This window comes from Collinsella sp. AF38-3AC, assembly GCF_003474365.1.
Taxonomy (GTDB): Bacteria; Actinomycetota; Coriobacteriia; order Coriobacteriales; family Coriobacteriaceae; genus Collinsella.
Map to the genome: position 1 here is coordinate 58,028 of NZ_QROM01000003.1, position 57,671 is coordinate 115,698.

Here is a 57,671-nt window from a genome sequence, read left to right on the forward strand (position 1 = left end):
GCATATTGTGTATCTTGGAAATCGGCTCGATGTCGGCGTAGACGTTGAGCGTCACCATGGCGTCCTTGTGCCCCAGAATCGACTGGAGCGCCTTGATGTCCCCGCCCTGGCGGATCCACTGCGTCGCGAACGTGTGGCGAAGTCCGTGGAACGTGATCAACTCGTCGTTGGTGCCCATGAGTCCGTTGGTCTCCGAGAACGTCTTGAACGCTCGGCGCACGTAGCTGGTCGTCGCGAAGGACGCCCCCGGCTCAGACAGGATGTAGCAATCCCCAATCTCGGTCGATGCGGCCAGACCCCGCGAGCGCAGCTTGCCGAGGTCTATGCCGTGGATTTCCTTCAGGAAGGGGAGAAGACCAACCGGGTCGATGGGGATGGCCCTGCAATCATGGGTCTTCGTGTCCTTGATGAACGAGCCCATCCCCTTCGCATACGCCACCGAGTGCCTGACCGAGATAAGCCCCGCCTCGAAGTCGACGTCGCACCACCTGAGGCCGCAGACCTCGCCGATGCGCATGCCGGTGTGCAGGGCGAGCACGACCGCCCGCTTGAAGCGCGAGTCGGGCATCATGGAGCAGATGGAGTTGAGTTTCGGCACGAGATCCGACCTGAGCGCGTTGCGCGGCCGTCCGATGATGCGCGGGGCCAAGGCGCCGTCGAACGGGTTCTTGCCAATGGTGTCGTTGCTTCTCTTGACAAGCACCGTATAGAGGCGCTTTCCCAATTTAAACGCCTTGTTGAGCGTATCGGGGGCGCAACCGAGCGCGATCCTCCGCGCAGACCATGCGTTGATGTCGTCGGTCGTGACCTCGTTCACGGGAATCGCCCCCAGCTCGTCGCGCTCGATGTGCAGGGCGCTGAAATGGTAGTCGTCGCGCGTGGTCGGGGTGATGCGGTTCATCTGCAAGCAGAAGTCGATGAACTTCTCGAGCGCGACCCCCAGGGGGAGAAGTGCATATTCATCGGCCTCGAGTTTCGCCTGCCGCTCCTCGGCGGCAACCCTCAAGTCCTCGGCCGCAGCGAGTTCCGCCTCGATCTCGCTCCTGAACTCCGCCAACGCATCCAGCGCCGCCTTCTTGCCGCGGGTGCTCTCCTTGAAGCACGCGATGCCCGTGTTCTTCGTCCTCTGCGTGCGCTCGCCCGTCCCGTCGTTGATGAGGGAGACGACGACCTGCCACCTCCCCTTGTTCTTCCTGACTGACCCGCTTCCACATATGCGCAATGTTTTATTGCACTCTTTTTCGGTTCCCATAAATACCCCAAAAACACTCGGTGATTCCAGATAGGCATATCTGCCTGCGAAAACTCAAAAGTTGGTGATTCCAGTGCCACCGGAGTCACCAGAGAATCACCAACTGCACCATGAGTTCGAAACCGAATGATAGCGAAAGATAGCCACCTGCGTTTACCTGCGATAATTTACATATGCGGAAATTACTTACCTGCGCTACTTGGGCGGGGTATAATAAAGAAAACACAGGTAGAGCGCAAAAAGGGGCCGCTGGGGGTCAAGGGGTCGCTGGTTCGAATCCAGTCGTCCCGACCAGAAGTTTGCAGGTCAGGCACCTAGTGCCTGACCTTTTTTTATTAAGAATCAACGGCGTAAGCAACATAGAATCAACCGCTTTCTTGATCGAAGCTTCCGCTCAACAAAAACTTGTACGCCAGCCTCCAAAAACGATATTTTTCGACATGTTTGGAGGCTGGCGTACACAAAAACGGTACATTCACGTTGCGACAGCGCCTTCCTCATGTCTGGACTCTCTATGCTTACGCTGGATAGACATCGCCAGAACGGGTATAGTATCGAAAGTTTTGTCGTTAACCAGCGGGGGAGTCCTGTGGGCATCAAAAAGAAGATCAAAAAGGAGCTTATCGGCACTTCCGATTACCCGTCGAATAAGATCTTTACGATCTCCAATTTCATCACCTTTACGCGCCTGATCCTCACCCTGGTATTTCTGTACCTGTTTGTGACGGATAACAACCGCGTCATCGCCATCGTTATCTACGCCGTTGCCGCCTCCACCGACTGGATGGACGGCCAGATCGCCCGCATGACTAAGACGGTCTCGTGGCTCGGCAAGGTCATGGATCCCATTTGCGACCGTGCGCTGCTGTTCACCGGCGTACTTGGACTGGTAGTCCGCGGAGAGCTGCCCATCTGGGTCTGCGTGCTCATTATAGGCCGCGACATCTATCTGGGCATTGGCACGCTTATCGTGCGTCATTATCACCGTCGCCCCATCGATGTCGTCTTTCCCGGAAAGATTGCCACCGCGCTGCTCATGACCGGCTTCTCGCTCATGCTGCTCGGGTTCCCCGTTGTTGACGGCCTGCGCCTTTTACCTTCAACCCTCACGGCCTTCCCGGGCCTCAACGGAAGCTCGGTGCCCCTCGGCATCTTCTTTGTGTATGGTGGTGTGATCTTCTCCATGCTCACCGCTGTCATCTACTCCATTAAGGGCAGTGTGGCCATTAAACAGGCTCTCGCGCATCCCGAGGACGAGGACATCGACTTTCTTAACCCCGAAATCGAAGACTGATTCGTTGGGGTATGATTACGTACGGTTCATTATTTGCGGCACGTCCGCGATAAGTTAGGGGTTGTCATGGACAACATGGTTAACAATATGCCTCAGAATGATAAGACTGCTGACGCTACCTGCGTATTCCGCGTGCCTTCAAGCGACGTCACCGTTCCCGATCTCATGGCCAACGTGCGCATCACCGCCCCCGTTCTGTCCATCGTCAAGGGTCCGCAGACTGGTGCCGCCTTTGAACTCGAGGACGACGTGACCACCATCGGCCGCGATCCCGCGAATGGCATCTTCCTCAACGACATGACTGTCTCGCGCAGCCACGCACGCATTATTCGTGAGGGCCTGGGCGCCCGTATTGAGGATCTGGGCTCGCTCAATGGCACCTGGGTCGACGGTGCCATTATCAACGCGGCTCCGCTGCACGACGGCTCTTCCGTTCAGATCGGTACGTTTACGCTCATCTACCACGAGAGCACGCCGGAGCGCATCGAAACCGGTGAGTAGGGCATGGCCGAACGCAACTATCTGAGTATCGGCCAAGTCGTCAACCTACTTCGAGGCGCATACCCCGATCTTTCGAACTCAAAAATTAGATTTCTAGAGGATGAGGGGCTCATTACCCCTCATCGTACGCCTAAGGGATACCGTCAGTACTCCAAGGAGGACGTTGATCGCCTTGAGGTCATCCTGCACCTGCAGAAGACCCGCTATATGCCGCTCAACGTGATTAAGCAGCGCTTGGAAAACGCCACGGACCTGTCAACGCTCGCCTACGAGGTGGGCTTGCTGTCCGATGTTCCGCTTAAGACAGAGCCCAAGGAGACCAAACAAAAGTTGCATCCCATCGAGACCATTCCCGATATGCTGGGCGTCGAGATCTCGTTTATCCGCTCGCTCGCCGAGAACGACCTCATTCGCATCATCAAAAGTCCGCAGAACCGTGAGCTCGTCGATGGTCGCGATTTTCCGATCATCCGCTACTGCTCCGAGCTGTCACGCTTCCATATCGAGCCGCGCAACCTGCGTCAGTACGTGTCTTCCGCCAACCGCGAATCCTCGATGTTTGAGCAAGTGCTCGTAAGCATGCTCGGCATGGATACCTCCGATGACGAGCGCGACGCCAAGCTCGAGCGTGCGTTTAAGAAGCTTCACGACCTGACGGAAGGCGTGCACACCGCGTTGCTCAAAAACCGCGTTTTTGAGTCGCTCAACGCCGTGGTCGAGGATGCCGACATCGATGCACTCGATGAGGAAATCGCTCGCTCCGAGTCCACCAAGGCCAAAAACGAAGAAACTGCCGCGCCGGCTTCACACGAGGATTCTCTCGTAAAGCCGCTCAAGGTTGTCGCCCCTTCGCAATCCGACACTGTCACCGCGGGCAAATAACAGCTACCGCTTATCCGGCAACCCATTGAAAGGTCATGCAATGTACGACTTCGAATCTCAAATCGTCGACATCCCCGACTATCCCGAGCCCGGAGTCATCTTTAAAGACATCACGCCGCTCTTTAGCAACCCCGAGGCGCTCAAAGCCATGACCGATGCCCTCGCCGAGCACTTTGCCGGCATGGGAATCACCAAGGTCGTAGGTCCCGAGGCTCGCGGCTTTATGGTTGGCGTACCGGTGGCTGTAGCCCTTGGCGCCGGCTTTGTTCCTGCACGTAAACCGGGCAAGCTGCCGCGCGAGACCGTAAGCCAGAGCTACGAGCTCGAGTACGGCACCGATTCAATTGAGATCCATGCCGACGCTATCAGCTCTAAAGATACCGTGTTGATTCTGGATGACTTGGTCGCGACGGGCGGAACCGTCGAGGCAACAGGTAAACTTGTGCGAGATATGGGCGCAAAGCTTGTCGGTTACGGTTGTATCCTTGAGCTTGCGTTTCTCAACCCGCGCGAGAAGCTCACGCCGTCTGATGACGATGTAGAGCTCTTTAGCCTGGTGACGGTGGACTAGCCGTTACCCTTAGTTACTGGAAAGGAAGCTACATGCGCACAGCAAACACGCACAAAAACATGGCACGCTGCGCTGCTACGGCAACCCTCGCTTGTGTTTTGGGCTTGGGCCTCGCGGCTCCTGCCTACGCCGATACCGCATCCGACCTTGCCGCTGCTCGTACGAAGCTCGAGCAGATCGGTACCCAAACCCAGCAGATTTACGATGAGCTCGCCACGCAGACGCAGGCGCTCGACCAGACTGCTGGCGAGATCACGCAAAAGCAGCAGGAGATCGCCGATGGTCAGGCCAAGCTCTCGACCTATGTCGCCGGCGAGTACAAAACCGGCGGTCTGAGCCTGCTTCAGGTTCTGACCGGCGTCGATGACCTGAGCGATATGCTCAACCGTCTGTTCTACTACGGAAAAGTTTCCGATAAGCAGGCTCAGACCATTCAAGAGGTCAAGGAACTCAAGCAGCAGCTCACCGATAAGCAGGCCGAGCAGGAGAAGAACGTCGCCATCACGCAAAAGAAGGTCGACGAGCTTAACGCCCAGCAGGCTGAAGCCCAGAACGTCGTAAACTCTCTGGATTCTCAGCTGCAGGCTGAGCTCGCCGCCGAGGCCGAGGCCAACGCCGCGCTGCAGGCCGGTATCAACGCCAGTACCGCCGAGAAGGCCACGGTGAGCAACGAGACTGCCGGTACGACCGAGAACACCAACAACGGTGGCCAGACCAGCAATAACAACAACCAGGGCGGTAACACTCCGGCTCCTACGCCGGCACCTGCTCCGACGCCGCAGCCCTCCACGCCTGCTCCGGCTCCGACGCCTTCTGCTCCGAGCCAGTCCGTCGATGGCGGTTCTGTTGTCTCGCGTGCATATAGCAAGCTTGGTTGTGCTTATTCCTGGGGCGGAATTGGCCCGAACAGCTTCGACTGCTCTGGTTTTGTTAGCTACTGCCTCACTGGCCGCTATTGTCGCCTAGGCACCACGGGCACCTTTATGGGCTGGACGCGTGTGTCCGATCCGCAGCCCGGTGACGTTGTGGTCAACTCGTACCACACCGGCATTTACATCGGTGGTGGTCAGATGATTCATGCTTCCGACTACAACACGGGCGTTATCATCAGCTCCGTTGCCGCCGGCATGAACAACAACTATATCTTCGTTCGCTACTAAGTATTCAGATAAAACAAACGGAGATGGACCTCTTGGCTTTGAGTCATGGGGTCCATTCTTTTGCCTTTAGTGCAGGCCGCTATCTAGTTTTGAATACTAGATAGCGGCCCAATCGGTCAGCAAGAAGGCTATAATTGTATGGGAGCAATTAGAAAGGACCCTCTATGAGCTGGGCACTTATCTCAGATTCAAGCTGCAACCTCCGCGATTGGCAACCGACCGCACCCCATACCACCTTTGCATTTGCGCCCCTCAAAATTCGAGTGGGGGAGCGTGAATTCGTCGATGACCTTTCGCTCGACGTTCATGAGCTCAACTGCGCTGTTCAGGCGGAGACGAACGCTTCTTCGAGCGCTTGTCCCAGCGTAGGGGAGTGGGCCGAGCTCTTCAAATTAGCAGACAATACCATCTGCATGCCGATCTCTGAGGGCGTGTCGGGCAGCTACAACGCCGCCGCCACGGCTCGCGATATGGTTCTTGCCGAGGAACCGGACCGCAATATTCATCTTGTCAATTCACGCGCAGCTGGCGGCAAAATGGACCTCATTTTCTTGCTGTTCGACCGCTATCTTGCAAGCAGTCCGGATATCTCATTCGAGGATGCTTGTGCATACTTCGATAGCCTTGAACAGAACAGCAAAATCCTCTTCAGCTTGTGCAATTACGAAAACCTCGCCAAGGCCGGACGTATCCCTAAGGCAGCCGGCGTCATTGCCAACAAGCTCAATATTCGCATTTTGGGCACGGCGAGTGAGGCCGGTAAAATCGAACTCGTCGGGCACACGCGCGGCGAAAAGAAGATGTTCAACAAGATCATCGACACCATGGAAGCCGAGGGTTTTACGGGCGGCGAGGTCGTCATCGACCATGTCGAGAATGAGGCAGGCGCCCAGGCACTTGCCAGCCGCATTTTGGAGCGCTGGCCCGGCTCCAAGACCATCATCATGCCCTGTAACGGGCTGGATTCATACTATGCCGAAATGCATGGACTCATTATCGGCTACGGCATGGGCGTGGCTTCGGGCCAATAACGTCCAACCAAGCAAAAATACGGGCGGAACAAAGTGACAGATGGCCCTTTGTTCCGCCCGTTTTATACGTCGGCTAGCTATTAAACCCATTAAACTTTAGATAGCTCATCAGGTACGCCTTCGAAACGAAGGATGAAACTGCACTGCGCACAAGCAGCGACTCACGCGTTACCTGATGCGCCGTATCGGGAACCGGCGTCTGCTCGACGGAAAACGCCGAACGAATCGATGCCTCGAGCTGATCGACCACATAATCAAAGGCCGTCGGGGCATCGTAGCTCAAACGCTGAATGTTAAAGAGTGCCTGCACCGCAGCAATAGGTAACACCTGTTTAAAGAGGCAGATAGCGATCAGGCGGGCTATTTGCTCGCGGCCATATTGCTTTTTGACCGGAGCAGGCACCAGGCCGACCTTCACGTAGTTATTGATCATCGATGGCGTAATGACAGGGTGCTCAACGCAAATGGACAGCGGCTCCATCCACAGCGCAACATACTCAATGACCTGGTCGCGGTAGAGCGTCACATTGGGCAACTGGTTATAGCGCGGCAGACTCAACGTATTAAGTTTGCGCACGATATCGGACTGAATAAATGCATCGGGCAGCACAGTGGGCTGAATATCCTCAGGCTTAATGCTGACAGACGAATCGGACATCGGAATAACGTGGTTAACGTGGTTCATAAAGGTCCTCCGTTCCTTTTCTATATTGTATTCTAGAAAATCTAGTTTTGCATACCACATAGCCGCCAAGTAAAAGTGGTTGGACAGCACATTGATGCACCGTCCAACCACTTTGTATAAAGATAACAACCTTACATAAGATATATTATCGTACTTATCCACGGAGAAACGCGTATGCACTCGTTGCTGCTATGGCTCCGTCAGAAACGGCGGTCACAACCTGGCGTAAACGCTTGGAACGGATATCGCCGGCTGCGAATAAGCCGGACGTACGGGTGGCCATCGAATCGTCGGTGACAATGCCGCCGTCAGGAGCCAGATCGACTAGGTGCTCAACAAGCTCAGTATGTGGCTGCGTCCCCGTAAAGACAAAGATGCCAAACGAGCCAGGTTCAAAGGTCTCAGCATGCGTCTTGCCGCTCGCATTGTCCTTGAACGTAATCGTCGTGGGCATCGCTTCACCTGAAAGTTCAACAATACTAGCTTGGTACCTAACTGAAATATTATCCTTAGCAAGAACTTTTTTCACGACACCCTCGGGCGCACGGAACTGGTCGCGGCGCAGCACGATGGTCACGCTGCTGGCAATGTCGGACAGGAACAGCGCCTCTTCGCATGCCGAATTGCCACCACCGATTACAAAGACCTGTTTGCCGCGGAAGAACATGCCGTCACATGTTGCGCAATATGAAACGCCACGACCGCGATACGTATCCTCGCCAGCGAAACCTGCCGGTCGCGGCGTGGCACCCATGCAAGCGATAACACTCGAGGCCAGCGTATCGCCCGTATCGTGATGCACCGTAAACAGCGCTGCATCGGCATCGTAATCGATACCCGTAACCATGCTCCATGCAACCTGTGCTCCCAGGCCCTCTGCATGCTGCTGAAAACGCTCGCCGAGTTCGGCGCCACTCAAGAGCGGAATGCCCGGATAGTTCTCGATCTCATTGGTTGTGGCGATCTGCCCTCCCGACATGCCCTGCTCAATCACGGTCGTCGTCAGGTTGGCACGCGCAGCGTAAATAGCGGCAGCATAGCCCGCGGGGCCGCCACCGATAATCGCAACATCGATCGGCTGATCGGTAGTCATGGAATATCCTCTCGTCGAAACATTGACGTTCTTTGCGCTCATACCCAAATTTACGTGAACATGACACTCATGCACTACAATGATAAATCCGTGTCACAACGTCGAAGGGGAGTTATCGATGGATCAAACGCAGACGAGCGACGACGCTCCCCTGCTCACACACAGCACTCCCCAATCGGAGCAAACAGCGCTCTTGGCTCAGCAAAAACCTCTCGTGACCATCGTGCACGCCTCGGTCGGCTCAGGCCATAAGGCCGCCGCAAATGCGATTGCGCAGGCATTCGACCTCATCCGCGGCACCAATGGCATCCCCGAGGATGTTGAGATTGAAGTGCTCGATATCCTTGATTTTGGACGTATTAAATTCGACGGCAATAAGACCGCGGCTTCGTTTACGGGAGCCACACGCCCCATTTACGACCTGACCTGGAGATATACACTTACGGGACATCTTCTCTGGGGTGGCGGCACGGCATGGTCACGAATCATGTTCCCCGCCTTCAACGAATATATTCGTAGCCGCAGGCCCATAGCCGTGGTCGCAACGCACATCACAGCAGCCAATGTTGCCGTGGGTGCCCGCGTAATTACGGGTATCGATTATCCGGTCATCTGCGTACCGACCGACTACGAAGTCGAGGGCTGGTGGCCCCACAAGGACACCGATCTATTCTGTGTTGCCAACGAATTTATGTCCGAAACGCTGCGTCCGCGCAAGGTGCCCGAGGCAAAGATTCGCATTACCGGCATTCCTATTCGCGCCGGATTCGACACGGATTACGATCGCGAGGAAGAGCTAGCCAAGTTCAACCTCCCCACCGACAAGACCGTCGTGCTGGTTATGGCCGGCGCCAGTTTACCTCAACCGTACGTCCGCTTTCGCGCGGCGATGGACCAGACCCTCCCCTTCCTACGCAGCTTTGAGGACATGCATTTTGTCTTTTTGCCGGGCAAGGATGAGGAATACGCCGACCGCCTCAAGACGCTCTTCGACGCCATGAAGCTCGAAAACGTCACGGTTCTGGACTACGTGGACGACATGGCGGCCCTCATGCACGGCTGCGACCTGGCAATTCTCAAATCGGGCGGACTCACCGTCACCGAGTGCCTGTGCGCGCATCTGCCGATGATCCTGCTGGGCAAGTCCTATGGCCAGGAAAAGGCCAACACCACGATGCTCACCGGCATGGGCGCCAGCATGCATGTCACCACCGCACGAGAACTCATCGTAACCCTGCGCCACCTGCACGACCATCCCGAATCACTCAAAGCCCTACTCATCAACGGCGAAGTACTACGCCGCCCCCATGCAGCCGAAGACATAGCCATCGCAACCACGGAGCTCGTAGGCAAACCCCAAAAGCGCAAAAGAGCCTTCTGCCGCTTCTACTGGGGCGAAAAACCTGCGCATATCCGCTAGTCGAATGTCCGCCGTTCTGCCGGAGCCGCCCTTATATCATTCCATGCTCAAACATTCTCGCGGGGCGCTCGTATCCCTCTCGCCCGCTTCTCACACATATCATTCCATGCTCAAACATTCTCGCTTCGCTTCGCTCGCTGCGAAACTGCGCGTGGAACGATATGTGTGAGAAGCGGGCGAGCGGCTACTCGCTTGAAAACAACAATCAATCTTTCTGATAAGCAGATGCGGCAAAGGAACAGTCCCTTTGCCGCATCTGCTTACTGCAATTAGTTACTTTGGTTCGCCTTTGCAGCTTCAAATTTGGGGATCCGGCGCAGCTGGTAGTGCGTAAACGTAGTTGACCGGCCCGGCCCGCCTATATATCGTCCCACGCGCAGTTTCGCAGCGAAGCGAGAATGTTTGAGCATGGGATGATATATAGGCGGGCCGGGCCGGTCAGCGGACAGTACGTAAACGACTAAGCGACGCCGCTAGAACCGAAACCGCCGGCTCCTCGGTCGGTTTTGTCTAGTTCTTCTACTTCTACTAGGTTGACCGTGGGGACTTCTTGGATGACGAGTTGGGCTATGCGGTCGCCTTTGTTGATTTGGATGTCGTTGGTGGGATCCAGGTTGATGAGGATAACCTTGAGTTCTCCTCGGTAGTGGGCGTCGATGAGGCCCGGCGTGTTAACTATAGACAGGCCCTGCTTGATGGCCAAGCCGCTACGGGGCTGGACAAAGCCGGCGTAGCCATCGGGCAGGGCGATAGCCAGCCCAGTAGAGACCAGACGGCGTTCGAAGGGCTTCAGGACGCAGTCCTCGTTGGAGCGCAAATCCAAGCCGGCATCGGTGGGATGGGCGTATTTGGGAAGCTCGACGGTGGGGTCGAGACGCTTTATGTTGACGGTAATGTTGGACATGGAATCACCTTAACTTGTCGAGCTCTTGCAGAAACTCATCGACGTCTTTGAAATCACGGTAGACCGAGGCAAAGCGGATGTACGCCACCTTGTCGATCTTGGCCAAGCGTTTGAGCACCATATCACCCAACTCATGCGACGTGACGGCCGTAAGCGTGCGAGAGCGCAGCTCGACCTCGATGTCGTCGATAAGCTCATTGAGCTTCTTAGTGTCGATATCACGCTTGATGGTGGCGCGCATCAAGCCGACGAGCAGCTTATTGCGATCGAACCGCTGCTTAGTTCCGTCCGACTTAATGACCTCGATTGGGTCTTCGCATCGCTCGAACGTTGTAAAGCGGTAATTACACGAGCAACATTCGCGACGGCGCTTAATGGTGTTATTTGACTCCTGCATACGGGAATCAACGACGCGGGTATGTGCCTTGCCGCATTTGGGACAGCGCATGGTACCTCCTCTTAAACGATAACAAGGGTACCATGCGCAGCGCGATAATGATTACGAACGAGCAGGAACCTTAAGATGCGCACCGGCGGCGAGCGAACCATGCTCCAGATGATTGACGTTACGGATCATGTCGGAAGTCTCTTGCGTGGAAAGGCCTTCGATTGGATATTCCTCGGCAAGCGACCAAAGAGAATCACCAGGCTGAACGCGAATGGTCTCGTAGGTAACGTTGGTAACGGACTCGGCATACGCAGCGTGACGAGCACTAAAGACAGACGTAGCGAGGACAAAGAAGAGCGTAAGCGCAACGGCAACGGCGACAATCGTCGAAACCTTCAGGGCGGCGCGGGTAGGCGCGGCTACAGTCTGCTGATTGCGAGCAGGCTGCACGGTCAGAGGCTGAAAGCCGGAGCGGCCACCCTGAACAACCGTAAAAGTGGGTTCTGCAGGCGTCTCGAGCTTAAGGGCGAGGTTTCCCTGGACCATATTCGTTACATTCATCATGTTCTCCTCTCGCGTGTTTTGCTGAGAACAGTTTTATCAAGCCGCGCGGACAAAAATGTCTGGCGCGGGAACGAATGTTCGGTTATTATTATCTTCGAACAGTTGTTCCTGTCAAGCAAAAATCGAACATTTGTTTGGCATGGGTAGAGAGGATGCCCTGATGGCTCGCAAAATTACCAAGCGCCAGCAGCAAATTTACGACTTCATCAAGGAATATCAGCAGGAGAAGGGTTATCCGCCCAGCGTGCGCGAGATGGCTTCTGCCGTGGGCCTTTCCTCCCCCAGCACCGTGCACGCTCATCTCTCTGCCCTGGAGGCGCGCGGGCTACTCAAGCGCGATGCCACCAAACCGCGCGCCCTGGAACTCTTTAACGAAGACGGTTCCTCTGTCTCAATTTCTAAATCTGACGAGCCCTCCGCACCTCGCGGGACGGTCTCGCTACCGCTCGTTGGTCGCGTCGCGGCTGGGATCCCCATTCTGGCCGAGCAGAATATCGAAGACACTTTTACTATCCCGACCGAAATCGCCACTGATCAAGGTTCATTTATCCTTGAGGTGCATGGGAACTCAATGATCAATGTCGGCATCTTCAATGGCGATTACATCATCGTCCGTGAACAAAAGAGTGCCATGAACGGCGAAATTGTCGTGGCCATGATTGATGGTTCAGCGACCGTCAAGACGTTCTACAAGGAGCAGGGACGCGTACGCCTGCAGCCTGAGAATGACTCCATGGAGCCTATCTATGCAACGAATCCCGTTATCCTGGGCAAAGTCGTCGGCTTGATGCGCCGGTTCTCGTAATGCAAAAACGCATCACCATCTTTGACACCGTCCGCGGGTTTTCGATGATTTCAATGGCAGGTTTTCACGCTTGCTACGATCTCGCGTATCTGTACGACTGGGATATGCCCTGGTTTACCCAGACTGTCTTTCAAGACATCTGGCGCGCCAGCATCAGCTGGGTATTTTTGTTTATCGCGGGTTGGATGTGCACGCTCTCACGCAACAACGCTAAACGAGCGGCCAAGTACGCTGCCGCAGCTTTGGTCGCCTGGATCGCAACAACGCTCGTATCGGTCGACGATTCAGTGAACTTTGGCATCATTTATTGCATGGCGGCGTGTACCGCTGTGGTTGCACTAACCCGTCCGCTACTCCAAAAATTACCGGGCTCGTGGGGCATCGCAGCGTGCCTTGTTCTTTTTGCCCTAACCTGGGGCATTCCAAAAGCGGTCTACCCACTCCCCTACCTGGCATGGCTAGGATTTCCGGGCCCGGGTTTTGTATCGGGAGACTACTATCCACTCATTCCGTTTGTCTTTATGTACCTTACCGGCTTTTTTGCTGCCCAGGTAGCACAAGCATCACGCCTCGAAGCGCCAGAATGGGCATACGCGAATCCCATCCCGGCGCTCACAGTCCTTGGTCGGCATGCCTTACCGTTCTACCTGCTCCATCAGCCTGTCATTCTAGGCGTACTAGAACTCGTTTATTCCGTACGATAACGCTCGAGCCGCGGTGCAATACGAGCCGGCAGTTTCGCCACAATACGAACGCCATCCTCAAGATATTCCTCATGCAAAAGGGTCCCCTGCTCATGCACCAGCGTGATGAGGGCGCCTTCGCGATAGGGAATATCGGCGGAAATCAGCACATCGGTGGCGGCCGCCTCGCGAGCAATACGATCGACGAGACCGTCGAGCCCCTCGCCCGTTTGAGCCGAAAACAGAACGGCCTCGGGATAGCGACGACGGAAACTCAACCGATCAACGCTGTCGAGAAGATCGATTTTATTGAATACGGTCAGCGTCAAACGCTCTCCGGCGCCGATCTCATCAAGCACGCGGTCGACAGCCTCAAGCTGCCGCTCATAGTCCTCGTCAGACGCATCTACGACTTTGAGAATTAGATCGGCACCCAACACTTCGGACAGCGTCGATTTAAAGGCATCGACCAGACCATGCGGCAGCTTTTGAATAAAGCCGACGGTATCGGTGATCGTCATGCCGCGACCGCCGGGCAAGCGATACGAACGCGTCGTCGGGTCGAGCGTAGCAAACAGCTTGTCCTGCGAAAGTACCGTAGAGCCGGTCAGGCGATTGAGCAACGTCGATTTACCGGCATTGGTATAACCGGCTAGCGCGACACGAAATGCCGGTGACTCAATGCGACTCTTGGATTGAACGTCGCGACGCTGTTCAACCTGCCTGAGCTCACGACGAAGTGCAGCGATCTTATTACGAATGAGGCGACGGTCGACCTCGAGCTGACTTTCGCCCTGACCAAAGCGTGAGCCGATGCCGCCGCGCGTCTGCTCCTTGGCAAGATGGCTCCACATGCCGCGCAGACGAGGCAACAGATATTGAAGCTGTGCCAGCTGTACCTGTAGGCGTCCCTCACGCGTCTGAGCATGCAGACCAAAGATATCCAAAATCAGTGCTGTACGATCGATAATCTTTACCGGCTCGCCCACGGCTTTCTCCAAATAGGACTGCTGCGAGGGCGTCAGGTCGTCATCAAAAATAACGACATCGGCATCCATGCGATGCACCAGGCCGCAAAGCTCCTCTACTTTACCGGAACCGATAAACGATTTGGGATACGGCTTTACCAAACGCTGAGACAAGCGAGCCACGCACTGGGCACCAGCCGTGTGGGCAAGGCGCTCCAGCTCATCGAGCGAGCGATTGAGCGGCCATGCATTGTCGCGCCACTCAACACCAACTAAAATGGCACGCTCGGGCTCGGGTGCCGTGGGAACAAGGGGGAAACGGGCCATTAGGAAGCCTCAATACGATGCAGGATATCCTCAACGACCTCATCGATCGTACATTCATCCATATCAAACCACACGATACGGTCATCGCGCTTAAACCACGAAAGCTGACGCTTGGCATAACGACGCGAACGCATCTTAATGAGTTCGCGGGCCTCATCCATGCTCATCATGCCATTGAAAACATCGATGATCTCTTTATAACCAATTGCCTGCATCGACGTCAGGGCATCTCCCAGCCCCTGGTCCATAAGACCGCGGACCTCATCGACAAGACCCTGCTCAAACATCAGATCGACGCGCAGATTAATGCGCTCGTAGAGCACCTCGCGATTACGCGTCAGACCAAACCATAGGGCATGATAATGCTCGCGCGGAACACTAAACTGACTTTTTTGCTGTGCATAGGAGATACCATCATCATGCATCTCGAGCGCACGAATCACACGGCGCACGTTATGGGGATGAATAACAGCAGCCGATTCTGGATCGCGCTCGGCAAGCAGGGCATGCAGTTCTTCCTCGCCAATACGCTCGGCAAGCTCCTGATAGCCCGCACGGCGATCGTCCTCAAGTTCACCCGAGGGAAAGTCCATCTCATCGAGGGCTGCCTTGAGATATAGCCCCGTACCTCCGCAAAAAACCGGCAGGCAACCCGAACCAAGGAGACGTTCAACATGCGCGCGAGCGTCAGCCTGATAAAGCGCAGCAGAATATGCCACACCCGGCTCTACAATGTCGACGAGACGCAGCGGCGCCGTACACTCATCGGGCGCCATCTTTGCGGTACCGATGTCCATGCCGCGATAAATTTGCATCGCATCGCACGAAAGCACTTCGGACGAAAGACGAGCTGCCAAACGGTCGGCGACATCACTCTTACCAACCGCCGTCGGACCGACGATCGCAACGGCGGAAAAACCTGCCCTGGGAGAAACCATTAGCGCGGCTCGCCCACAACGGAGCCGGACAAATACCAGGTCTTGGCAACGTCAACGTCAACATCAACGATCTTGCCAACAAGCTGATCGATGCTGTAACCCTCGGGGATAGGCGCATGAACGGTCTGATTCTTGGGGCTCTTGCCCAGCAGGACCGCGTCGTTCTTTTTACTCGTTCCCTCAATGAGCGCCGGAACCACAGTATGAAGCTCACCCTGGTTATACTCGTGTGCCGTGGTCTCGATAACCTTAACCAGGCGGTTGAAACGCTCGAGAATAACCTCATGCGGCGTAGGATCGTCAATCTCTGCGGCCGGGGTACCGGCGCGCTTGGAATAAATGAAGGTATAGGCCTGGGCATAGCGGACCGTCTCGGCAAGCGAGAGCGTCTGCTCAAAGTCTTCTTCAGTCTCGCCCGGGAAGCCAACGATAATGTCGGTCGAGAGTGCGATATCGGGCATACGGTTGCGAATGCGATCGACCAAGCCCAAATAGTCCTCGCGTGTATAACGGCGATTCATCTCTTTGAGGATCCGCGTCGAACCTGACTGGACGGCCAGGTGCAACTGCGGCATAACGGCAGGCGTCTCGGCCATGGCGTCGATGGTCTCGGGCAGCAGATCCTTGGGATGCGAAGACGTGAAGAAGATGCGCTCCACACCCGTATCGCCCACGGCACGCAGCAGATCGGCAAAACGCGGCTTGCCAAACAGATCACGACCATATGAGTTAACGTTTTGGCCCAGCAGCGTAATCTCACGCACGCCCTGGCGCACCAAACCGGTCACCTCGTCGACAATCTCCTCGAAGGGGCGGCTCTTTTCGCGACCGCGCACGTACGGCACGATGCAATAGGTACAGAAATTATTGCAACCTGTCATGATGGGCACCCAGGCGTGATACTGGGTCTCGCGATGCCACGGCATGCTCATGGCATCCGTATCCTCATGCTCGTTGGTGCGGATATGACGCTTACCATCAAGGAACGCCTCGGCAATGAGCTCGGCCACATGTGCGATGGAATGCGTGCCGAAAATGACATTGACGTTATCGACGTTGGTGAGCAGGCCCTCGCCATCACGCTGCGCGATGCAGCCGCCCACGGCAACCACACGCTTGCCCGAAGGCGAAGGCGGCAGGCTTTTGCAGGAATTGCACTGACCGTACAGGCGAGTATCGGCGGCCTCGCGCACGCAGCACGTCATGAAGACAACGATATCGGCATGCGCAGGATCGAGCGCCATGAGGCAGCCATATGAATCAAGCAGACCGCTCACACGCTCGGAGTCGTGCTGATTCATCTGGCAGCCAAAGGTGCGGATAAAGTAGGTTTTACCGGTAAGAATATCGCGTACGGAACGCTGGTCCATGTGCATAAGTCCTAACGATGGGGAGCTAAACAAGGCAATCAGAAGCTATGCCACAGGCTTAACATCATCCATGACGACGTTATCCATAGCAGCTCGATTGATCTGGTGAACGTAGATAGAAAGGCGGATGGCCGTGCGCGACTCCCCGTTAATGAGGATGTCGGAGAACACAGGCGCGCAGGAAATATCAAAACCGGTTGGGATCAAAAAACCGCGCGCGATAGCCACGGCCTTAATGGCCTGGTTGACCGCACCGGCGCCGACACACTGAATGTTGACGGGTACACCATCCTTGACCATGCCGGCGATGGCGCCGGCAACGGACGCGGGCGATGATTTGCTTGATACCTTCAGGCAATCCATGAAGAAACTCCTGCGTTTAAAAGTACGTTTTAACTGCAATAACTGTATCGTACCGAGTGGACTCGGTAAAGGCACTATTCCTCTTTGGCAAGATCGAAGGTCACGGTGATTCGATCACGCGAAACGCGAATCTTTGGGTCGCCGCAAAGGTTGAGATAGTACCGGGCGGCAAGGTCATTAAAGTCGCGCTCCACAGCACGCGAAAACTGCGCCATATCATCCTTGGCAATACGTAGCCCGCGACGATCCTTTGCGAGATCGACAGGAGCCGGCGCATGCGAGGACGAATCACGCTCGCGCAGCAGACGCGCGGTCACACCGCGAACGGGCTGAATCTGCCCTGCCAAAATGCGATGTGCCGTGCGCTCGGACATCTCAAGACCCAAACCCGCACAGATACGGATAAAGTCCTCGGCATCAGAAGCAAGGCCTAAACGATCGATAACCGGAAGCTCGCTCTCGTCATCAATGAACAAGAGACGAGACGTATCAAGCCGACCTGACGCCTGAGCATAAAGGGTCGCGGCAATCTCAGACGGAGAGCCCAGATAGACATCGCAACCACGCAACTCCTCGAGCGCAAACTCACAAGCAGCGCGAATAATATTATGCGGACCGCGAGCACAGACGTAACGCCCGTCCTCATCCTTGACGGCCTGGGGCCAGCTGGACTGATCGGCACGCTCACTGAGGCGGTCGGCTGCGACGCTCACCTTGAAGGCTGAACCAAGATCGACGCCGGACGTGACCACACGGGCCTCGTCGGTGTTCTGCTTGATCGAAAACAATGCCATGCCACGACCGTGAACGCCCCAACGGTCCATCTTCATGCTCTCGAGCTTGGAGGTAACGCGGGCATCGAAGATTCGCTCTTGCATATCCTGCGGAACGCCCGAACCGTTATCCAGAAAGACAAGCGTGCGGACGCCATCTTCCTTGGTCGTGGCGAGATAGACCTTGTCGGCGCCGGCATCTCGAGCATTGCGGAGCATTTCTATGACGATATCCTCGACATTCTGAATGTCGTGTTTTGCCTGGCGCCGCTCAGCCTCCGAAACGCGGAGGCGGACATACCCCTCGCCAAGGTTCTCCTCGACGCGAAGGTTGCCCTCCCCCGACATCGACGCGATAAATGAGATGAGCTCGTTCGCGTCGCTCATGTTATTTAGCGATATCAACAGCGCGGCTCTCGCGAATCACGACGACGCGCACCTGACCGGGATACTCCATCTCTTCCTCGATCTGATGGGCGATATCGTGAGCCAGAACCGTGGACTGGGCATCGGAGATCTTGTCCGGCTGAACCATGACGTGGACCTCACGACCAGCCTGCATGGCATAGGTACGCTCGACGCCGTCATGGGAGTTGGCGATCTCCTCGAGCTTCTCAAGACGCTTGATGTAGTTCTCGGCAGACTCGCGACGGGCACCGGGGCGAGAGGCAGAGACAGCATCGGCGGCCTGTACCAGGACATCGAGCACCGTGTTGGGGTCGACATCGGCATGGTGAGCCTCGATAGCGTGGACGATAACGGGCTTCTCGCCATAACGACGGGCAAGCTCGGCGCCGATAACGGCATGCGGGCCCTCGACGTCGTGGTCGATTGCCTTGCCCAGGTCATGCAGCAGGCCGGCGCGCTTAGCGGTCACAACGTCCAGGCCAAGCTCGGAAGCCATCACGCCACACAGATCAGAGACCTCGAGAGAGTGCTGAAGCACGTTCTGACCAAACGAGGTACGGTAGCGCAGGGCACCAAGGGTCTTGACGATCTCAGAGTGTAGATCGTGGATGCCGGTATCGAAGGCAGCCTGCTCGCCAGCCTCGCGCACGCGCTGCTGAACCAGGTCGGCAGCCTTGTGATACATCTCCTCGATGCGAGCAGGGTGAATGCGGCCGTCGGCGATGAGGTTCTCGAGGGCGACACGGGCGGTCTCACGACGAACTGGGTCGAAGCTCGAAAGAACGACGGTCTCGGGCGTGTCGTCGATCACGAGGTTGACGCCGGAAACCTGCTCAAAGGTCCGGATGTTGCGACCCTCGCGACCAATGATGCGGCCCTTGAGGTCATCAGAGGGAATATGCACGGAGGTAACGGTAACCTCGGCAGTGTGGTCGGCAGCGCAGCGCTGAATCGCCAGGGACAAGATCTCCTGGGCAGTCTTGTGGCACTCGGCGCGAACCTGCTGCTCGGACTCGCGAATGATCGTGGCGGCCTCGTGGGTGACCTCGCCGCGAACCTTATCGAGAAGCTCCTTGTGGGCGTCCTCGCGGGTAAGGTCGGCGATTCGCTCGAGCTCGGAGGTCTGCTTTGCGCAGAGCTCCTCGAGCTCACGGGAGCGTTTCTCGACCTGACCGGCTTGGCTGGACAGCTGATGCTCGCGCTTGTCGAGAGCGTCGTTGCGGCGATCGAGGGATTCCTCGCGCTGCATCACGCGGTTCTCAAGCGTACGAATCTCGTTCTTACGCTGTTTGTCCTCGGCCTCGGCAGCTTGCTTGTTCTTGATGATTTCTTCCTTGGCCTCAAGCAGAGCCTCTTTTTTGAGGGTCTCGGCCTGACGCTTTGCATCACCGATCAAGGACTCAGCCTGTGCATGTGCCGACTGGATCTTTTCGTCGGCCTCGTGAAGACTACCCTGCTTGGCGGTGCGCATGTAGGCAATGGCGGCAATGGCACCCAAAACGATGCCAACGAGCGCTGCGATGATAGGCATGCTCACTCCTTTTTATGGATTCGTTACACAACAAAGCGAACCGTCCTTACGAACGGCTCGCGACATTTGAGTAATATGGGCGCAGCTTATGCGGGTCGGATACAGATAAACATATAAACAAACTCATCACAGATGAGCACATATCACAAAGCAAATGACAGTGTTTATCGTACGTTGAACCACAACAACTGTCAAATAAATGGCCCCAGTACGGCGGCTAAAACAAGGTGAACGGCAGGGCCACAAAACGCATACGTCTAAAGCGCACATTCCTCGCATTCGGCATCGAGACGCGCCTTAACGACATCGGCGGCGATGTGATACGAGAAGCCCTTGCCCATCAAAAACCGAACCAGTTTTTCGAATCCGCGCGTCTCTGGAACACGCCGCTTGGCGAGCAGGGCTGACGCACGCGCCAAATCGTCTTCGACGGCAAAATAATCCTCGGGATAACCGGGAATGTCATCGAGCACAACATGACGGCGCTTGAGCTCGGTCTCGATTTTGCGTTGTCCCCAACCGCGCCGCTTGCGTTCCTCGATAAAGTGCGAGCAAAAGCGGTTCTCGTCTAAAAAGCGATACTCGGTGGCGCGCTCGACGGCGAAATCGATCGCGGGATGGCGAAAGCCGTAGCGAGCCAACTTGTCACGGACCTCACCCGTCGCATGGTCGCGTCGCGACAACATCTCGGTCACCATGGTGAGAGCACATTTACGCTCGATGAGCTGAACCGCCTCACGAAAGTCATCCCAATCACAGGGAAAATCGGGGCGGTTTTTGACATACAGGCGCGCGACCCGCACGGGAATCCAAATGGACCGCTTAAAACCGCCCTCAAGCTCACAATCGATATGTGCGCAAGGCTTTTTGGACGCATATCCGCTCGAGAACGAGGAGGCCGCCTTCTTATCGGGAAAGACGACCGTGCCCTTGGTCACCGTATACGACATGAGCGTAACCGCTACTCGTCGTCATCATCGAGCATGGCGGACCCATCGATGGCGTAAAGCTCGTCGAACTCCTCGCCGGAAGGCTGATCCGCAGCCGGCTGATCGGTCAGCTCGACCTCGGACGGAGCATCGTCATCAAACTCAAGCCCGCAGGCAAGGCGAACCTTATGCTCAATCTCGTCGGCGCAATCGGGGTGTTCGCGCAGGAACGCCTTGGCGGCCTCGCGACCGTTGCCGAGCTTGTCCTCGCCATAGGCAAACCAGGAGCCCATCTTCTTGCAGATGCCGCACTCGACAGCCATGTCCAAGATCGAGCCCTCCTTAGAGATTCCCGTACCGTACATGATGTCGAACTCAGCAGAACGGAACGGAGCTGCCACCTTGTTCTTAACGACCTTGGCGCGCACGCGGTTACCGATAACCTCGTCCTTAAGCTTAATGCTGTCGATGCGGCGAATGTCGATACGCACCGAAGAGAAGAACTTAAGGGCGCGGCCGCCCGTCGTGGTCTCGGGGTTGCCGAACATGACGCCGATCTTCTCACGCAGCTGGTTAATGAAGATGCACGTCGTGTTGGACTTGGACAGCGAGCCGGCGAGCTTTCGGAGCGCCTGGCTCATCAGGCGAGCTTGCAAGCCGACCGTGGTATCGCCGATCTCTCCCTCGATCTCGGCACGCGGAGTCAGCGCGGCGACAGAGTCGACGACGATGGCATCGATGGCGCCGGAACGCACGAGCATGTCAACAATCTCGAGCGCCTGCTCACCCGTATCGGGCTGGGAAATGAGCACCTCGTCGATATCCACGCCAATGCGCGCGGCATACGTGGGATCGAGCGCGTGCTCGGCATCGATAAATGCCACAACGCCACCCATTGCCTGGGCCTCGGCCAGGATCTCGAGCGAAAGCGTCGTCTTACCGGAGGACTCGGGACCGTAGATCTCGACGATACGACCGCGCGGCACACCGCCGATACCCAGAGCGGCGTCAAGTGCCAGAGCGCCCGTGGGAATGGCCTCGACCTCAAGCTCGGGGCCGCCGTCACCATACCTCATGATGGAACCTTGACCGAACTTCTTCTCGATCTCGGCCTTGGTGGTGGCGATCATCTCTTCGCGCTCTTTACCCGTCGTGGGTGCATGGACGGTACGTACGGGACCTGAATTCTTGGCCATGAATAGCCCTCCTCTTAACAACCTGCATCGATAATAAACGAACGACTGTTCGTGGTCAACCGTTCAGACCAATCATATGCAGGCAGTCTTTCCAAAACCCAACCAAACGCCGACCAAACACTGGCCAAATGCTTGACCACATAGGGCCAAATAAAAACAAGGAAGGAGAAAATACACCTATGACCAGCACAAACGCTAAATTCGCCAGAGGTCCCTATCTCCACAATTAAGGGGCCCTAAGGCCCCTTAAAACACGCCTATTCCAAAGAGTTGAGCACAAGGGCAATGCGTCCCAATGCCTCCGTGACCGCATGGGCACGAACACACGAACGGTCGACCTCATAGTGGCAACGCACAGAATCCACGACCGGCACTTCCCCATCGACCGTGCGATACGCCCAGCCAATATAGAAGGTGCCAGCCGGATCGTCCTCGGTACCGCCGCCGGGACCAGCATAGCCCGTTGCGCTCACGGCAACATCGCTCTGGTACAGATCTAGCGACCCCGCCGCCATCTCGCGCGCGGTCTGATGCGACACCGCGGTATAGCGGTCGAGCGTTTCCTGCTCAACACCCAGCACGCGATGCTTGATCTCATCACAGTAGGTTACCGCACCGCCACGCAGCACCGCCGAGGCGCCCGGGATATCGGCGATCGTCGAGGAGATCATACCTGCCGTCAGCGACTCAGCCGTCGAAACCGTCACGCCCCGAGCGCTCGCGCGCTCGACAATATCGCGCGCCAGCTCCTCGTTATGAGCGGAAATCTGCTCAAAAGAGTCCGTCATACCCACCAGGACCTAGACCGAAAAGACGATCTTGCGGCAGTGCCAGAAGTACTGGGCGCCCGAGATAACGGTCAGGACAACGGCAACGGCGTACAGGAAGCGCGATAAAGAGTAGATGCCGAGCGTCAGCGCCACCGGGCCAAGGTGCAAGCCGGCCATCGCAAAGACGCACAGGTAACCGCAGATGGAGACCATCGTGGTCGCCGTCTTGTACTTGCCGAGCTTATCGGCGGCAACGACCACACCAGCGGCACTCGCAACCATGCGTAGGGCGCTCACCAGCAGCTCACGGAACAGGATGATGAACACCGACCACACGGTTACGGCGCCAAAATCCAAGAACAGCAGCAGGGCCGAGAACACGAGCAGCTTATCGGCGATGGGGTCCAAGAACTTGCCGAAGTCGGTAATCTCGTTGCGCGAACGAGCCAAGTAGCCATCAACCTTATCGGTGCACGACAGGATGACGTACAGAATAAAGGCGGCGGCGGCGAGCGGGCCGTCGAAGGTGCTCCAATCCGTACCGGCAACGCTCGTGTGAGACAGCGCCGACACGATCATGAACACCGGGATAAAGACGATGCGCACGCACGTCACGATATTGGCGGGCGTCCAGACGCTCGTCAGTTCCTTATTGCTCTCGTTAGCCACAACGCGCTCCTACTCCACAACATGACCGATAAGCTCATAGCAGAAGCTATCGGTAAACTCGACGGTCAGAATATCGCCCACAGATGCCTCGCTGGCATCCAGATGCACCGCGCCATCGGAATCGGGCGCCTGGAACCAAGCATGGCCAATCAGCTCGGCACCGTCCTCGGTCTCTTCGATACCGTCGACGATCACCTGGGCGCGCTCGCCCACATGTGCGGCGGTGGCGGCAAAACCGAGCGACTCGGCCAGGTCCATGGCCTCCTGGGCGCGCTCGAGCTTGACCTCTTCGTCGACCTGACCCTCCATCTTGGCGGCCAGGCTGCCCTCCTCACGCGAGTAAGCAAAGACGCTCGTGTAGTCAAAGCCGACGGTGTCCATAAAGTCGATAAGGTCGCGGAACTCGTCGTCGGTCTCGGTCGGGAAGCCGACCATGGCCGTGGAACGGATCACGATGCCGGGAATGCGCACACGCAGATCGCGGAACAGGTCCTCGAGCTCCTGGCGCGAACCGGAGCGACGCATGGCCTTGAGTATGCGAGTATCGCAGTGCTGCACGGGGATATCGATATAGGGCAGCACCTCGGGCGTATCGCGAATGGTCTCAATGAGCTCATCGGTCATGCCCTCGGGCTGCAGGTAGAGCACACGGACCCAGACGTTCTGCGGGCGCACGGCCTCGGCGACGGCGCGCAGCAGCTGCGCCAGATTGCGCGGCGAGCCCTCGGCGACGCCCTCATCCGCAAAGTCGGTGCCCCAGATGCCCGTGTCCTGGCCGATCAGCACGATCTCTCGCACGCCACCGGCAACCAAGTCGCGCACCTCGGAAATAATGCTCTCGGCATTGCGCGAGTGATAACGACCGCGGATATACGGAATCATGCAGAAGCTGCAGAAGCGGTTGCAGCCATCGGAAATCTTGACGTAGGCGACAGCGCCCTCGACAGTGCGCTTGACCTGCGGAATATAGGCGGCGATCTCACGCTCGACACCCAGCACGCCATCGATGACCGCCACGATGCCGTCCTCTTCGTCGGCCTTCACAAAGGCAGCGACCTCGGGCAGCTCGTCAGGCAGGTCGTCGCCATAGCGCGACGGCACGCAACCGCACATGACGATGGGACAGGAGCGAACGCCGTCCTGCACCTCATTGGCGAGCTCGAGCGTGGTCTCGATGCTCTCAGACGTTGCGGAGGCGAGGAACGAGCATGTATTGACAATGGCGATATCGGCTTCCTGCGGGTCGAATGCCTCCTCGTAGCCTGCGGCGGTCAAAAGAGAACGCATGCGGTCGGTGTCAACCTCGTTCTTAGCGCACCCGAGGGTGATGTAGAGCACGGAGCCCAACGGTGTATCCATGTTGGAGAGCGGTCCTTTCGAATGATATTAGCGGTAGTTGGTGAACTGCAGCGGCTGGCCGTAGTCCTGGTCGCGCAGGAACTGAATCACGGTCTGCAACGCGTCCTTCGAAGCAGAGGAAACACGCAGCTTGTCGGCCTCGATGGCCACCTTGACCTTGAGCTTTTGGTCCTTGATGTCCTTGTTGATCTTCTTGGCGGTCGCCTGGTCGATACCCTCGACGATATGGCCGAGCACGCGCACGGTGCCGCCCGATGCCGCCTGCGGAGCATCCCACGAGACAGCCTTGAGGTCGATGCCGCGCTTGATGAGCTTGGAGCTCAGCACGTCGATAATCTGCTTGGAGACAAAGTCGGCCGGGGCGTTGATCGTAAAGAGCTTGTCGCCCTTCGAAAGCTCGATCGTGGCGCCGGAATCCTTCAGGTCATAGCGCTGGGAAATCTCGCGCGTGGTCTGCTGAAAGGCGTTGTCGACCTCTTGCATGTTGACCTCGGACACGACGTCGAAGCTGGAATCTTTAGCCATGATGTTTCCTTTCGCGTACGAGCGGCTTAATAGCTATCGTACGAATAGTCGGTAGAATCGGTGGGCGTCTGACCGTCAGTTGCGGTATCGGCGCCATCCGTGGACTGGGCATCGATGCCGTCGGTGGTATCGGTACCATCAGTGGTGTCGACACCATCAGAACTTTCACCATTCTCGGAATCAGTCGTCTCCTTCTTGGGAACGGTGATCGTCACACGCGCCACGCCCGAAGTCTTGGTATCGTAACGGACCTTTTCGCCGTTCTTGGTAACGGTGACATCGGAAGGCTTGGACGTGGTGATCTCGATCGAGGACTCGGGCGTGTACTCCTGCTCAAAGGGGCCAGTCGCCTGGGCGCCATAGACCGACTTTCCATCGACCTTAACCTCAATCCACGCGGTCTTTCCCTTGGCAACGGAGACCTTGACCTTCGTTACCTCGTTCTCTTCCTTTTTAGCCGTCGTCTTGGTGGCGTCCGAATCGGTCGACTCATCCGTCGACTCATCGGTGTCTTCGTCCTCGTCGACCGTTTCGGTCTTCTTAGAAGACTTCTTGGTCGTCGTCTTGGTAGCAGTGGGCGTCTCGGGCGTGGTCTCGGGCGTCGAAGATGCGCAGCCGCGCAGAAGTACCACGATGAGCACGATCAGCAGCAGCGTCACGGCACCGATGCCAGCGTAGACGATACGCGGATCGAGCCCGTTGTTTTGAGGAGTACGAGATCCGCCGCGTCCACGACTGGAACTGCTGCGGCCGCCTCCCTGAGGCATACGACCACGATTGCTATCGGAACGACCACGATAGCCACCCTGGCCCTGAAGGCCGCGCTGACCCGAGCGGGGCGCAAGTTCACCGCGGCCTTGATAGCCACGCTGGCCCGAACGCGGAGCCGAAGGGCGCTGGCCACACGGCTGAGACTGAGAGCGAAGACGCGGCGTCACCTGCGTAGTATCGGCATCCGCATAGCCACCGCGAGAGCGTCCGGTGGAGACACCACGGTAACCGCGATCGGAATAGCCGCCGTCGCCGTAGCCGGCACGAGGGTCACGCGCCACGCCGCGGGCAGCGGGGAGTGCACGGTCCTCGGGCATCGGCGCACTGCGGAACCGGTCACGCTGTGAGCGAATCTCCTCGCCCGAACCCGTCTCGGTAATATAACCGGCCTGCTGAGGACGCTGTCCATAGCGGGTCGAACGACCGCCCTGAACCATCAGAAAGCGCCCGTTATCGACCGAGGAACGCGAATTGACGTAGCCGGCGGCGTCCTGAAAACGACCGCCCTGCTGCGACGTCTCGCGTTCGTATGCCATCAGGTCGTCAAAGTAGGCATTGACGACCTCGCGCGGATTGAGGCCCAAAAAGCGAGCATAGCTCGAAATCATGCCCTGCGCATAGCCGCGCGGCGGCATCGAAGCAAAGTTACCGGTTTCGAAAAACTCGATGATCTGCGGCCTGATTTTGATGGTGTTGGCGACCTGCTGAATGGAAAGGCCCATTCGGCGACGCTGCTCGAGCAGCATGTCACCAAAGCGTGCAGCCATCAGAATCCTCCAAACTCACGATCTTCACGTGCCATCTCGGCGTCGACAGATTTCAGCGCGGCAAGTCCCTCCTCGTCCAGCAGAACCTCGCGCGGCTTCGAACCGTCGGGCGGGCCGACGACACCCTTTTCTTCCAGCATGTCCATAATACGCCCGGCGCGCGCATAGCCAACCTTCAGACGACGCTGCAGGCCAGATGTGGAGCCAAGCTGCGAATCCACCACAATATGGGCGGCTTCCCAGATGAGCGGATCATCGTCTTGCGGCTCGGCGACTCCGGTGCGGACAATGCCGCCGCCACCCGCCATGGACATGGAAGCGGGCGCCACGGCAGACAGGATCTCCTCGTGGTAGTCGGGCTCGCTCTGCGACTTGACGAACTCGACAATCTCGTTGATTTCGTCGTCCGAAACAAAGCAGCCCTGGATACGGCGAGGCTTGCCCCAGTCGACCTTGGAGAACAGCATGTCGCCCAAACCGGTGAGCTTTTCGGCACCCATCTGGTCGATGATGACGCGCGAGTCGATGCCCGTGGCGACGTTAAAGGCGATGCGGTTGGTAATATTTGCCTTGATGAGACCCGTCACCACGTTAGAGCTCGGACGCTGAGTCGCCACGATAAGGTGGATACCGGCGGCACGGCCCAGCTGGGCGATACGCACAATCGACGCCTCGACGTCCTTGCCGGCAACCATCATCAGGTCCGAAAGCTCGTCGATGATGATGACCAAGTAGGGCATCTTTTGCGGCGGGTTGTCGTAATGTTCAAACTCGCCGGCGGCCTGCTTTTCGTTGTAGGTCGAGATCTTACGCACGTTGAGACGCTCGAAGACCTTCAGGCGACGCTCCATCTCGGACACGGCCCATTGCAGAGCGCTCGCGGCTTGCTTGGGCTCGGTCACCACGGGCACATAGAGATGCGGCAGACCGTTATAGCCCGCAAGCTCGACGCGCTTGGGGTCGACCATGATCAGGCGAACGTCCTCGGGAAGGGCGCGCATGAGCAAGGTCGTGATGATGGAGTTGATCATGACCGACTTACCGGAGCCCGTAGTACCGGCGATCAGCAGGTGGGGCATCTTGGCGAGATCGGCGACGACCGGCGTGCCCTCGGCGTCGCGGCCGATGGCGAGCTCGAGCGGACCGCCCTTCACATAGGGCAGCACGTCGCCCAGATTGACGTTCTGGCGCTTGCGGTTGGGAATCTCGATGCCCACGAGCGAGGTGCCGGGAATCGGGGCAAAGATACGCACCGACTGAGCAGCGAGCGAAAGCGCGATATCGTCCTCGAGGCTCGAAATCTTGCTCACGCGCTCGCCCTCGCCAGGTTGCAGCTTAAAGGTCGTCACCGTAGGGCCGGCGATCCAGCCGACCACGCGGGCACTGCGGCCAAACTCAAGCAACGTGGACTGCAGCGACTCGGCAGTCTGTTCAAGCTCCTTGTCCGAAGACGCGGCAGAAGCCGACTGCGGGTTGGCATGCAGGATCTCGAGCGGCGGAAGCTTGAGGCCATCCCCTTCTTCGCCCTCGTTATCTGCAGCGTCGTCGTCCACTCCCCCATCACGAGCCGCAGCCGATTCGACAGCACTCGAGGCAGCGCTATCGGCAACCTTGGGATGCTTCAAGAAGTCGGGAATCTGAGGTGCTGCCGAGACAGGATTCACGGCAAACGGCGGCTCGGACTCGTCAATCTTATCGGGGTCGTCTTCCATCGAAAGCTGGCCGGTTACCTGGCCGCGCTTTGCATGGCGACGCGGCAGCAAAGTTGTCTTTGCGGTCTCAATCGGAGTCTCGTCGTCCTCGTCATCACCCTCGGTAAGCTCAATCTCGCTCTCGGACCAAGACGGATCGGGCTCACTCGTATTGAGCTTGGGAACCGTTTTGCCCTTCTTGGCATGTCGGCGCGGCAGCAGCGTCGTCTTAGTGCGCTCAGCCTCCACGGCATCGGACACGTCGACAAACGAATCCTCATCCTCGTCGTCATCGTCCAAAACCGGGTCCGCATCGTTGCCCATGACCGTGGTCATGGCAGCATCAGAGCCCTTTTGACGAAGAATGCTCAGATGCGGACGGGCGACACCAGGCACCGACAGGGCCTCATCGTCACCCCACGGGCTCGCGTTAACATCGGCACGACGGCGTTCGGCAAAATCTGCCGCACGATCGCGGGCGGAGCGCAGCACGCCGCCCACCGAAAAGCCAATGATAACCAGGCCCACGACGACAAGGCCCAGCAGGACTACCATAGCGATAGGCTTACCCAGGGCATTCTGCAGCGCACTCGCAATAAACGCACCGATGTAGCCACCCGAGGCGGACAGATTTTGCGGCGTAAACATGAGGTCACACGAGTTGCTCGTACCCGGCACCATCAGCGAAAGAATGGAGACGACGGCGATAAAGACCACGGCGCCGCCCGCAACAGAGCGCACGTTGAGCGGCGAGTCCTCGCCTAAAAAGAGCGTGGCGGCAAACAGCAAGATGACGATCGGCAACACGTAGGCGCCCAGACCAAAGCCTAAGTGGTAGAAACCGGCAACCGCAGCTGTAACGGGTGCAGTCGCCGGCGAAATCACGGCAATAAAGGACGCAATCGCCAAAACGGCAATGACCACGCCGGCGATATCGCGATTGGCTGAGGGCTCGACCAAGGGCTCAAAATCGTCGAAGTCTGCCTCGTGGCCCTTATTGGCACGCAGATGGGAACCGGCACCCTTAGCAGATGCCGGTTGGTTATTGGCCTTATTGCCTTTGGCGTTTTGTGCAGATCCGCGCGCCAAACTAAACCTCCATGACGACCGGGATGATCATCGGACGGGTACGCGTACGGCTCCAGATAAAGTTAGAGAGCGAATCGCGCACGGCCTTGCGAATGGCATCGGAACCGCTGCTCGTAAAGCTGAACTTGCCCTTCTCGATCGTCTTCATGATGGATGCGGAGGCATCCTCGGAGAACTGGTCGTCGATGGCAAACGAAACACCGCGGCCCGAGAACTCGATGGCCTCGATCTTCTTTTGCTTGAGCGAGACGATGGCAACAGCGGTAACCATACCGTCGTTGGCGAGCTTCTGGCGATCGCGCAGGACGATGGGGTCGGTGTCGCCAATGCGCAGACCGTCAACATAGACGACGCCGGACTCGACGGGCGTACCGCGCTTGACGATACCGCCACGCATCTCGAGCGTGTCACCGTTATCGAGGATAAAGATGTGATCGTCCTTGAGACCCATCTTGCGGGCAAGCTGGGCGTGTGCCCGCAGGTGCACGGCCTCACCGTGAACAGGCATAAAGTACGTGGGCTTGGCCATGGCCATCAGGAGCTTGAGCTCCTCCTGGCTGCCGTGACCCGAGACGTGGACGAGAGCGCGGTTCTTATCCCACACGTCGCAGCCGAGCTTGGCCAGGCTGTTGACGACCTGCTGGACGGCCTTCTCGTTGCCGGGAACAGGAGTTGCCGAAAGGATAACGGTATCGCCCTCGTGGATGGAGAGCGTCTTGTGCTCGCCATTGGCCATGCGGGACAGGGCCGACAGCGGCTCACCCTGCGAACCGGTGCACATGACGACAATCTTGTCGTCGGGCAGGTTATCAATGTCGAAGGCATCGATGATATCAGCGTCGTCGATGTTGAGGTAGCCCAGCTCACGCGCCACGCGGGTGTTCGTGAGCATGGAGCGACCGGTCACAACGACCTTACGGCCGCACTTGCGGGCGGCATCGCAGATCTGCTGCAGACGATGGATGTGGCTCGAGAACGACGCGACGAACACGCGACCCGGCGCATTCTTGATGGCGTGCAGCAGGTTGGGACCAACCTCGGCCTCGGACTTGGTAAAGCCGGGAACCGTGGCATTGGTAGAGTCGGAAAGCAGCAGGTCGATGCCCTGCTTGGCAAAGCGGCTGATAGCGGCATAGTCGGGCGTAACGCCGTCGATGGGCGTCTGGTCGAGCTTAAAGTCACCCGTGTGCATAACGGTGCCCTGATTGGTGCGGATGAACACGCCCAGAGCGCCGGGGATGGAGTGTGTCATCGAGAAGAAGTCGAGCGAGATGCCGCCGAGGTTGACATGGCTACCGCCCTTGACCTCGCGGAACTTGGGTGCGCGGATGCGGAACTCGGAAAGCTTGCCCTCGATAAAGCCAAGCGTCAGCTTGCTCGAGAAGATGGGCACCTTGTTGTTGAGGTCCTGCAGCAGATACGGAAGCGAACCGGTGTGGTCCTCGTGGCCGTGGGTGACGATGATACCGCGGAGCTTCTCCTCGTTCTCCAGGACATAGGTGTAGTCGGGAAGCACCAGATCGATACCGGGCTGGGAGTCATCCGGGAACATGAGGCCGGCGTCGACGAGCACCATATCGTCGCCGCACTCGAAGACCGTCATGTTCTTGCCGATGCCATCAAGGCCGCCGAGCGGGATGATCTTCAAGGGAGATGATTTTTTAGCTGCCATAGGTAAGTGTGGTTTCCTTTCTTCGAAACGGGTCTGGAACAACCGACGGGGCGCTTCTGGCAAACCGACCGCCGGGCACATACAACAAAGCATCGCAGAGTCGATGCAGTAACCTCAGTATGATACCCATTTGCCCACCAACAGACCACCCATGCATTAAAGCCCCATCTGAACTGGTCCATCCCGCCGGTTTCCCGTGGGGCGGGCACTGATGAAGTTTCCTGCTCTACAGTCCTGCTCACGACGGAGGCCACATTAAGTGGCCTCCTGTTCGTGCGGAACTCGCGATAAACTTCATCAGTGCCCGCCCCACGGGAAACCTACCAAAAAAGGACAGGTTTGTTTTGGTCGTTTTTATCTGGGAAGATGCTGCTGCGGCTATCTACAGATCTGAAATCTGACTACTGAATAGACTGTCTAACTGAATAGCGAGCGGCACTAACCAGCCCTTTTGCTTGCGACCGGGAGGGGCGCATATGAAGTTTATCGCGAGTTCCGCACGCAAAGGAAAGCACTTAATGTGCTTTCCGTCTTGCGCAGGACTGTAGAGCAGGAAACTTCATATGCGACCCTCCCGGGCGCAAGCAAAAGGGCGACCCCTGTCCGGAGTCGCCCTTGGTGAGCTGCTTGTGTGTAGCTATTACTCGGCGTCGTGGTGACGGCGGGGCTTGCGGCCTCCGTTGTCGCCGGGACGGCGCGGACGGTCGCTGCGCTCGGAGCGCTCGCGACGCGGACGCTCACGGCGCTGGAAGTGCTCGCCGTCGCCCTCGGAGGCACCCTCGGCGCGAGCCGGGGCCTCGGGCTTGTCAAGACGATCGAGCGAGATCTTGCCGCGATCGTCGACCTCGATGACGACGACCTTGACCTCGTCGCCAACGTTGAGGACGTCCTCAACCTTCTCGACGCGGCCCTTGGCAACGCGGGAAATGTGCAGCAGGCCGTCCTTACCGGGCAGCAGGTTCACGAAGGCGCCGAAGGGCTGGATGGAGACGACGCGACCGGTGTACTCCTCGCCCGGCTCGGGAACCTTGATGATGAGCTTGATGCGCTCGACGGCCTGGTCCACGGACTCGCCGGTGCCGCCGACAAAGACGGTGCCGTCCTCCTGGATGTCAACCGAAGCGCCGGTCTCGTCCTGGATGCCGCGGATGACCTTACCGCCGGAACCGATGACGTCGCGGATCTTATCGGTCGGAACCTGGATGGAGACGATGCGCGGAGCGGTGCTGCGCGTGGTATGACGCGGCTCGGGGATCACATCGAGCATCTTCTGCAGGATGTACGCACGACCCTCCTTGGCCTGCTGCAGGGCGCGGGCCAGGATGTCGAAGGTAAGGCCGGTGGCCTTGTTGTCCATCTGCAGGGCGGTAATGCCCTCGGTGGTGCCGGTGACCTTAAAGTCCATGTCGCCCAGGAAGTCCTCGAGACCCTGGATATCCGACAGGACCACGGTCTTGCCCTCCTCCTGGATCAGGCCCATGGCGATACCGGAGACCGGGCGCTTAATGGGCACGCCGCCGTCCATAAGGGCGAGCGTGGAGCCGCAGGTCGAAGCCATCGAAGAGGAGCCGTTGGACTCCATGACCTCGGAGACCACGCGGATGGCGTAGGGGAACTCGTTTTCGTCGGGGAGCACCGGAAGCAGGGCGCGCTCGGCCAAGTTGCCGTGACCGATCTCGCGGCGCTTGGGGCTGCCCATGCGACCGGTCTCGCCGGTGCAGAACGGCGGGAAGTTGTAGTGGTGCATGTAGCGCTTGCCCTCGGTGGGCTCGATGGTATCCAGACGCTGGCCCTCGTTAAGCATGCCGAGTGACAAGACAGAGAGCACCTGGGTCTGACCGCGCTGGAACAGGCCGGAGCCGTGAACGAGCGGCAGGTAGTTGTCCTTCACCATGATGGGACGGATCTCGTCGGCGGCACGGCCGTCAACGCGCTCGCCGGTCTCGACGACCATGGTGCGCATGGCCTTCTTCTCGAGCTTCTTCAGCGCCACGGGAATCTCGCGCTCCCAAGCGGCCTGCTCCTCCTCGGTGAACTCGGCGCGGATGGACTCCTTCAGGGCCTCGACTTTGCCGATACGGGAGAGCTTGTCGGCGTCGCGCAGGGCGGCTGCCATCTCGTCGTAGTGGGCGAAGATGCGCTCCTGGACCTCCTCGACGGGCTGATCGAGCGGGTACTCCTTCTTGACGATGGGGCCGTTGACCTGCTCCCACTCGGCGACGAACTCGTCTTGAGCCTGGCAGAAGGCGGCAAGGGCCTCCTGGCCAAACTTCATGGCGGCGAGCATGTCGTCCTCGGAGATCTCCTCGGCGCCGGCCTCAACCATCGAGATGAAGTCGGCAGAGCCGCCCAGCTCCAGGTCCAGATCGGAGTTCTCGCGCTCCTCGTAGGTGGGGTTGACGATAAATTCGCCGGTCTCCACGTTACGACCGATGCGCACGCAGGCAAGCGGGCCCTCGAAGGGCACGCCGCCGAGCGTCATGGCCAGAGAGGCACCCATAACGTTGATGACGTCAAAGGGGTTGACCTGGTCGGCGACGAGCGAGGTAGCGACAATGTGTACCTCGTTGCGGAAGCCGTCCGGGAAGCTCGGGCGAATCGGACGGTCGATCATGCGCGCGGTGAGCGTGGCCTTCTCGCTGGGACGGCCCTCACGCTTGAGGTAGCCACCCGGGATGCGGCCGGCAGCGTACATCTTCTCGTTGAAGTCGACGGTCAGCGGGAAGAAGTCATAGTTCTTGCGCTCCTTGGAGACGACCACGGTATCGAGCATCGTGGTGTCGCCCTGCTTGACCAGACAGGCGCCAGTGGCCTGTTTGGCAAGCTCGCCGGACTCAAAGGTGTAGGTCTTGCCGTACAGCTCAAAGGTCTTGGATACGAGTGTCATTGTTCTCCTTTACCCCACAGGCCCCTTGCCTGCGGGCTTCTCATGTGACGCGGGCCCCCTGCCCCCGCCACGCTTCAGAGCGTGATTGTTCACGCCCTTACACAAAAAGAGCGTCCCGCATGCAGGACGCTCTTAGCATGTACAAGTTCGCTACTGAATATTGTCGCGAATGCCCAGAGCCTTGATGAGCTCACGGTACTCGACGATGTCGTTCTTCTTAATGTAGGAGAGAAGACGACGACGACGGCCGACGAGCATGAGCAGGCCACGACGGGTGTGGAAGTCCTTCTGGTGGGACTTCATGTGCTCGGTCAGCTCCTTGATGCGCTCGGACAGGATGGCGACCTGAACCTTGGGGTTGCCGGTGTCGACCGGGGTGTTACCGAACTGGGCAGTCAGCTCCGCCTTGCGCTCTTTGGAAACAGTCATTGTTTCACCTTTCGTTTTGCGTCGCCATCGGGCGACTCGATTCGCCTCGGACTGGGAAGCCGCCGGTGGAGCGAGCAACCAAGGTCGAGGTACCAACAGGCCGATATGTTACCACAAGCAGTCCGCGTCTGTGCATCATCACCGACCCAACATGAATTCCATCGCACGGAGGCGCTGATCGGTGTGCGTCGCAGCCCAAACATGCGAAAGCCCGAGCAAGAATGCCGCCGTATGCGGGTCGATTCGCTCGGCCATAAGCGCATCGAAGGTCATGGACATGAGGGCGCGCAGCCACGCGACCTCACCGGTCGACACCAGCTCGGCACCCGGAACGCTCGACGCACACGACCCGCACATGAGCCCGCCGGCCTGGGGCGAAAAATACGACAGCATAGGGTCTCCGCACAGCACGCAAGCCGAAAAATCGGGTCGGTAGCCAACGTGCGATAGCAGCTTAAAGACATATGCCGCCACGAGCAGGTCCATATGCGCCGCGTCGAGCCCGCCGCCCACCAGGGCAAGCGCCCGCTGCGTGATGGCAAAGGTAAACGGGTCCTCGGCGTCCTCGAATGAGCACACACGCGCGACCTCGGCAATCGCGCTTGCGGCGCAGGTCGTCTCGTAATCGGGCGCGGCGCCGAGCGGCGCTTCCATAAGCTCGGCCTGGGAAACCACATCGAGCGAGCGTCCATGTGCGAGCAGCATATCGATGGTACAGAACAGCTCGCAGCGCGCTGCCAAGCGCCCACCGGGTTTGCGCGCGCCCTTTGCCACGGCACGAACCTGCCGACCCCGCTCGTCAAGCATCGTCAGAATCAGGTCGGTCTCTTTGAGCTTAGTCTTATCGAGCACGAGCACTTTCGTGCGATATGTGCGAGAGCCTGCCATGCGCGTCGCGCGTCCTTAATCTTCGGCATTGTAGCCAAAACGGCGAATCTGAGCCTCGTCGTCGCGCCAACCGGCCTTGACCTTTACGTCCAGCTCCAAAAAGACCTGCGTGCCAAAGATGCGCTCAAGATCACGACGGGCATCGATGCCGATATGTTTGATCATCTCGCCGCCCTTGCCGATGATGATGCCCTTTTGGCCCTCGCGCTCGACGTAAATGGTGGCATGTACGCGCAACACCTTTTTGGTCTGCTCGAGCGCATCACAGATCACGCCCACGGAATGCGGAATCTCATCACGGGTGCGGTGAAGAACCTTCTCGCGCACAAACTCGGCAACGAGCGTCTCGTCGGAAGCATCGGTGCCCATGTCCTCGGGGAACCAGCGAGGACCCTCGGGCAAAAAGTGCGCAACGGTCTCGATGAAGGCATCGACGTTAAAGTTCTTGACCGACGACGTCACGATCTCGTCGTCATAGTCCATGAGCTCGTGGGCTGCCTTGAGCTGCTCCATGACCTGTGCGGGGTCGGCCTCATCGGCCTTGGTGAGCACCAGGACCTTCTTGCAGCGGGCGCTCTTGACGCGCTCGGCAACCCAGGCATCTCCCCTGCCGATCGGCTTGGTGGCGTCAATCAAAAACGCGACGACGTCAACATCGTTCAGCTCGAACAGCGCACTCTTGTTGAGCTCGGAACCCAGGCCATCCTTGGGCTTATGAATACCCGGGGTATCGACAAAGACCAGCTGGTAGCCGGGACGATTGACGATGGCGCGCATACGGCGGCGGGTCGTCTGTGCCACCGGCGAGGTGATGGCAACCTTTTTGCCGTAGCAGGCATTAAGTAGCGTGGACTTGCCGGCGTTAGGGCGACCGACCAGGGCCACGAAGCCGCTGCGGAAACCGGGTTCCACGTCACCAAAGCCCATAGGACCGTCGTCCTCGTCGCATAGGGCGTCGAGTTCCTCATCGCTCATGCCCTCAAACGGGTCGAACTCCTCGACTTCCTCGAGCTCCTCAGTATCCACCGCGTCCAGGGACTCGTCGTCCAGAATCTCATCGGTAGGCTGCATATTGTCGGACATGGGACTCCCTTTCTAAATAAAGCCGAGCGCGTGGGCAAATACCAGCAAGCCCACAATCGCGGCGGTGATGGAAAGAACGTATACAGAGGCGGCGGCGATGTCCTTCGCACGCTTGGCCAGCGGATGAAGTTCCTGGGTCGCCAGGTCGACGATGGCCTCCATAGCGGTGTTGCACAGCTCGCCGTGAATCACCAGGCCACAACAGATGATAATCGTGGCCCACTCGGCAATGTCGAGCCCCACGATGCAGCCGGCAACGACGGTGCACACGCCCGCAACGAGCATGACCTTAATGTTGCGCTCGGTCTTGACGGCGGTGACGAAGCCCTCCATGGCGTAGGAAAACGACTTTAAGAAGGACGGATGGTCCTTGTTCGATCCGGGAATCATAGACGGCTCCTAGTCGTGGACGTGGTTGGTGATGGGGCCGACGTGGACTAGCTTGGGGTCCTCGCCGCGCTCGAGCGCCAGATCGCGCAGGATGGCGTCCTCGCGGGCCTCCATGACCTCGGCCTCGTCGTCCTCGATGTGGTCATAGCCCAGCAAGTGCAGCATGCCGTGTACGAGCATCAGACGGCACTCGCCAGCGGGGCTATTGCCAAAACCGGGGGCCTGACGGGCAATAACCTGCGGGGCCAAGATAATATCGCCGAGCTCGAGCGTCTCATCGGCGGGAATATCCTCGTCAAAGGCCGAATCGCACTCGAACGAGAGTACATCGGTGGTGCGGTCGATACCGCGCCACTCGTGGTTGAGCCCGTGCATCTCGTCCTCGTCGACATACGAAAGGGAAATCTCGACTTCACGTTCAACGCCCTCAGCGGCGAGCACAACCTCGCAGATGTGTTCCACCTCTTGCGCGTCGAGCAGCGTATCGAGCTCGGCATCGTTGCTGATCAATACACTCAACGGGACTCCTTTCGGTCATGCGAGCGCTGCTCACGCACGTCATCATAAGCATCATATGCTTCGACGATACGACCCACCAGGGCATGGCGCACCACGTCGGCATGCTCCAGGTGTGCAAACGCCACATCGTCGACACGACCTAAAATCCGCTCAACATCGGCAAGGCCGCCACGGCGACCCACCAGGTCGCGCTGACTCAGGTCGCCGGTAATCACAAACTTGGAGTTAAAGCCCAAGCGCGTCAGGAACATCTTCATCTGCTCGGGCGTGGTATTTTGTGCCTCGTCGAGTACCACGAAGGCATCGCTCAGCGTACGGCCGCGCATGTAGGCGAGCGGGGCAATCTCGATCACACCGTGTTCCATAAGCTCATCGGTGCGCTCGCGATCCATCATGTCAAAAAGGGCGTCGTAGAGCGGGCGCATATACGGGTCGATCTTTTCCTCGAGGGTGCCGGGCAAAAAGCCCAGGTTCTCCCCCGCCTCGACAACCGGGCGCGTCAAGATTAGGCGACCCACCTCGTGACGCTTAAGCGCGGCGACGGCGAGCGCCATGGCCAGATAGGTCTTACCGGTACCGGCAGGACCCAAGCCAAAGGTGATGGTATGCGAGCGGATAGCATCCACATAGCGCTTTTGCCCGAGCGTCTTGGGGCGAATGACGCGGCCGCGATACGAAAGCAGCACGTCATCGCGAAGCGACGTAGCCTCGTGCTCACCGTCGCGCAAGACGGCTAGGCAACGCGAGACATCGTCGGCAGAAAGGGTACGGCCGGCCGCCGCCTCACGAAAAGCATGCTCGAAAAAGCGCGCAACGAGCTCGACCTCATCCGGGTCACCGCTCACGGCGATGCTATCGCCACGGGCGACCACGTGGGCGCGAACCAAGCTTTCGAGCGCACGAAGGACGCCGTCGCCAGCGCCCAAAACGCGCGAGGGGTCAACTCCCTCGGGAACGGTAAGTCTAATCTTCGAGGCTTCCATGAACCTCCCTGCGTGCATGGACCAAGCCGGAATCATCGACTCCGATAATAGCAACATCGAGCAGGCACGGGGCTGTAAGTCCACAGGTATCGTCAAGACGGGCATGATGGAACGAGCCGAGCGTCAGGTTGTCACCATACTCGAGCACGGCGCGCTCAACGGTTCCCACGCGACGACGAGCGTCGGCAATGGCGAGCTCCTGAGCAGCCGCGCGCATGCGGCGGCTGCGCTCGGCCATGACCTCAGGTGGTACCTGGTCGGGCATGTCGGCGGCGAGGGTGCCGGGGCGCTTGCTATAGCGGAACACGTGCATGCGCGAAAAGCCCACGCGACGGCATAGCGCCAGCGACTCCTCGAACTCCCCATCCGTCTCACCGGGAAAACCGACGATAACGTCGCACGAAAGAGACGCCTGCGGCAGGTTGGCGCGAATCATGCGCACCGTGTCCTCAAAAGCCTCGGCACTATAGGGACGGCCCATGCGATGCAGGGTCGCCGTGCAGCCAGACTGCACAGGCAGGTGCAAAAACGGGGCGATACGCTGCGGGTAGCGCGCCATAACCTTAAGCAGGTGCTCAGAGATATCCATGGGCTCGACCGAAGAAATGCGCACATGCGGAATAGACGTGCGCTCCATAATGACCTCGAGCAGCTCATCGATCTCGACGTGTTCGTCGGTCGTACTCTTGCCATCGTAGGCACCAAGGTTCACGCCCGTCAGCACCACCTCGGGCACGCCGGCCTCCTGGGCCTCGCGAACTTGCTCGAGCACGGACTCGACGGGCACGGAGCGCTCGGGGCCGCGTGCCTTCCACACAATGCAATAGGTGCAGCGATGGTTACAGCCGTCCTGAATCTTCACGCCCAGGCGAGAGCGACCGAGCGCATCGACCACCTCGCCATCACTGCAGGCGGGAACGCTATCGGACTCAACGCCCAACACCTCGCAGACACGTTCGGCGACATCGATCTTGGACGGCTCGGCGATCACGCGATCCGAAAGCTCCAGCAGTTCCTCGGGATGCAAATTGACCACGCATCCGGTCACGACCACATAGGGGTCGTTTGGATGGGCCAGCGCATGACGGACGGCCTTACGGGTCTTGGCCTCGGCCTCGCCCGTAACGGCACAGGTGTTAATGACGATCAGATCGGCATCCTGGGGCTCCACCATGGCAAAGCCCAGGCGCATAAGATCGGCAGTGATACGGTCAGACTCAACCCGGTTGACACGACATCCGAGGTTGACGACGGAAATATGGGGTGCGAGCACGCGGGCTCCTTAATCGAGGATATCGTCGAGGGCACTCTTGATACGGTCGGTCACCGACTTCTTACCGGAAGCGACGTCATCGCCCATCTCATCGGCAAAAGCACGGAGCAGCTCGCGCTGCTTATTGGAAAGATTGGTGGGAACGACCACGCGCAGTTGCACGATCAGGCGGCCACGCGAACCGCCACCGCCAATGCGCGGCATGCCGTAATTATTGACGCTCACGGTGTCGCCGTACTGGGCACCGGCGGGAACCGTCACCTTAACGACCTCGTCGGGCATAATGCCCTCGACCTCGATCTCGCAGCCGAGCGCAGCCTGTGCAATCGAAATATCGCTCACGAGGTACAGGTCGTCACCGTTGCGCTTAAAGCGCTCGTGGTCGGCGACGCGCACGTTGACAATCAAGTCGCCCGAAGGCTCGCCGCGAAGGCCGGCCTCGCCAAAGCCGCTCACACGCAGCTGGCGACCGGTCGAAACGCCGGCGGGAATATCGATGTCGATCTTTTCATGCGAAGGCGTGCGGCCCTGACCGTCGCAGGTCTCGCAGGGATGGTCGATAACCGTGCCCTCGCCATGGCAGTCGGGGCAAGGCGAGGAGGACTGAACCTGGCCCAGGAACGAACGCTGGACCGTCGTGACATAGCCCGTACCGTGGCAGCGGCCGCACTGCTTTTCCTGTGCACCCTCGGCCCTACCGGTGCCATTGCAATCCTCACAGGGAGCAAGGCGGTCATAACTAATCGTCTTTTTGCAACCGAGCGCCGCCTCCTCAAGGGTCACCGAAAGAGAGATGGCCATATCGCGGCCGCGACGACGCTCACGACGGCTGCGGGCGCCACCGCCGGCACCGCCGCCAAAAAACGACGAGAACAAGTCGTCCATGCCCATGCCACCAAAGATATCGTTGATATCGACGTAGCCCGAACCACCAGGGCCGTCGACAGTGCCATAACGGTCGTAGTTAGCACGCTTCTGCTCATCGGAAAGAACGGAATAGGCCTCGTTGAGCTCCTTGAACTTGGCCTCAGCATCGGGGTCGTCCGAAACGTCCGGGTGTACGGTACGGGCCTTCTTTAGAAACGCGCGCTTAATCGTCCGCGCGTCGGCATCCTTGTCAACGCCAAGTACCTCGTAGTAATCCCTATTTTCCGACACGACCGAATCCTTCCAACTTTCATTATTGTCACAGTGCGTCCTATACCCAAGCTGGGCCGACCGCAAACAGAGGGTTTGATGTTATTGCATTTGATACGGCGAAAGCATGGCCCGTTGCGAGCAGCTCGCAAACCAAACAGACACGAGCGCGAACATGAAGCCGTTGGCAAAACCGTTGGCAAACTGCATCGCACCACGCTTCCACCACAGCAGGCTGCGATGAAGCACACCGTCCGAAAGCACCATGAACAGGCCCATGGTAAACGGAATAAAGCACATCACGGCAAAGGCCGAGAACACGCCCGAGATGGCCGACAGCACCAAAAACGGCGCCACAATGCCCATCAGGTAAAAACCGGTACGAGCTTTGCCTTCCAAGCGCTCGGCCTCAACATGGGCGCGGCCGACCAGGTCGCCGCCCGCGGCACCGTTGGTGCCAGCATGACCCATGCCGCTAATGCGGACCTCGTCGCTATCGTGCGTGCCGGCAGGAAACTCAATCGTCTGCTCGGAGGTTACGCGAGTACGACCGCTGCCACCGCAATCGGGGCAGGGGTCGGCCACGACCTTACCGGAACCGCCGCACTCGGGGCAGACCGACTGGAACGTGCCCGCACCAAACAGGAAGGACAGGTCGACGTCGATGTGGCCGCGGCCACCGCAGCTCGGGCAGGTATGGGCATGCTCAGACGAAACGGAGCCCGAGCCGCCGCAGTTGCTACAGGTGTCGAAGCGCGTGTAGCGGACGGTCTTGTGGGCACCGCCTTTGGCCTCCTTGGCGTCGAGCTTAATATCGACGACCACATTGGCGCCATTCTCGGGATTGTAGGCAGCCTGCCCACGACGCTGCTGGCCCCAGGCACCACCAAAGGGAAAACCGCCCTCAAAAGGATTGCCATAACCCGTGCTGCCGGCATAGCCGCCACCATAGGGCGAAGCCGTAGGAGCACCGGCAAAGGGATTGCCAGAACGCATGGCGTCGTAGCGCGCACGTTTTTGCTCATCCGAAAGCACGGCGTAGGCCTCGGAAACCTCTTTAAACTTTTCCTCGGCATCCGGCTCTTTGTTGACGTCCGGATGGAGCTTGCGGGCCTTTTGCTGAAAGGCCTTTTGAATATCACGCGAGGTGGCGTCCTTGGAGACGCCCAGGATCTCGTAGTAATCTTTTTCGTTCATCGTCGCCATGCGCGGCAACCTCCTGCTCACAGCAGCGTATATATTCCGGTAATTCTACCCGAGCGGCTTAAGCTAGATCCCAAAACAGCTCGAACAGAACATTTCCATCGAGCCAGCCCAGGTGGGTCGGCGCCAGACGAGCGCGAACGCGGCCCGAGAAGACATCTGCCGAAGTAAAGGGTCCCTCATGGACCCCGAGCGCCTCGGGCAACCAAGTGGCAAGACCCAATTCGAGCGCGCGATCGCAGGCAGCTGCCAGCTCGCCCGTTGGGATGACGCAAGCTGCACGAACCAACAGGTCGGACGCAACACCGCGCGTCATGCGGCAAGCGAGCATCAGGTCTTCGGCCGAAGCCTCGCGCTGCGACAGATATTCGGCCTCGAACGCCGTCGCGTCATCGTCGCGCTGAACCAAGCGCACACGGTACGCATCGCCTCGAGAAGGCGCGCCAGGGAACAACATAGCCAGGTGATCGAAATCCTCGGCATCGAGCATACCCGCGGCAGAGCGTCCTAGACCCAAATAGCCCTGTCCAGTCCAATAGGCAATGTTATGGGCGCATTCATGGCCGTCGAGAGCGTAACTCGCCACCTCATACGGGTGATAGCCGGCGGCACCCAGGAGCTCGCGTGCCACGTCCATGCAGGCGGCCTGAAAATCCTCATCGGGCTCGAGTGACTCGTCGCGGCACACCATGCGATAAAGGGGCGTCCCCTCCTCGAGCGTGAGCGGGTAGACCGACACATGATGCGGAGCCGCCGCCAGCACGCCATCGAGTGTGCACTGCCAACTCGCCGCCGTCTGCCCGGGAAGGCCACACATAAGGTCGCACGACACATCGAGACCAGCGTCCTTCACCGTCGCGATAGCCGCAAGTGCCCGATTAGCATCGTGAATGCGGCCAATAGCAGCCAGCTCGATATTGTCGAGGGTTTGCACGCCCAGAGAAATGCGCGTGAAACCCGCCTCGGCAAGCGCCGGGGCGAGCTCAGCGGTCAACGACTCAGGATTTGCCTCGCAGGTAAATTCAACGGGCTTGCACCACATGGAGATACGACGGGCAAGTTCTACCAGGCGCTCCCCTGCCAGCGACGGCGTGCCGCCGCCTACGTAGACTGTGCGGATCTGCCTGAGTGCCCCAGCGTTGCCAAAGGCATCGAGCCGCGCATACAGCTGCTCAAAATAGGCATCGAGCGCAGCGTCCAGGTCGCACGGGGCAAAGCTGCGCGAGTCAAAGTCGCAATAGCGGCATTTTTGAGCGCAAAACGGCACGTGCACATACAGCGCGGTAACGGACACCTTTAGGCCTCCAGCGGATGAGCGGGCACCGACTCGCCGGCGGCAAGCGCGGCCTCGCAGGCCACCACATCGCGCTCGATATCATCGACCAGCCCCATAAACTCCTCGTATGTGGAACAGCGCACCACCTGGGCGCGCCAAGCGGCTGCATGGGGCATACCCTTTAAGTACCAGCTTGCATACGTACGGGCGCGCGACATAAGCGGCAAAAGCTCGTGCGTCAGCGTCAGGTGCTCGCGCAGGGCGCCCAGGCGCTCGACCGAGGAGCGAGAAGGAACCGGCGTGCCATCGAGTGCAAGGGCTCGGGCATCGCCGAACACCCACGGGTTCCCGTAAATACCGCGCGCGATAAATACCGCGCTGGCACCCGAATTGCGCAGATGCTCCGCGGCATCCTCGGCAGTGAACACGTCACCCGAACCAATCACGGGAATCTCGACAGCGTCGGCAACCTCATCGACGACCGACCAATCGGCCTGGCCCGTATAGAGCTGCGTGGCACAGCGACCATGCACCGCCACCGCTGCGGCCCCCGCCCCCTCGAGCATTTGGGCAAACGTCGCGGCATTACAGTCCTCGGCATAAAAGCCCTTGCGGATCTTCACGGTCACGGGAACGTGTGCCACGCCCACTGCCGCCTGGACGATTTTCTCGGCCAGGTCGGGCGTGCGCATGAGCGCCGAGCCCTCGCCCTTGGTGACGACCTTGCGAGCCGGGCAGGCCATGTTGATATCGATCAGCGACAGGCGATCGCCCACGCGTTCCTCGACGGCAGCGACAGCGCTCGCAAATTGATCGGGCTTGGAGCCAAAGAGCTGCACGCAAATCTGCTGCTCCTCGTCGGCCGGCAGCACCAGACGCCACGTCTTATTGCTGGCATAGGCAAGGCCCGCCACGCTCACCATCTCGCTATAGGCAAGATTGGCACCGCGGCGGCGGCACATAATGCGATACGCGGGATCGGTCACGCCCGCCATGGGAGCCATAAGGAACGGCTGCTCGGCATAGGCGCCCAGCAGCCGCGTACTGTATTCAGAAAGCGCCATGGTCCTACTCGTCCACCTTGAGGATCGCCATAAAGGCCTCCTGCGGGACCTCGACCGAACCAATAGCCTTCATGCGCTTCTTGCCCTCTTTTTGCTTTTCGAGCAGCTTGCGCTTACGCGAGATATCGCCGCCATAGCACTTGGCCAGAACGTCCTTGCGGCGCGCCTTGACGGTGGAGCGGGCGATGATCTTGTTGCCGATGGCGCCCTGAATAGGTACCTCGAACAGCTGACGCGGGATGATCTCCTTGAGCTTGTCGCACAGGCCGCGGGCCAGGCCATAGGCCTTGTCCTTGTGCACGATAAACGAAAGCGCGTCGACCTCGTCGCCCGAAAGCAGGATGTCGAGCTTCACAAGCTCGGAGGGACGATATTCGTTGAACTCGTAGTCGAGCGACGCATAGCCCTTGGTGCGGCTCTTGAGCTGGTCAAAGAAGTCCAGGATGAGCTCGGCAAGCGGCATGTCAAAGCGCATCTCGACCGATTTGCTCGTGAGGTGGATCATATCGGTGGTAACGCCGCGGTGCTCGATAGCGAGCTGCATGACAGCACCCGTATACTCGGGCGGGCAGATGATCTTGGCCTTGAGGTAGGGCTCCTCGATACGCTCGATGCGCGTGGCCTCGGGCAGGTCCTGCGGGCTGCGGACATCGATCATCTCGCCGTCGGTCTTGTAGACGTGATAGTCCACCGAAGGGCTCGTGGCGATAAGGTCCAGGTTGAACTCGCGCTCCAGACGCTCCTTGACGACCTCCATATGCAGCAGGCCCAGAAAGCCCACGCGGAAGCCAAAGCCGAGCGCCACCGAGGTCTCGGGCTCCCACACCAACGACGGGTCGTTGACATGCAGCTTATCGAGCGCGTCACGCAGGTTCTCGTAGTCCTTGTTATCGATCGGGAACAGGCCCGTATAGACCATGGGCTTGGCCTCGCGGTAGCCCGGAAGCGGCTCGGGGCAGGGATTCGATGCCCACGTGAGGGTGTCGCCCACACGCACGGCCTCGGGGTCCTTCAGGCCCGTGACCACGTAGCCCACCTCGCCGACCGTCAGCGCGTCGACCGGCGTCTCGGCGGGACGCTTGACGCCCACGCCGTCGACCAAAAAGTCGCCCTCGGCCTGCATCATGCGCAGGGTATCGCCCTTTTTGATGGAGCCGTCAAAAACACGGACCGTGGCAACCACGCCGCGGTATTCATCAAAATAAGAATCCAAGATGAGTGCTTTGAGCGGCGCATTCGCATCGCCCTTGGGCGGCGAGATCAAGAAGACGATGGACTCCAGCAGGTCGTGGATACCCTCGCCAGTCTTGCCCGACACGCATACGGCATCGTCGGCAGGGATCGCGAGGTCGTCCTCGATCTCGGTCTTGACCTCGTCGGGGTGTGCCGACGGCAGGTCGATCTTGTTGATCGCGGGCACAATATCCAGGTTGGCGTTCATGGCGAGCGTCGCGTTGGAGACGGTCTGCGCCTCGACGCCCTGCGTGGCGTCGACAACGAGCACCGCGCCCTCGCAGGCGGCCAGCGAACGCGAGACCTCATAGGTAAAGTCCACGTGGCCCGGCGTATCGATCAGGTTGAACTGATACGTCTCGCCGTCGTCGGCGTCATAGGACACGCGGACGGCATTGGACTTAATCGTAATGCCGCGCTCGCGCTCGATATCCATGGTGTCGAGCAGCTGCGACTCCATGTCGCGCTCGTCGACGGTATGGGTGAGCTCGAGGATGCGGTCACTGATCGTGGACTTGCCATGGTCGATGTGCGCAACAATCGAGAAGTTACGGATGTGGGAAATGTCAATTGAAGTATTCATGCGGACTATCTTACCCGAGGGGCACAAAAAATGGAGCCTGTTCCATAAAACAGGCTCCATTTATGCGCGTAATCTGTGTGGTGTGAAATTTACAACTTAGGCGTTGATGCTGTTCACGAGCTTGGCAAGACCGGACTTGCGGTTGGAAGCCTGGTTCTTGTGGATAACATGCTTGGCAGCAGCCATGTCGAGACGCTTGGTGACGGTCTTAAGGGCAGCCTGGGCCTTCTCGGCGTCGCCCTCGGCGACAGCGGACTGGACGTGCTTGGTCAGCGTCTTGAGCTCGGACTTGACAGCCTTGTTACGCATGCGAGCTGCCTCATTGGTGCGGATACGCTTCTTCTGAGACTTGATGTTTGCCACTTCTGGAGTTCCTTTCGAGTTCCTTGCAAAAAATGTATGACACCTCTGAGACACGGTGAGGTCATGCAAGCGCCTACTATAGCACGCTCCCCCTCAAAGGGATAGAACGAATTTGTCAAATAGGCAGGTATCATCACGATTTTCTCAAGATGTTCGTAATCCAGAGCAAAAGCGCGGTCTCAGAATCGGCCGAACCCTTGAGCGCGAGCTCCACATCAACGGCACCCTTGAGCGCTGCGACGAGCTCGGTCATCGAAAAACGACGTGCCCAGGTCAGGTGATTTTTGACCTGCCAGGGCTGAAGTTTGAGCGTCGCGGCGAGTTCACGCCCCTGCCCACGAGAGTCGAGCGCCTTGGCGACGATCAGCTCACGAAAGCGACCGCATAGCAGCGTGTAGGTCCACACGTAGCTCTTGGAGGGCAGAAGCTTAAAGAGCTCGAGCGAACGCCGCATATCGCGAGCTGAGACGGCGTTGAGGAAGTCCCAGGGCTGAACCTCGGCCGTACGCACGATCCAACGCTCCACGTCGGCAAGCTCAATCTGGGGCGCCTCGACCATCTGGGAGAGCTTTGCCAGGTCGTTATCGAGCATGCGCGCGTTTTCGCCCGAGCGCGAAACGAGCTCCTCGGCGGCCGCCGTCGAGATCGACTTGCCGTGCTGCGTCGCCATCTGCTGCACGCGGCGCGGTAGCTCCCAGCGCTTGGTACCCGAGCAATCGACGATAGCCTTCTTGTCGATTTTGGCGATCGCCTTATACAGGCGCGTGTTCTTGGCAAGCGAGTCGGCGATGATGAGGCAGACCGTTGTGGGGCTGGGACTCGCCAGATACTCGACGAGCGGCTCCGAAACCGCCTTGGCAAGCTTTGAGCAGCCATCAAGGATTACCAGGCGAAACTCGTTGCCCATGGGAAAGGTATTGAGCGATCCGATAATGGACTCGATATCGGAGTCTTTGGTCATGTCGCGCTCGTCGAGGTTGAACTCGACCATTCCCGACTTTTCCAGACGCGCTTTCATACGCGAGACGGCGTGATCGCGCTTGACGCCGTCGGTACCGACGATCAGGTATGCCGGCAGCAGACCGGTTTCGGACATTGCGCTCCCCTCCCGCAGGCCTTCGTATTCATTCCGTGCCATTCTAGCCCAGGGGCCCACCACACGCCAACGATGTCGTCACGGTCGCTGGCATCGCATCGCAAAACCATTCGCAGTCGGCGCGACGGTAATGTCGCCGTGTTCGATAGTGCACGCGAACACACCGCCCGCTTCCTTCACGGAATCGATGCAGGCATCGGACGGATGGCCGTATCGATTCCCCTCGCCCGCGCTCGCGAGGGAAAGCTCGGGCTTCAGGACGTCCAGCAACTCACCATCGACTGAAACCTTGGAGCCGTGATGCCCAAGTTTAAGTACATCGATATCCCCCACCTCCTGCACGAATTCCCGTTCTTGGTCGAGTTCGGCATCACCGGTGAGGAGCATGCGCAGGCCCATGCCTTCCTGAACATAAGAGAGCAGCAGGACAAGCGAGTCCTCATTTCCCTCGCCATCCACGGACTCGAATGGCCACATCACGCGGGCGCAAAATGAGCCGATGTCGACCATATCCCCACGGCGCACCTGTCGATACTCCACGCCAGGTCGGTTCAATACCTCGACAGGAGCATCCTCCAGCGCTTCGGCCGCCACGGCAATCGTTCCAACCGAAAACTGTTCGAGCACGGCAGGCAGACCACCCCAGTGATCCTCATCCCAATGCGTCACAAAGACGGCATCGATATGGTGCACGTTATTGCGAACCAACGCCGCTACCACGCGCTCGTCGACCCCGCAGTCGACGAGCGCTACTGCGCCGCCCTGGCGGATAAGAATCGCATCGGCCTGGCCCACATCGAGCACCGTCACCGAAGGCGGAGCGAATCGATCCCAGTAGACGTACGGAATCGCAGCCAAGAGCACCAGACATGCAAACCCCACCGCCATAGGCCGTGCCTGAGGGCGCGGCCACCAGACCAGGAGAACCGCCAGCAAACACGGCGCTAGGTAAATCCACATGCTATCCGGCGGCACACTCACGGATGCACCCGGCACGGCGGCAAACAGCTGCTCGAAGAACAGCGTGCAACGGGCGGTAATCATGGGCACAACGAGCGCCCAAGTGCGCAACGGCGCCACGAGCGAAAAGGGAACCAGCACGATCGACACAGCAAGCAGCAGACTCACCACCGGACCGATGACCGCATTTGCCAGCGGAGCAATGAGCGAGAACGTACCGAAGGCAGGAATGGTAATGGGAAGAGTCGCCAGCTGCGAGCACAGCGTGACGGAAAGCATGCTGGCAATGCCCGATGGCACACCCAGCTCACCCATAGCGTAGGTCGCATAGGGGCAAAAGCACAGGATGGCTAAGACGCTGGCGCATGAAAGCTGAAAGCCCATCTCGAACAGCACCGTCGGCCGCAGTAGCACAAAGATGGACATGGTTACGAAGAGTGCCGATGCGCCGTGCCGGCGACGGCCCGCGCCGTTTACGACAAGCGTCGCGAACACCATGCAGCACGCACGCACGGCCGAGGGAGACGCGCCCGTAAAGGCAGCGTAGCCTACAAGCGTTATCGCCAATATCGCCCGCTGAAGGCCACGTGAGCACCGAGTCTTTTGCAATACGCCCTCGATTACAAACCCCACGATAGCCAAATGGCTGCCCGAGACGGCGATAAGATGCGCCGTTCCCGTCACCGAAAACCAGTCGCCCGCCGGCTGGGCGCGCAGCTCGGCCGAACGACCGCAGACGACACCGGCTATGAGCGCACGCGCCGGGTCGGTCGCAGGCGCGATGGAAGCAAGCAGCCCATTTTGCAGCCGAGGCAGCGGCCCCAGAGAGCCCTCATCGACCGACACAATCCGAACGGCTTTAACCTTGCGCACCTCGCCTCGGAGCATGCGCGATCGTCCATGCGCATCGTTCTCAAAACGTGAAACGCGACCGATAACACGCACGTGCGCCCCGACCTTGAGCTCGCGGCCACACGATAGGCGAACCGTTGCCAAGCTCTTGCCGTCCGCGCGTGCCTCGCAAGTATAGGAATACACGTCGTCGTTTATGGATGGATCACCCTGCACGACAAACTCGAGGCTGCTTGCCGCTCGACCATCGAGCGCCTTCGAGGCGCTGAGCGCGCCCACAGCCCACCACGCCGAGACGACCGCTCCCGCCACGAGACCGACGGACGCGGCATACAGCCACCGCTTAAAAGGGGCAAACCGCGCACAAGATTGAGCCAGCGCAACGAATACCGCCGCCGCAACGGGAATAGCCCATAGCGGCCCGAACGCTGGCGCCTGCTCCCCCAGTAGCGCATCAGCGGCCACGTTGAGCACCAAGGCGCAGCTCACGCACATGCCGACACACAGGGCCATCGTCCACGGAATCAGGGGCCGCGGAGGCATCACATGCTCGCGCTCGGTCGCACTCATACGCAGATGCAATCTTTGATTTTGGCAAGCTTCTTCTCGCCGATTCCCGACACACGCATCAGATCGTCAACCGAGGCAAAGGCACCGTTCTTTGTCCGCTCATCGATAATCGACTGAGCCATGGAGGGACCGATGCCCGAAAGCGTCTGCAGCTCTGCCGCGCTTGCCGTATTGATGTTTACTAGGCCTTTTGCGCCACTCACGCCCGATGATGCTGAAGCCCCACCATCGACACCGGCTTCCGCAATGGACGCCCGCTGTTCCCCTACCGTTGGAACGTGAATCTTCTGTCCATCGATGACCTTAGATGCCCGATTGAGCCCCGTAACGTCTGCCTCGGGCGCCAGCCCGCCGGCGGCATCAATCGCCTGAGCCACCCGCGCGCCGTCCTTGAGGCGATATACACCGGGCGACACAACGGCGCCATCGACATCGACATAGACCTCTGCCGCGGCAGAAGCCTTAGTCGAAGATCTTTCGGATGTCTTTCCGCTCGAAGCATCGCCGGATCCCGGCTCCACTAACGAGCCCGAACCATCAGTGCGCTCAAACGACACACCGCCGGCACCGCCGCCAAGGTTCGCCATCGCCAAGCCGCTCGCCATCGCAATGACGCCCAGCATCGCCACCACCACTGCCTTATGACCGAGCAGCTTGCCCGCCCAGCGGTCCATCTTTTTGACCCGTTCGTGTTGTTCGCGCTGCGCCATAGCAAAACCTCCCAACAACATCGTGTCAGGAAAAGAGCCCTGCAACAGCCATGCTTCAAAACCGGTTATCGCGGTCAAACCAAAAGCCGACCAAAACCTTGCACAAATCTGTCCATTTATTCAGGCACACGTCAGCAAATGAACACTTAGTCGCAAAATGCCCAGATGGCAAAAGACCGACGATGCAGGCGCATCGTCGGTCTATGCACAAATTTACTCGTGATCTTGGTAAATCTCACGCGGAGCAAGCTCCGAATGTTTGCGTTTTAAGGTCTTAGGCGCCTTATACGTGTTGCTATCGAAGTCGATGTACTCGGTCTGCTTGAGCAGACGCTCGATCATCTCCTCGTGATCGAACAACTCCCAGGCCTCATGCACGGCATCGAGTTTAGCATGCGTCTCGGGACGGCGCGGCATAAACAGCGTGCAGCAGTCGGGAGCGGCCTCAGTCGAGATATCGAACGTACCGATCTCCTCGGCGCGCGCGATGATCTCCTGCTTGTCCGAACCGATGAGCGGACGGAACACAGGGATCTTCACGGCCTCGTTGACGGCCATGATGTTCTCGAGCGTTTGGGAGGCAACCTGCCCAAGTGATTCGCCCGTAACGATGGCCTTGGCACCCTCGATGTGTGCAATGCGCTCGGCAACCGAATACATAATCCGGCGATACATGATCACACGCAAGTTGCTGGGGCAGGTGACCGAAATCTCACGCTGGCAGTCGCCAAACGGGACTACGTACAAGCGGCCGATCTGGACACCCGGTGCAAGCGCACGGATGATGTCCTGCACCAAATACTCGCTCGTATCGGGCGTCTGCGGACGACCGGAGAAATGCACCGGCACGCACACCGCACCGCGACGCGCGAGCATCCAGGTCGCCACCGGAGAATCGATACCCGACGACAGCAGCGTCACGACCTTACCGGCAGAACCCACCGGCAGGCCACCCACGCCGCGCTCGGAACGCGCATACACATAAACGCTGCCCTGGACCACCAACACATGCACCATCGCATCGGGGTCGTGCATTTGAACCTTTTTATCGGGGAAGGCCTCACACAGCACCTCGCCCACCTGACGATTGATATCAATCGAGGTGAGCTCATAGTCGGTGTTGGAGCGCTTGGCGTGCACCTTAAACGAATCGAAGGAACCAAACTCGCGCAGCGCCTTCACGGCGGCGGCGCAGTACTCCTGCGGGTCGCGGTTGGTGTGATACGCCAAAGACACACGAGCAACGCCGGGAACGGTGCGAATGACACGCGCCGCCTCGTCGGCCTGATGCTGGTTAAAGGTCACGAGGATATAACCGGAAATTCGAGACACGGCATTCACGGAAAAGGCGGCCAAGGCCGCCTTGATGTTATCCATGAGGATATGCTCAAAATGTGCGCGGTTCTTGCCCTTCAGTCCAACCTCGTGATAGTGGACCAGGCAGACGCGAGCTGCCATTTAGGCTTCAGCAACCTTGTGGCCGAGCGCCTTCTCGTAACGAGCCTCATCGTAAGAGATGTCGCCATCGACAATCTCGTCCATAGCCATCGAGATAGTATCGGCACCGGAAAGCCCGATGGTGATGTCATCGACATCCTGGACGGCAAGCACGCGATTGTGCTGGCCACGCAGCATGCTATTGATGTCGCAGGCGCGCTTGGAGGCAAGCGAAGCGAGCAGGAAGCGGTTGTGATCGGTCTTCTCCAGAAGATCGTCAATGCAAGGCTTTACAACGGACACGGACCTCAGATCCTTTCATGCATATCGAGAACGCGAACGAGCTCATCGGTCGCGCGGTCGAGATCGTCATTAACCACGACGTCGTCGTAGCGGTCGGCAAGGGCAAGCTCATCGGCGGCGTTTGCCATGCGCAGCTCAATCGTCTCGGGCGTCTCGGTACCGCGACCGACTAGACGCTCGCGGAGCACCTCAAGCGAAGGCGGCTTGATAAAAATCAGCACGGCCTCGGGGAAACGCTCCTTCACCTGCAGGGCGCCCTGGACATCGATCTCCAAAATCAGTGACGCGCCCGAGGCGAGCTTGGATGTGACCTCGCTCACCAACGTGCCGTAGCAGTTACCGTGGACCTCGGCCCATTCAACAAACTCACCGTTTGCCACGCGGCGGTCGAACTCCTCGCGCGTCAGAAAAAAGTAGTTGACGCCGTCGACCTCACCTTTGCGTGGTGCTCGCGTGGTAGCCGAAACCGTCAGGCCCAGGTTCGAGCGGAGCTCGCGCACACGAGTGACGAGCGTGCCCTTGCCTGCGCCTGACGGTCCAGAAATCACAAAGAGCTTGGAATCCTGAGCGCTCACTTATTTGGTCAGCTGCTCGAGGAGCTGCTCGCGCTGACGGACGCCGAGGCCCTGGACGCGACGGGTAGCGGAGATACCGAGCTCCTCCATGATCTTGGCGGCCTTGGCCTTGCCATAACCAGGGAGAGACTCGATGAGGGTGGAAACCTTCATGCGGGAAGCGATGGGGTCATCGGAGTTGAGCACGGACTCGAGGGACTTCTCGCCCTTCTTGATCTGCTCGCGAAGCTCAGCGCGGGCGTGACGTGCGGCAGCAGCCTTCTCAAGTGCCTGCTTGCGCTGCTCGTCGGTAAGCTGAGGGAGTGCCATTCGAACCTCCAAATAGTTGGGTTATATCTGATGCAGTAATTGGCATTTTAGCACGTCAAACGCACTAAATGCCCAATCGACGGCTCCATAGATTAGACGATACCTACGAAAAGTGCAATATGCGGAGGTCAAAGTTAAGCCCCTGACCTGCGATTCCACACAAAGGGTAGGAAAGTTTTCGCAGGTACAGGGGCAAATTTGTGCTAATGATACCCAAAAGTGGTGACTTGAGGGAATCTTTTAGGCGACGTTTTCGACCAGCTCGGCAACAATAGCGTCAAAGGCGGCAACCGGATCGACGGCACCGGTAATGGGACGGCCCACCACAATGTGGCTTGCACCACGCTCGATAGCCTGGGAAGGCGTCGCCACACGAGACTGGTCACCAAGAGCGGCGCCCATCGGACGCACACCCGGAGTAACGATCAGGGCATCGGGACCCAGCAGCTCACGCATGTCGTGAGCCTCCATCGGCGAGCACACGATGCCATCGATGCCGTTGGCCTGAGCGAGCTTTGCCAGGCGGACGGCCTCCTCGGCCACAGGCAACTCGACGCCGATCTCGCTCAAGGCATCCTGATTCATGCTCGTGAGCACGGTGATGGCGACGAGCTTGGCGCGGTCCTCGCGCGCCTCCTCGGCACCCTCACGGCAGGCGGCGAGCATAGCACCCGAACCCAAGCCGTGAACCGAAAGCAGGTCGGCACCGGCAAGCGAGGCCGAGCGGGCGGCACCGCGAACCTGATGCGGAATATCATGGAACTTAAGGTCAAGGAAGACCTTAAAACCCAGGCCCTTGAACGTCTTGACGATCTCGGGACCCTCGGCGTAATAGAGCGTCATGCCCACCTTGAGCCAGGCGGCATGGCCCGAAAGCTCATGGGCGAGCTCGAGCGCACGCTCACGGTCGCAGTCGAGGGCGACGATAACACGGTCGCGGGCATCGGTCTCTAGCATTCGAAAGCACCTACCAGCTCGTTGATGTCCTTCACGCCCTGGGACTCAGCCCAAGCCTCGAGCTCATGCGCGATCTTGAGCGAAGCACACGGATCGACAAAGTTGGCCATGCCGACCGACACGCAGGTGGCACCGGCCAGGATAAACTCAGCCGCATCCTCGCCGGTCATGACACCGCCGACACCGTTGATGGGGATATCGACGGCCTGGGCAACCTCCCAGACCATGCGCACGGCGATGTGGTGGCACAGCGGGCCCGAAAGGCCGCCCTTGGGCTTGGCCACGCGGGACTTACGGGTATGGACGTCGATGGCCATGCCCTGAATGGAGTTGATGACCGAAAGGCCGTCGGCGCCGGCAGCCTCGAGGGCCTTGGCGATCTCGGCGACGTTGACCGGCGCCATCTTCACGAACAGCGGCTTATCGGTCACCTTGCGGCAGGCAGCCATAACGGAAGAGGCGCCCTCGGGCGTGGAGCCCATGGCGGCACCGCCAGCGGCGATATTAGGGCAGCTCACGTTGATCTCGTAGCCGGCAGCCCAAGGGCACAGCTCGACATACATCTCGAGTGCGCGGACAAACTCGTCAACAGAGTGACCGGCAACCTGGCAGATGACCTGGCAGCCGTCCTTGGAAAGCTGCTCCAGCCAAGGGCCGGACTCACGGGCAAAGGCGGCCACGCCGGGGTTCTGAAGGCCCACCGAGTTGATCATACCGCCGGGGATCTCGGCCATACGGGGTGCGGGGTTGCCGGGCCAGGGCTCGGCAGCGCAGCCCTTGGTGGTGATGGCGCCCAGCTGGGAAACATCGAAGAAGTTCTGGAACTGCCAGCCGTAACCAAAAGTGCCGGCTGCGGTGTTGATGGGGTTTTGCATCTTGACGCCGCCGAAATCGACGGCCATGTTCACGGTACCCACTAGAAGACCACCACCTTGGAAGCATCGAACACGGGGCCGCACATGCAGGCGCCCTTCATACCGTCAACCGTCTCGACGTTACAGGTGTTGCAGGCGCCAAAGCCGCAGCTCATCATGCGCTCAAGCGACACCTCGCAGTACACACCGGCCTCGGCGGCAGCGGCGGCGACCTTCTTCATCATGACGGCGGGACCGCAGCTGGCGACATAGTCGTAGCCACCCTCGCCAAGCAGCTCGGCGGCCGGATCGGTGCAAAAACCATGCGTGCCAAGCGAGCCGTCGTCGGTGCATACATTAACCGTGGCGCCCAACGCGCGGAACTCATCGATACCCACGGCCTTGGACGCGGTGCCAAAGCCCATGCACACGTCGACGGCCACACCCTGCTCGGCAAGCATGCCCGCCAGGCAGAGCACGGGCGGGACACCGATGCCGCCCGCCACGAGCAGCGCCTTCTTGGCGCCCTCGGGCACCAGCCAGCCGCGACCGCCAGGGCCCAGCAGGTTAGAAGTGGAACCAGAGGCCATCTGCGACAGACGGCGGGTGTCGTCGCCCACGACGGTGTACCACAGCTCGACGGTGCCGGCCTGGGCGTCGGCGCGATAGAAGCTCAGGGGCACGCGAAGCAGCGAGGACGCATCGCCGGGCACGGCGATGTTCACAAACTGACCGGGCTTGAGCGCACTTGCAAGCTTGGGGGCCGAGATTACGAGCGAGAAGATGCCCTCGGCGATCTCCTGGTTCGAGACGACCTCGAAGTCGTGCATGCGTGCAGTGGAAGGTGTGGGCATAGACGCTCCAATCCCCCATGCGGTTGCATGGTCAAAACGAACAGAAAGCGCGGCACCGCAAGGGCACCGCGCACAAAAGCGATAAGGCTATGCTAGCAGATGCAGCCGTCGGCGAGCGTCTGCTTACCGCCGACAAACACATCGGTGGCACGACCGGTGAGCGTGCGGCCGGCAAAACCGGAGTTCTCGGCGCGCGACTCGTAACCGTCCTCGCCGACCGTCCAAGTGGCGGACGTGTCGAACACGGTCAGGTCGGCGACGGAGCCCACCTTGACCTGAACCTGGTCGAGGCCCAGGATCTCACGCGGTTTGATGGCCATGAGCTCGACCATGCGGCCCATGCTCATCTTGCCCGTATTGACCAGCTCGGTGAGCACGAGCGACAGCGAAGTCTCGAGGCCGATCATGCCAAAAGGTGCAAGCTCGAACTCGCGGGCCTTCTCCCACGGGGTGTGGGGAGCGTGATCGGTGACGATAACGTCGACGGTACCGTCGATGACGCCCTGACGGATGGCCTCGGCGTCCTCCTCGGTACGCAGCGGCGGATTGACCTTGAGCGAGGTGTTGTAGGTCTCGTCCAGGTCGTTCTCGGTCAGGAACATGTGGTGCGGGGTGGCCTCGCAGGTAACCTGAACGCCAGCGGCCTTACCGGCACGCACGATCTCCAGGCCATGGGCGGTGGAGATATGCTGGATGTGCAGCTTGGCACCGGTCAGCTTGGCAATCTCGATGTCGCGGGCGATCTGGAGCTCCTCGCCGGCAGCCGGCCAGCCCTCGAGAGCCAGACGGGTCGAGACCTTGCCCTCATTGATCTGGCCGTGGCCGACCAGGTCCTCGTCCTGGCAGTGGCTCATAAAGACCTTGCCGAACATCTTGCCGTAGTCCATGCAGCGGCGGAGCATGCCCGCGCCCTGCACGCCGCGACCGTCGTCGGTGAAGGCGACGGCGCCGTGGGCGGCCATATCGCCCATCTCGGACATGGCCTCGCCCTTAAGACCGCGGGTCATGGCGCCCGACGGATAGACGCGGCAGTGACCGACCTCGGCAGCACGGGACTTGACGAACTCCACGACGGTGCCGTTATCGGTGACGGGATCGGTGTTGGGCATGGAGCACACGCCGGTAAAGCCGCCCTTGGCAGCTGCGCGGGTGCCGCTCTCGATGTCCTCTTTGACCTCGTAACCGGGCTCGCGAAGGTGAACGTGCATATCCACCAGGCCGGGGACGAGGTACTTGCCGGAAAGGTCGCGGACCTCGGCCCCCTCGACGGCGAGATTCTCGCCGACCTCGGCGATCTTGTCGCCGTCAATCAGGACGTCAACGACACCGTCAAGCTCGACGGACGGGTCGACGACGTGGGCATTCTTAAGAAGCAAGGCCATTATCGGCACCTCCAAGCAGCAGATACAGGATAGCCATACGCACGCAGATACCGGCGTAGACCTGCTCCAGGATAACGGAGCGTTGCGGGTGGTCGGCCATATAGGAGTCGAACTCGACGCCGCGGTTGATGGGGCCCGGGTGGCAGATGATC

56 protein-coding genes (2 of these 56 running past the window's edge) are annotated in these 57,671 nt (G+C 59.2%); 9 read left to right on the plus strand and 47 right to left on the minus strand.

What is annotated here, in order from left to right; all coding sequences use genetic code 11:
* On the minus strand, positions 1 to 1,252 hold the 5' portion of the coding sequence (locus DW029_RS03080; RefSeq protein WP_118345266.1) for a site-specific integrase. It extends 236 nt beyond the left edge of the window; 1,252 of the gene's 1,488 nt are visible here — the first part of the coding sequence; the start codon lies at positions 1,250 to 1,252; its stop codon lies off the left edge, out of view.
* 589 nt (positions 1,253 to 1,841) lie between these two features.
* Between DW029_RS03080 and DW029_RS03085 the strand changes: the two genes are divergently transcribed.
* The 6 genes from DW029_RS03085 (at position 1,842) to DW029_RS03110 (ending at position 6,691) form a co-directional block, all read left to right on the plus strand.
* Positions 1,842 to 2,546, plus strand: a complete 705-nt coding sequence (locus DW029_RS03085; RefSeq protein WP_117735207.1) for a CDP-alcohol phosphatidyltransferase family protein — start codon at positions 1,842 to 1,844, stop codon at positions 2,544 to 2,546.
* Positions 2,547 to 2,612: 66 nt separating this feature from the next.
* Positions 2,613 to 3,047 carry an FHA domain-containing protein gene (locus DW029_RS03090; RefSeq protein ID WP_199582490.1) on the plus strand — a complete coding sequence of 145 codons (435 nt, stop codon included), beginning with the start codon at positions 2,613 to 2,615 and terminating at the stop codon, positions 3,045 to 3,047.
* 3 nt (positions 3,048 to 3,050) lie between these two features.
* Positions 3,051 to 3,929, plus strand: coding sequence for a MerR family transcriptional regulator (locus tag DW029_RS03095; RefSeq protein WP_117757797.1), 879 nt, complete (start codon positions 3,051 to 3,053; stop codon positions 3,927 to 3,929).
* 40 nt (positions 3,930 to 3,969) lie between these two features.
* Positions 3,970 to 4,500: an adenine phosphoribosyltransferase gene (locus DW029_RS03100; protein ID WP_118345267.1), complete on the plus strand. Its 531-nt coding sequence runs from the start codon at positions 3,970 to 3,972 to the stop codon at positions 4,498 to 4,500.
* 32 nt (positions 4,501 to 4,532) lie between these two features.
* Positions 4,533 to 5,660, plus strand: a complete 1,128-nt coding sequence (locus DW029_RS03105) for an NlpC/P60 family protein (protein ID WP_199582493.1) — start codon at positions 4,533 to 4,535, stop codon at positions 5,658 to 5,660.
* A 164-nt stretch (positions 5,661 to 5,824) separates the two neighbouring features.
* Positions 5,825 to 6,691, plus strand: a complete 867-nt coding sequence (locus tag DW029_RS03110) for a DegV family protein (protein ID WP_118345268.1) — start codon at positions 5,825 to 5,827, stop codon at positions 6,689 to 6,691.
* 73 nt (positions 6,692 to 6,764) lie between these two features.
* Here DW029_RS03110 and DW029_RS03115 read toward each other — a convergent pair whose 3' ends face one another.
* Complete coding sequence (locus DW029_RS03115; protein WP_199582496.1) at positions 6,765 to 7,376, minus strand: DUF1836 domain-containing protein; 612 nt, start codon at positions 7,374 to 7,376, stop codon at positions 6,765 to 6,767.
* Positions 7,377 to 7,530: 154 nt separating this feature from the next.
* Positions 7,531 to 8,469 (minus strand): NAD(P)/FAD-dependent oxidoreductase, encoded by a 939-nt coding sequence (locus tag DW029_RS03120; protein ID WP_118345269.1) that lies wholly within the window; start codon positions 8,467 to 8,469, stop codon positions 7,531 to 7,533.
* A 118-nt stretch (positions 8,470 to 8,587) separates the two neighbouring features.
* Between DW029_RS03120 and DW029_RS03125 the strand changes: the two genes are divergently transcribed.
* Positions 8,588 to 9,889 (plus strand): glycosyltransferase, encoded by a 1,302-nt coding sequence (locus DW029_RS03125; protein WP_118345270.1) that lies wholly within the window; start codon positions 8,588 to 8,590, stop codon positions 9,887 to 9,889.
* A gap of 460 nt (positions 9,890 to 10,349) precedes the next feature.
* Here DW029_RS03125 and dut read toward each other — a convergent pair whose 3' ends face one another.
* The 3 genes from dut to DW029_RS03140 are packed head-to-tail and all read right to left on the minus strand — an operon-like array spanning position 10,350 to position 11,745.
* Complete coding sequence (dut, locus tag DW029_RS03130; RefSeq protein ID WP_117799109.1) at positions 10,350 to 10,793, minus strand: dUTP diphosphatase; 444 nt, start codon at positions 10,791 to 10,793, stop codon at positions 10,350 to 10,352.
* A 4-nt stretch (positions 10,794 to 10,797) separates the two neighbouring features.
* On the minus strand, positions 10,798 to 11,241 hold the full coding sequence (gene nrdR, locus DW029_RS03135; protein ID WP_117742760.1) for a transcriptional regulator NrdR: 444 nt from the start codon (positions 11,239 to 11,241) through the stop codon (positions 10,798 to 10,800).
* Between the two features lie 51 nt (positions 11,242 to 11,292).
* Positions 11,293 to 11,745 carry a LysM peptidoglycan-binding domain-containing protein gene (locus DW029_RS03140; RefSeq protein WP_117762984.1) on the minus strand — a complete coding sequence of 151 codons (453 nt, stop codon included), beginning with the start codon at positions 11,743 to 11,745 and terminating at the stop codon, positions 11,293 to 11,295.
* Between the two features lie 160 nt (positions 11,746 to 11,905).
* Between DW029_RS03140 and lexA the strand changes: the two genes are divergently transcribed.
* Positions 11,906 to 12,550 carry a transcriptional repressor LexA gene (gene lexA / locus DW029_RS03145; RefSeq protein ID WP_117762985.1) on the plus strand — a complete coding sequence of 215 codons (645 nt, stop codon included), beginning with the start codon at positions 11,906 to 11,908 and terminating at the stop codon, positions 12,548 to 12,550.
* Complete coding sequence (locus DW029_RS03150) at positions 12,550 to 13,254, plus strand: heparan-alpha-glucosaminide N-acetyltransferase (RefSeq protein WP_117762986.1); 705 nt, start codon at positions 12,550 to 12,552, stop codon at positions 13,252 to 13,254. Before lexA ends, DW029_RS03150 begins: the two co-directional genes overlap by 1 nt.
* Here the strand turns inward: DW029_RS03150 and hflX are convergent.
* The 41 genes from hflX to DW029_RS03355 all read right to left on the minus strand — a co-directional run.
* Positions 13,239 to 14,528 (minus strand): GTPase HflX, encoded by a 1,290-nt coding sequence (gene hflX / locus DW029_RS03155; protein WP_118345271.1) that lies wholly within the window; start codon positions 14,526 to 14,528, stop codon positions 13,239 to 13,241. The genes DW029_RS03150 and hflX overlap by 16 nt on opposite strands.
* Positions 14,528 to 15,466 (minus strand): tRNA (adenosine(37)-N6)-dimethylallyltransferase MiaA, encoded by a 939-nt coding sequence (gene miaA, locus DW029_RS03160; protein ID WP_118345272.1) that lies wholly within the window; start codon positions 15,464 to 15,466, stop codon positions 14,528 to 14,530. Before miaA ends, hflX begins: the two co-directional genes overlap by 1 nt.
* Positions 15,466 to 16,836, minus strand: coding sequence for a tRNA (N6-isopentenyl adenosine(37)-C2)-methylthiotransferase MiaB (gene miaB, locus DW029_RS03165; protein WP_099431783.1), 1,371 nt, complete (start codon positions 16,834 to 16,836; stop codon positions 15,466 to 15,468). Before miaB ends, miaA begins: the two co-directional genes overlap by 1 nt.
* A 45-nt stretch (positions 16,837 to 16,881) precedes the next feature.
* Entirely contained in the window at positions 16,882 to 17,199 is a 318-nt protein-coding gene (locus tag DW029_RS03170) for a stage V sporulation protein S (protein WP_006235982.1), read from the minus strand.
* A 74-nt stretch (positions 17,200 to 17,273) separates the two neighbouring features.
* Positions 17,274 to 18,359: an ATP-binding protein gene (locus tag DW029_RS03175; RefSeq protein WP_118345273.1), complete on the minus strand. Its 1,086-nt coding sequence runs from the start codon at positions 18,357 to 18,359 to the stop codon at positions 17,274 to 17,276.
* Position 18,360: 1 nt separating this feature from the next.
* The gene (gene rny / locus DW029_RS03180; RefSeq protein ID WP_118345274.1) at positions 18,361 to 19,911 is read right to left on the minus strand and encodes a ribonuclease Y; all 1,551 of its coding nucleotides are present in this window, start codon (positions 19,909 to 19,911) and stop codon (positions 18,361 to 18,363) included.
* Positions 19,912 to 20,168: 257 nt separating this feature from the next.
* Positions 20,169 to 20,861, minus strand: a complete 693-nt coding sequence (locus DW029_RS03185) for a regulatory protein RecX (protein ID WP_118345275.1) — start codon at positions 20,859 to 20,861, stop codon at positions 20,169 to 20,171.
* Between the two features lie 11 nt (positions 20,862 to 20,872).
* Positions 20,873 to 22,036 carry a recombinase RecA gene (gene recA / locus DW029_RS03190; protein ID WP_304485477.1) on the minus strand — a complete coding sequence of 388 codons (1,164 nt, stop codon included), beginning with the start codon at positions 22,034 to 22,036 and terminating at the stop codon, positions 20,873 to 20,875.
* A 257-nt stretch (positions 22,037 to 22,293) separates the two neighbouring features.
* The gene (locus DW029_RS03195) at positions 22,294 to 22,824 is read right to left on the minus strand and encodes a CinA family protein (RefSeq protein WP_118345276.1); all 531 of its coding nucleotides are present in this window, start codon (positions 22,822 to 22,824) and stop codon (positions 22,294 to 22,296) included.
* Between the two features lie 12 nt (positions 22,825 to 22,836).
* On the minus strand, positions 22,837 to 23,385 hold the full coding sequence (gene pgsA, locus DW029_RS03200; protein ID WP_233505241.1) for a CDP-diacylglycerol--glycerol-3-phosphate 3-phosphatidyltransferase: 549 nt from the start codon (positions 23,383 to 23,385) through the stop codon (positions 22,837 to 22,839).
* A 99-nt stretch (positions 23,386 to 23,484) separates the two neighbouring features.
* Positions 23,485 to 24,834: a 30S ribosomal protein S12 methylthiotransferase RimO gene (gene rimO / locus DW029_RS03205; protein ID WP_117794441.1), complete on the minus strand. Its 1,350-nt coding sequence runs from the start codon at positions 24,832 to 24,834 to the stop codon at positions 23,485 to 23,487.
* A 27-nt stretch (positions 24,835 to 24,861) separates the two neighbouring features.
* Positions 24,862 to 25,359 carry a YajQ family cyclic di-GMP-binding protein gene (locus DW029_RS03210; RefSeq protein WP_117735189.1) on the minus strand — a complete coding sequence of 166 codons (498 nt, stop codon included), beginning with the start codon at positions 25,357 to 25,359 and terminating at the stop codon, positions 24,862 to 24,864.
* A 26-nt stretch (positions 25,360 to 25,385) separates the two neighbouring features.
* Entirely contained in the window at positions 25,386 to 26,897 is a 1,512-nt protein-coding gene (locus DW029_RS03215; protein WP_118345277.1) for a RodZ family helix-turn-helix domain-containing protein, read from the minus strand.
* Positions 26,897 to 29,677: a DNA translocase FtsK gene (locus DW029_RS03220; RefSeq protein ID WP_233543787.1), complete on the minus strand. Its 2,781-nt coding sequence runs from the start codon at positions 29,675 to 29,677 to the stop codon at positions 26,897 to 26,899. The genes DW029_RS03215 and DW029_RS03220 overlap by 1 nt, the downstream gene beginning before the upstream one ends.
* A gap of 1 nt (position 29,678) precedes the next feature.
* Positions 29,679 to 31,349: a ribonuclease J gene (locus DW029_RS03225; RefSeq protein ID WP_117735187.1), complete on the minus strand. Its 1,671-nt coding sequence runs from the start codon at positions 31,347 to 31,349 to the stop codon at positions 29,679 to 29,681.
* 640 nt (positions 31,350 to 31,989) lie between these two features.
* Complete coding sequence (locus DW029_RS03230; RefSeq protein WP_117742748.1) at positions 31,990 to 34,236, minus strand: polyribonucleotide nucleotidyltransferase; 2,247 nt, start codon at positions 34,234 to 34,236, stop codon at positions 31,990 to 31,992.
* A 150-nt stretch (positions 34,237 to 34,386) separates the two neighbouring features.
* Complete coding sequence (gene rpsO, locus DW029_RS03235) at positions 34,387 to 34,665, minus strand: 30S ribosomal protein S15 (RefSeq protein ID WP_035138510.1); 279 nt, start codon at positions 34,663 to 34,665, stop codon at positions 34,387 to 34,389.
* A 138-nt stretch (positions 34,666 to 34,803) separates the two neighbouring features.
* Entirely contained in the window at positions 34,804 to 35,553 is a 750-nt protein-coding gene (gene recO, locus DW029_RS03240; protein ID WP_118345278.1) for a DNA repair protein RecO, read from the minus strand.
* Positions 35,554 to 35,568: 15 nt separating this feature from the next.
* Entirely contained in the window at positions 35,569 to 36,636 is a 1,068-nt protein-coding gene (gene era / locus DW029_RS03245; RefSeq protein WP_199406636.1) for a GTPase Era, read from the minus strand.
* A 12-nt stretch (positions 36,637 to 36,648) separates the two neighbouring features.
* Entirely contained in the window at positions 36,649 to 37,026 is a 378-nt protein-coding gene (locus DW029_RS03250) for a diacylglycerol kinase family protein (protein WP_117735184.1), read from the minus strand.
* Between the two features lie 9 nt (positions 37,027 to 37,035).
* Complete coding sequence (gene ybeY, locus DW029_RS03255; protein ID WP_117735183.1) at positions 37,036 to 37,545, minus strand: rRNA maturation RNase YbeY; 510 nt, start codon at positions 37,543 to 37,545, stop codon at positions 37,036 to 37,038.
* Positions 37,542 to 38,528, minus strand: coding sequence for a PhoH family protein (locus DW029_RS03260; RefSeq protein ID WP_118345279.1), 987 nt, complete (start codon positions 38,526 to 38,528; stop codon positions 37,542 to 37,544). The genes ybeY and DW029_RS03260 overlap by 4 nt, the downstream gene beginning before the upstream one ends.
* Positions 38,509 to 39,801: a MiaB/RimO family radical SAM methylthiotransferase gene (locus tag DW029_RS03265; protein ID WP_117735181.1), complete on the minus strand. Its 1,293-nt coding sequence runs from the start codon at positions 39,799 to 39,801 to the stop codon at positions 38,509 to 38,511. Before DW029_RS03265 ends, DW029_RS03260 begins: the two co-directional genes overlap by 20 nt.
* A gap of 9 nt (positions 39,802 to 39,810) precedes the next feature.
* Entirely contained in the window at positions 39,811 to 40,959 is a 1,149-nt protein-coding gene (dnaJ, locus tag DW029_RS03270) for a molecular chaperone DnaJ (RefSeq protein ID WP_117735180.1), read from the minus strand.
* 81 nt (positions 40,960 to 41,040) lie between these two features.
* On the minus strand, positions 41,041 to 42,144 hold the full coding sequence (locus DW029_RS03275) for a DnaJ domain-containing protein (RefSeq protein ID WP_199412301.1): 1,104 nt from the start codon (positions 42,142 to 42,144) through the stop codon (positions 41,041 to 41,043).
* A gap of 58 nt (positions 42,145 to 42,202) precedes the next feature.
* Positions 42,203 to 43,435: a radical SAM family heme chaperone HemW gene (hemW, locus tag DW029_RS03280; protein WP_117799097.1), complete on the minus strand. Its 1,233-nt coding sequence runs from the start codon at positions 43,433 to 43,435 to the stop codon at positions 42,203 to 42,205.
* Between the two features lie 2 nt (positions 43,436 to 43,437).
* Entirely contained in the window at positions 43,438 to 44,481 is a 1,044-nt protein-coding gene (gene dusB, locus DW029_RS03285) for a tRNA dihydrouridine synthase DusB (RefSeq protein WP_117735178.1), read from the minus strand.
* A 4-nt stretch (positions 44,482 to 44,485) separates the two neighbouring features.
* Positions 44,486 to 46,297 (minus strand): translation elongation factor 4, encoded by a 1,812-nt coding sequence (lepA, locus tag DW029_RS03290; protein ID WP_117735177.1) that lies wholly within the window; start codon positions 46,295 to 46,297, stop codon positions 44,486 to 44,488.
* Positions 46,298 to 46,393: 96 nt separating this feature from the next.
* Positions 46,394 to 46,660 (minus strand): 30S ribosomal protein S20, encoded by a 267-nt coding sequence (rpsT, locus tag DW029_RS03295; RefSeq protein WP_022094714.1) that lies wholly within the window; start codon positions 46,658 to 46,660, stop codon positions 46,394 to 46,396.
* A gap of 133 nt (positions 46,661 to 46,793) precedes the next feature.
* Positions 46,794 to 47,756 (minus strand): DNA polymerase III subunit delta, encoded by a 963-nt coding sequence (holA, locus tag DW029_RS03300; protein ID WP_117799096.1) that lies wholly within the window; start codon positions 47,754 to 47,756, stop codon positions 46,794 to 46,796.
* Positions 47,757 to 47,834: 78 nt separating this feature from the next.
* Positions 47,835 to 50,138 carry a DNA internalization-related competence protein ComEC/Rec2 gene (locus DW029_RS03305; RefSeq protein ID WP_117799095.1) on the minus strand — a complete coding sequence of 768 codons (2,304 nt, stop codon included), beginning with the start codon at positions 50,136 to 50,138 and terminating at the stop codon, positions 47,835 to 47,837.
* On the minus strand, positions 50,135 to 50,848 hold the full coding sequence (locus DW029_RS03310; RefSeq protein WP_158572604.1) for a helix-hairpin-helix domain-containing protein: 714 nt from the start codon (positions 50,846 to 50,848) through the stop codon (positions 50,135 to 50,137). The genes DW029_RS03305 and DW029_RS03310 overlap by 4 nt, the downstream gene beginning before the upstream one ends.
* A 213-nt stretch (positions 50,849 to 51,061) precedes the next feature.
* Positions 51,062 to 52,306: a tRNA uracil 4-sulfurtransferase ThiI gene (thiI, locus tag DW029_RS03315; protein ID WP_118273341.1), complete on the minus strand. Its 1,245-nt coding sequence runs from the start codon at positions 52,304 to 52,306 to the stop codon at positions 51,062 to 51,064.
* The gene (locus DW029_RS03320; protein WP_035138532.1) at positions 52,307 to 52,588 is read right to left on the minus strand and encodes a DNA-directed RNA polymerase subunit omega; all 282 of its coding nucleotides are present in this window, start codon (positions 52,586 to 52,588) and stop codon (positions 52,307 to 52,309) included.
* Between the two features lie 5 nt (positions 52,589 to 52,593).
* Positions 52,594 to 53,163 (minus strand): guanylate kinase, encoded by a 570-nt coding sequence (gene gmk / locus DW029_RS03325; RefSeq protein WP_117742740.1) that lies wholly within the window; start codon positions 53,161 to 53,163, stop codon positions 52,594 to 52,596.
* Complete coding sequence (mihF, locus tag DW029_RS03330) at positions 53,164 to 53,472, minus strand: integration host factor, actinobacterial type (RefSeq protein WP_006236130.1); 309 nt, start codon at positions 53,470 to 53,472, stop codon at positions 53,164 to 53,166. It lies immediately after the preceding gene.
* 240 nt (positions 53,473 to 53,712) lie between these two features.
* Entirely contained in the window at positions 53,713 to 54,429 is a 717-nt protein-coding gene (gene pyrF, locus DW029_RS03335; protein WP_117799093.1) for an orotidine-5'-phosphate decarboxylase, read from the minus strand.
* Positions 54,423 to 55,331 carry a dihydroorotate dehydrogenase gene (locus tag DW029_RS03340; RefSeq protein ID WP_006236128.1) on the minus strand — a complete coding sequence of 303 codons (909 nt, stop codon included), beginning with the start codon at positions 55,329 to 55,331 and terminating at the stop codon, positions 54,423 to 54,425. The genes pyrF and DW029_RS03340 overlap by 7 nt, the downstream gene beginning before the upstream one ends.
* Before the next feature lie 14 nt (positions 55,332 to 55,345).
* Positions 55,346 to 56,113 (minus strand): dihydroorotate dehydrogenase electron transfer subunit, encoded by a 768-nt coding sequence (locus DW029_RS03345; RefSeq protein WP_117742738.1) that lies wholly within the window; start codon positions 56,111 to 56,113, stop codon positions 55,346 to 55,348.
* Between the two features lie 116 nt (positions 56,114 to 56,229).
* Positions 56,230 to 57,519, minus strand: a complete 1,290-nt coding sequence (locus tag DW029_RS03350) for a dihydroorotase (RefSeq protein ID WP_117799092.1) — start codon at positions 57,517 to 57,519, stop codon at positions 56,230 to 56,232.
* Positions 57,503 to 57,671, minus strand: the end of a protein-coding gene (locus tag DW029_RS03355; protein ID WP_035138537.1) for an aspartate carbamoyltransferase catalytic subunit. It continues 776 nt past the right edge of the window; the window shows 169 of its 945 coding nt (coding positions 777-945); its start codon lies beyond the right edge, outside the window; its stop codon occupies positions 57,503 to 57,505. The genes DW029_RS03350 and DW029_RS03355 overlap by 17 nt, the downstream gene beginning before the upstream one ends.

Bases quoted from the DNA above. Each gene is read 5' to 3' on its own strand.
- dusB (WP_117735178.1), bottom strand. From the start codon at position 44,481: ATGGCGCTTTCTGAATACAGTACGCGGCTGCTGGGCGCCTATGCCGAG.
- thiI (WP_118273341.1), bottom strand. From the start codon at position 52,306: ATGGCAGCTCGCGTCTGCCTGGTCCACTATCACGAGGTTGGACTGAAG.
- DW029_RS03275 (WP_199412301.1), bottom strand. From the start codon at position 42,144: ATGGCGACGATGAACGAAAAAGATTACTACGAGATCCTGGGCGTCTCC.
- DW029_RS03140 (WP_117762984.1), bottom strand. From the start codon at position 11,745: ATGATGAATGTAACGAATATGGTCCAGGGAAACCTCGCCCTTAAGCTC.
- DW029_RS03215 (WP_118345277.1), bottom strand. From the start codon at position 26,897: ATGGCTGCACGCTTTGGTGACATGCTGCTCGAGCAGCGTCGCCGAATG.
- miaA (WP_118345272.1), bottom strand. From the start codon at position 15,466: ATGGTTTCTCCCAGGGCAGGTTTTTCCGCCGTTGCGATCGTCGGTCCG.
- DW029_RS03345 (WP_117742738.1), bottom strand. From the start codon at position 56,113: ATGCACGACTTCGAGGTCGTCTCGAACCAGGAGATCGCCGAGGGCATC.
- DW029_RS03195 (WP_118345276.1), bottom strand. From the start codon at position 22,824: ATGACGGACTCTTTTGAGCAGATTTCCGCTCATAACGAGGAGCTGGCG.
- dut (WP_117799109.1), bottom strand. From the start codon at position 10,793: ATGTCCAACATTACCGTCAACATAAAGCGTCTCGACCCCACCGTCGAG.
- rpsO (WP_035138510.1), bottom strand. From the start codon at position 34,665: ATGACTGTTTCCAAAGAGCGCAAGGCGGAGCTGACTGCCCAGTTCGGT.
- DW029_RS03105 (WP_199582493.1), top strand. From the start codon at position 4,533: ATGCGCACAGCAAACACGCACAAAAACATGGCACGCTGCGCTGCTACG.
- lepA (WP_117735177.1), bottom strand. From the start codon at position 46,297: ATGAATACTTCAATTGACATTTCCCACATCCGTAACTTCTCGATTGTT.
- DW029_RS03170 (WP_006235982.1), bottom strand. From the start codon at position 17,199: ATGGATTGCCTGAAGGTATCAAGCAAATCATCGCCCGCGTCCGTTGCC.
- miaB (WP_099431783.1), bottom strand. From the start codon at position 16,836: ATGGACCAGCGTTCCGTACGCGATATTCTTACCGGTAAAACCTACTTT.
- DW029_RS03305 (WP_117799095.1), bottom strand. From the start codon at position 50,138: ATGAGTGCGACCGAGCGCGAGCATGTGATGCCTCCGCGGCCCCTGATT.
- DW029_RS03340 (WP_006236128.1), bottom strand. From the start codon at position 55,331: ATGGCCGTCGATTTCGGCGGCGTCAAGATGCAAAACCCCATCAACACC.
- era (WP_199406636.1), bottom strand. From the start codon at position 36,636: ATGTCCGACAATATGCAGCCTACCGATGAGATTCTGGACGACGAGTCC.
- DW029_RS03185 (WP_118345275.1), bottom strand. From the start codon at position 20,861: ATGTCGTATACGGTGACCAAGGGCACGGTCGTCTTTCCCGATAAGAAG.
- rny (WP_118345274.1), bottom strand. From the start codon at position 19,911: ATGCCTATCATCGCAGCGCTCGTTGGCATCGTTTTGGGTGCCATTGCC.
- DW029_RS03225 (WP_117735187.1), bottom strand. From the start codon at position 31,349: ATGGCAGCTAAAAAATCATCTCCCTTGAAGATCATCCCGCTCGGCGGC.
- DW029_RS03260 (WP_118345279.1), bottom strand. From the start codon at position 38,528: ATGGAAGCCTCGAAGATTAGACTTACCGTTCCCGAGGGAGTTGACCCC.
- DW029_RS03175 (WP_118345273.1), bottom strand. From the start codon at position 18,359: ATGAGCGACGCGAACGAGCTCATCTCATTTATCGCGTCGATGTCGGGG.
- mihF (WP_006236130.1), bottom strand. From the start codon at position 53,472: ATGGCACTCCCTCAGCTTACCGACGAGCAGCGCAAGCAGGCACTTGAG.
- DW029_RS03310 (WP_158572604.1), bottom strand. From the start codon at position 50,848: ATGGCGCAGCGCGAACAACACGAACGGGTCAAAAAGATGGACCGCTGG.
- recA (WP_304485477.1), bottom strand. From the start codon at position 22,036: ATGGCCAAGAATTCAGGTCCCGTACGTACCGTCCATGCACCCACGACG.
- DW029_RS03250 (WP_117735184.1), bottom strand. From the start codon at position 37,026: ATGATTCCCGGATCGAACAAGGACCATCCGTCCTTCTTAAAGTCGTTT.
- DW029_RS03125 (WP_118345270.1), top strand. From the start codon at position 8,588: ATGGATCAAACGCAGACGAGCGACGACGCTCCCCTGCTCACACACAGC.
- DW029_RS03095 (WP_117757797.1), top strand. From the start codon at position 3,051: ATGGCCGAACGCAACTATCTGAGTATCGGCCAAGTCGTCAACCTACTT.
- DW029_RS03350 (WP_117799092.1), bottom strand. From the start codon at position 57,519: ATGGCCTTGCTTCTTAAGAATGCCCACGTCGTCGACCCGTCCGTCGAG.
- pgsA (WP_233505241.1), bottom strand. From the start codon at position 23,385: ATGATCGTGTCGGCGCTGTCTCACACGAGCGTTGCCGGTACGGATTGG.
- rimO (WP_117794441.1), bottom strand. From the start codon at position 24,834: ATGGATACACCGTTGGGCTCCGTGCTCTACATCACCCTCGGGTGCGCT.
- hflX (WP_118345271.1), bottom strand. From the start codon at position 14,528: ATGGCCCGTTTCCCCCTTGTTCCCACGGCACCCGAGCCCGAGCGTGCC.
- DW029_RS03090 (WP_199582490.1), top strand. From the start codon at position 2,613: ATGGACAACATGGTTAACAATATGCCTCAGAATGATAAGACTGCTGAC.
- DW029_RS03115 (WP_199582496.1), bottom strand. From the start codon at position 7,376: ATGAACCACGTTAACCACGTTATTCCGATGTCCGATTCGTCTGTCAGC.
- DW029_RS03110 (WP_118345268.1), top strand. From the start codon at position 5,825: ATGAGCTGGGCACTTATCTCAGATTCAAGCTGCAACCTCCGCGATTGG.
- recO (WP_118345278.1), bottom strand. From the start codon at position 35,553: ATGGCAGGCTCTCGCACATATCGCACGAAAGTGCTCGTGCTCGATAAG.
- nrdR (WP_117742760.1), bottom strand. From the start codon at position 11,241: ATGCGCTGTCCCAAATGCGGCAAGGCACATACCCGCGTCGTTGATTCC.
- lexA (WP_117762985.1), top strand. From the start codon at position 11,906: ATGGCTCGCAAAATTACCAAGCGCCAGCAGCAAATTTACGACTTCATC.
- DW029_RS03100 (WP_118345267.1), top strand. From the start codon at position 3,970: ATGTACGACTTCGAATCTCAAATCGTCGACATCCCCGACTATCCCGAG.
- DW029_RS03210 (WP_117735189.1), bottom strand. From the start codon at position 25,359: ATGGCTAAAGATTCCAGCTTCGACGTCGTGTCCGAGGTCAACATGCAA.
- pyrF (WP_117799093.1), bottom strand. From the start codon at position 54,429: ATGCTAGAGACCGATGCCCGCGACCGTGTTATCGTCGCCCTCGACTGC.
- DW029_RS03120 (WP_118345269.1), bottom strand. From the start codon at position 8,469: ATGACTACCGATCAGCCGATCGATGTTGCGATTATCGGTGGCGGCCCC.
- DW029_RS03230 (WP_117742748.1), bottom strand. From the start codon at position 34,236: ATGACACTCGTATCCAAGACCTTTGAGCTGTACGGCAAGACCTACACC.
- DW029_RS03150 (WP_117762986.1), top strand. From the start codon at position 12,550: ATGCAAAAACGCATCACCATCTTTGACACCGTCCGCGGGTTTTCGATG.
- holA (WP_117799096.1), bottom strand. From the start codon at position 47,756: ATGTCCGAAACCGGTCTGCTGCCGGCATACCTGATCGTCGGTACCGAC.